At 56.7% G+C, this 56,882-nt stretch carries 56 protein-coding genes (1 of these 56 running past the window's edge); 35 read left to right on the top strand and 21 right to left on the bottom strand.

Annotated features, from left to right (window positions below; translation table 11 throughout):
- Nucleotides 1-764 carry the 5' portion of a substrate-binding periplasmic protein gene (locus tag ACQR3R_RS30380; RefSeq protein ID WP_428278401.1) on the bottom strand. The gene continues 28 nt to the left of window position 1, outside the view, so 764 of the gene's 792 nt are visible here — the first part of the coding sequence; it begins with the start codon at nt 762-764; its stop codon lies beyond the left edge, outside the window.
- A gap of 90 nt (nt 765-854) precedes the next feature.
- Nucleotides 855-1,481, bottom strand: a complete 627-nt coding sequence (locus ACQR3R_RS30375) for a TetR-type transcription factor C-terminal domain-containing protein (RefSeq protein WP_428278399.1) — start codon at nt 1,479-1,481, stop codon at nt 855-857.
- A 177-nt stretch (nt 1,482-1,658) separates the two neighbouring features.
- Here ACQR3R_RS30375 and ACQR3R_RS30370 point away from each other — a divergent pair, with 177 nt between their 5' ends.
- The 8 genes from ACQR3R_RS30370 to ACQR3R_RS30335 all read left to right on the top strand — a co-directional run bounded on the left by ACQR3R_RS30370 (nt 1,659) and on the right by ACQR3R_RS30335 (nt 10,961).
- Nucleotides 1,659-3,461 (top strand): acyclic terpene utilization AtuA family protein, encoded by a 1,803-nt coding sequence (locus ACQR3R_RS30370; RefSeq protein WP_428278397.1) that lies wholly within the window; start codon nt 1,659-1,661, stop codon nt 3,459-3,461.
- Between the two features lie 12 nt (nt 3,462-3,473).
- On the top strand, nt 3,474-4,343 hold the full coding sequence (locus ACQR3R_RS30365) for an SDR family oxidoreductase (protein ID WP_428278395.1): 870 nt from the start codon (nt 3,474-3,476) through the stop codon (nt 4,341-4,343).
- A 3-nt stretch (nt 4,344-4,346) separates the two neighbouring features.
- Complete coding sequence (atuC, locus tag ACQR3R_RS30360; RefSeq protein ID WP_428278393.1) at nt 4,347-5,963, top strand: geranyl-CoA carboxylase subunit beta; 1,617 nt, start codon at nt 4,347-4,349, stop codon at nt 5,961-5,963.
- A 23-nt stretch (nt 5,964-5,986) separates the two neighbouring features.
- Nucleotides 5,987-7,144, top strand: a complete 1,158-nt coding sequence (gene atuD, locus ACQR3R_RS30355; RefSeq protein WP_428278391.1) for a citronellyl-CoA dehydrogenase — start codon at nt 5,987-5,989, stop codon at nt 7,142-7,144.
- Nucleotides 7,141-7,938, top strand: a complete 798-nt coding sequence (locus ACQR3R_RS30350) for an enoyl-CoA hydratase-related protein (protein ID WP_428278389.1) — start codon at nt 7,141-7,143, stop codon at nt 7,936-7,938. Before atuD ends, ACQR3R_RS30350 begins: the two co-directional genes overlap by 4 nt.
- Before the next feature lie 90 nt (nt 7,939-8,028).
- Nucleotides 8,029-9,990 carry an acetyl-CoA carboxylase biotin carboxylase subunit gene (locus tag ACQR3R_RS30345; protein WP_428278387.1) on the top strand — a complete coding sequence of 654 codons (1,962 nt, stop codon included), beginning with the start codon at nt 8,029-8,031 and terminating at the stop codon, nt 9,988-9,990.
- Nucleotides 9,991-10,062: 72 nt separating this feature from the next.
- Nucleotides 10,063-10,605, top strand: a complete 543-nt coding sequence (locus ACQR3R_RS30340; RefSeq protein ID WP_428278385.1) for an exonuclease domain-containing protein — start codon at nt 10,063-10,065, stop codon at nt 10,603-10,605.
- Between the two features lie 71 nt (nt 10,606-10,676).
- Nucleotides 10,677-10,961, top strand: a complete 285-nt coding sequence (locus ACQR3R_RS30335) for a pyrimidine/purine nucleoside phosphorylase (protein WP_427628432.1) — start codon at nt 10,677-10,679, stop codon at nt 10,959-10,961.
- Nucleotides 10,962-11,025: 64 nt separating this feature from the next.
- Here the strand turns inward: ACQR3R_RS30335 and ACQR3R_RS30330 are convergent, their stop codons facing one another.
- Together ACQR3R_RS30330 and ACQR3R_RS30325 are read right to left on the bottom strand one after the other, a co-directional pair.
- Nucleotides 11,026-11,832 (bottom strand): MOSC N-terminal beta barrel domain-containing protein, encoded by an 807-nt coding sequence (locus tag ACQR3R_RS30330; protein ID WP_428278382.1) that lies wholly within the window; start codon nt 11,830-11,832, stop codon nt 11,026-11,028.
- Nucleotides 11,833-11,912: 80 nt separating this feature from the next.
- Nucleotides 11,913-12,848: a chemotaxis protein CheW gene (locus ACQR3R_RS30325; protein WP_428278380.1), complete on the bottom strand. Its 936-nt coding sequence runs from the start codon at nt 12,846-12,848 to the stop codon at nt 11,913-11,915.
- Between the two features lie 426 nt (nt 12,849-13,274).
- On the opposite strand from ACQR3R_RS30325, the gene ACQR3R_RS30320 reads away from it, so the two are divergent.
- From ACQR3R_RS30320 to ACQR3R_RS30310, 3 genes are all read left to right on the top strand, one after another.
- Nucleotides 13,275-13,745: a hypothetical protein gene (locus ACQR3R_RS30320; RefSeq protein ID WP_428278378.1), complete on the top strand. Its 471-nt coding sequence runs from the start codon at nt 13,275-13,277 to the stop codon at nt 13,743-13,745.
- A gap of 408 nt (nt 13,746-14,153) precedes the next feature.
- Complete coding sequence (locus ACQR3R_RS30315) at nt 14,154-14,978, top strand: histidine kinase (RefSeq protein ID WP_428278376.1); 825 nt, start codon at nt 14,154-14,156, stop codon at nt 14,976-14,978.
- The gene (locus ACQR3R_RS30310) at nt 14,975-15,634 is read left to right on the top strand and encodes a response regulator (RefSeq protein ID WP_428278373.1); all 660 of its coding nucleotides are present in this window, start codon (nt 14,975-14,977) and stop codon (nt 15,632-15,634) included. The genes ACQR3R_RS30315 and ACQR3R_RS30310 overlap by 4 nt, the downstream gene beginning before the upstream one ends.
- Here the strand turns inward: ACQR3R_RS30310 and yegS are convergent.
- Entirely contained in the window at nt 15,618-16,535 is a 918-nt protein-coding gene (gene yegS / locus ACQR3R_RS30305) for a lipid kinase YegS (RefSeq protein WP_428278371.1), read from the bottom strand. The two genes, ACQR3R_RS30310 and yegS, sit on opposite strands and share 17 nt — an antisense overlap.
- 225 nt (nt 16,536-16,760) lie before the next feature.
- Between yegS and ACQR3R_RS30300 the strand changes: the two genes are divergently transcribed.
- Entirely contained in the window at nt 16,761-17,069 is a 309-nt protein-coding gene (locus ACQR3R_RS30300; RefSeq protein ID WP_428278369.1) for a hypothetical protein, read from the top strand.
- Nucleotides 17,070-17,132: 63 nt separating this feature from the next.
- On the opposite strand, the gene ACQR3R_RS30295 is transcribed toward ACQR3R_RS30300, so the two are convergent.
- Together ACQR3R_RS30295 and moaB are read right to left on the bottom strand one after the other, a co-directional pair.
- Nucleotides 17,133-18,359 (bottom strand): molybdopterin-binding protein, encoded by a 1,227-nt coding sequence (locus ACQR3R_RS30295; protein ID WP_428278367.1) that lies wholly within the window; start codon nt 18,357-18,359, stop codon nt 17,133-17,135.
- Complete coding sequence (moaB, locus tag ACQR3R_RS30290) at nt 18,343-18,882, bottom strand: molybdenum cofactor biosynthesis protein B (RefSeq protein WP_428278365.1); 540 nt, start codon at nt 18,880-18,882, stop codon at nt 18,343-18,345. Before moaB ends, ACQR3R_RS30295 begins: the two co-directional genes overlap by 17 nt.
- A gap of 81 nt (nt 18,883-18,963) precedes the next feature.
- On the opposite strand from moaB, the gene mobA reads away from it, so the two are divergent.
- Together mobA and ACQR3R_RS30280 are read left to right on the top strand one after the other, a co-directional pair.
- Nucleotides 18,964-19,566 (top strand): molybdenum cofactor guanylyltransferase MobA, encoded by a 603-nt coding sequence (mobA, locus tag ACQR3R_RS30285; RefSeq protein WP_428278363.1) that lies wholly within the window; start codon nt 18,964-18,966, stop codon nt 19,564-19,566.
- A 77-nt stretch (nt 19,567-19,643) separates the two neighbouring features.
- Nucleotides 19,644-19,865, top strand: coding sequence for a YgdI/YgdR family lipoprotein (locus ACQR3R_RS30280; protein ID WP_428278361.1), 222 nt, complete (start codon nt 19,644-19,646; stop codon nt 19,863-19,865).
- Between the two features lie 69 nt (nt 19,866-19,934).
- Here ACQR3R_RS30280 and ACQR3R_RS30275 read toward each other — a convergent pair whose 3' ends face one another.
- The 4 genes from ACQR3R_RS30275 to ACQR3R_RS30260 all read right to left on the bottom strand — a co-directional run bounded on the left by ACQR3R_RS30275 (nt 19,935) and on the right by ACQR3R_RS30260 (nt 22,893).
- Nucleotides 19,935-20,825, bottom strand: coding sequence for a pseudouridine synthase (locus ACQR3R_RS30275; protein ID WP_428278359.1), 891 nt, complete (start codon nt 20,823-20,825; stop codon nt 19,935-19,937).
- A gap of 70 nt (nt 20,826-20,895) precedes the next feature.
- Nucleotides 20,896-21,216, bottom strand: a complete 321-nt coding sequence (locus ACQR3R_RS30270) for a hypothetical protein (RefSeq protein ID WP_428278357.1) — start codon at nt 21,214-21,216, stop codon at nt 20,896-20,898.
- A gap of 164 nt (nt 21,217-21,380) precedes the next feature.
- A complete protein-coding gene (locus tag ACQR3R_RS30265; RefSeq protein WP_428278356.1) occupies nt 21,381-21,617 on the bottom strand; it encodes a glutaredoxin family protein in 237 nt (78 codons plus the stop codon).
- Nucleotides 21,618-21,684: 67 nt separating this feature from the next.
- Complete coding sequence (locus tag ACQR3R_RS30260; RefSeq protein WP_428278354.1) at nt 21,685-22,893, bottom strand: ammonium transporter; 1,209 nt, start codon at nt 22,891-22,893, stop codon at nt 21,685-21,687.
- A gap of 305 nt (nt 22,894-23,198) precedes the next feature.
- On the opposite strand from ACQR3R_RS30260, the gene ACQR3R_RS30255 reads away from it, so the two are divergent.
- The 9 genes from ACQR3R_RS30255 to ACQR3R_RS30215 all read left to right on the top strand — a co-directional run bounded on the left by ACQR3R_RS30255 (nt 23,199) and on the right by ACQR3R_RS30215 (nt 34,578).
- On the top strand, nt 23,199-23,513 hold the full coding sequence (locus ACQR3R_RS30255) for a DUF883 family protein (protein ID WP_428278352.1): 315 nt from the start codon (nt 23,199-23,201) through the stop codon (nt 23,511-23,513).
- Between the two features lies 1 nt (nt 23,514).
- Nucleotides 23,515-23,904, top strand: coding sequence for a phage holin family protein (locus ACQR3R_RS30250; RefSeq protein WP_428278350.1), 390 nt, complete (start codon nt 23,515-23,517; stop codon nt 23,902-23,904).
- Nucleotides 23,901-24,242 carry a hypothetical protein gene (locus tag ACQR3R_RS30245; RefSeq protein ID WP_428278348.1) on the top strand — a complete coding sequence of 114 codons (342 nt, stop codon included), beginning with the start codon at nt 23,901-23,903 and terminating at the stop codon, nt 24,240-24,242. The genes ACQR3R_RS30250 and ACQR3R_RS30245 overlap by 4 nt, the downstream gene beginning before the upstream one ends.
- Nucleotides 24,243-24,364: 122 nt before the next feature.
- Complete coding sequence (locus tag ACQR3R_RS30240; RefSeq protein ID WP_428278346.1) at nt 24,365-25,528, top strand: EAL domain-containing protein; 1,164 nt, start codon at nt 24,365-24,367, stop codon at nt 25,526-25,528.
- Nucleotides 25,529-25,601: 73 nt separating this feature from the next.
- Nucleotides 25,602-26,933, top strand: coding sequence for a deoxyguanosinetriphosphate triphosphohydrolase (locus ACQR3R_RS30235; protein WP_428278344.1), 1,332 nt, complete (start codon nt 25,602-25,604; stop codon nt 26,931-26,933).
- Between the two features lie 370 nt (nt 26,934-27,303).
- Nucleotides 27,304-27,930 (top strand): response regulator, encoded by a 627-nt coding sequence (locus ACQR3R_RS30230; RefSeq protein WP_428278342.1) that lies wholly within the window; start codon nt 27,304-27,306, stop codon nt 27,928-27,930.
- Between the two features lie 8 nt (nt 27,931-27,938).
- Nucleotides 27,939-29,159 (top strand): transporter substrate-binding domain-containing protein, encoded by a 1,221-nt coding sequence (locus ACQR3R_RS30225; protein ID WP_428278340.1) that lies wholly within the window; start codon nt 27,939-27,941, stop codon nt 29,157-29,159.
- Between the two features lie 15 nt (nt 29,160-29,174).
- Complete coding sequence (locus tag ACQR3R_RS30220) at nt 29,175-31,580, top strand: ATP-binding protein (protein WP_428278338.1); 2,406 nt, start codon at nt 29,175-29,177, stop codon at nt 31,578-31,580.
- A 49-nt stretch (nt 31,581-31,629) separates the two neighbouring features.
- Nucleotides 31,630-34,578: an HD domain-containing phosphohydrolase gene (locus ACQR3R_RS30215; protein ID WP_428278336.1), complete on the top strand. Its 2,949-nt coding sequence runs from the start codon at nt 31,630-31,632 to the stop codon at nt 34,576-34,578.
- On the opposite strand, the gene ACQR3R_RS30210 is transcribed toward ACQR3R_RS30215, so the two are convergent.
- Together ACQR3R_RS30210 and ACQR3R_RS30205 are read right to left on the bottom strand one after the other, a co-directional pair.
- A complete protein-coding gene (locus tag ACQR3R_RS30210) occupies nt 34,579-35,061 on the bottom strand; it encodes a GAF domain-containing protein (protein ID WP_428278334.1) in 483 nt (160 codons plus the stop codon).
- Nucleotides 35,058-35,948 (bottom strand): DUF815 domain-containing protein, encoded by an 891-nt coding sequence (locus ACQR3R_RS30205; RefSeq protein ID WP_428278333.1) that lies wholly within the window; start codon nt 35,946-35,948, stop codon nt 35,058-35,060. Before ACQR3R_RS30205 ends, ACQR3R_RS30210 begins: the two co-directional genes overlap by 4 nt.
- Before the next feature lie 165 nt (nt 35,949-36,113).
- On the opposite strand from ACQR3R_RS30205, the gene ACQR3R_RS30200 reads away from it, so the two are divergent.
- Nucleotides 36,114-38,435 (top strand): response regulator, encoded by a 2,322-nt coding sequence (locus tag ACQR3R_RS30200; protein WP_428278331.1) that lies wholly within the window; start codon nt 36,114-36,116, stop codon nt 38,433-38,435.
- Here ACQR3R_RS30200 and ACQR3R_RS30195 read toward each other — a convergent pair.
- From ACQR3R_RS30195 to msrB, 3 genes are all read right to left on the bottom strand, one after another.
- Nucleotides 38,419-38,880 carry a transcriptional regulator, SarA/Rot family gene (locus ACQR3R_RS30195; protein WP_428278329.1) on the bottom strand — a complete coding sequence of 154 codons (462 nt, stop codon included), beginning with the start codon at nt 38,878-38,880 and terminating at the stop codon, nt 38,419-38,421. The two genes, ACQR3R_RS30200 and ACQR3R_RS30195, sit on opposite strands and share 17 nt — an antisense overlap.
- The gene (locus ACQR3R_RS30190; protein WP_428278327.1) at nt 38,877-39,362 is read right to left on the bottom strand and encodes a glutathione peroxidase; all 486 of its coding nucleotides are present in this window, start codon (nt 39,360-39,362) and stop codon (nt 38,877-38,879) included. The genes ACQR3R_RS30195 and ACQR3R_RS30190 overlap by 4 nt, the downstream gene beginning before the upstream one ends.
- Nucleotides 39,363-39,465: 103 nt before the next feature.
- Complete coding sequence (gene msrB, locus ACQR3R_RS30185) at nt 39,466-39,861, bottom strand: peptide-methionine (R)-S-oxide reductase MsrB (protein WP_428278325.1); 396 nt, start codon at nt 39,859-39,861, stop codon at nt 39,466-39,468.
- Nucleotides 39,862-40,087: 226 nt separating this feature from the next.
- On the opposite strand from msrB, the gene ACQR3R_RS30180 reads away from it, so the two are divergent.
- Entirely contained in the window at nt 40,088-41,299 is a 1,212-nt protein-coding gene (locus tag ACQR3R_RS30180) for a pyridoxal phosphate-dependent aminotransferase (protein ID WP_008030363.1), read from the top strand.
- Nucleotides 41,300-41,615: 316 nt separating this feature from the next.
- The gene (htpX, locus tag ACQR3R_RS30175; RefSeq protein WP_428278323.1) at nt 41,616-42,503 is read left to right on the top strand and encodes a protease HtpX; all 888 of its coding nucleotides are present in this window, start codon (nt 41,616-41,618) and stop codon (nt 42,501-42,503) included.
- A gap of 71 nt (nt 42,504-42,574) precedes the next feature.
- On the opposite strand, the gene ACQR3R_RS30170 is transcribed toward htpX, so the two are convergent.
- Complete coding sequence (locus ACQR3R_RS30170) at nt 42,575-43,231, bottom strand: thiopurine S-methyltransferase (protein ID WP_428278321.1); 657 nt, start codon at nt 43,229-43,231, stop codon at nt 42,575-42,577.
- Between the two features lie 102 nt (nt 43,232-43,333).
- On the opposite strand from ACQR3R_RS30170, the gene ACQR3R_RS30165 reads away from it, so the two are divergent.
- Entirely contained in the window at nt 43,334-44,101 is a 768-nt protein-coding gene (locus tag ACQR3R_RS30165; RefSeq protein ID WP_428278319.1) for a DODA-type extradiol aromatic ring-opening family dioxygenase, read from the top strand.
- Nucleotides 44,102-44,133: 32 nt separating this feature from the next.
- Here the strand turns inward: ACQR3R_RS30165 and ACQR3R_RS30160 are convergent, their stop codons facing one another.
- The gene (locus ACQR3R_RS30160) at nt 44,134-44,847 is read right to left on the bottom strand and encodes a UTRA domain-containing protein (protein ID WP_428278317.1); all 714 of its coding nucleotides are present in this window, start codon (nt 44,845-44,847) and stop codon (nt 44,134-44,136) included.
- Nucleotides 44,848-45,196: 349 nt separating this feature from the next.
- On the opposite strand from ACQR3R_RS30160, the gene ACQR3R_RS30155 reads away from it, so the two are divergent.
- The 6 genes from ACQR3R_RS30155 (at nt 45,197) to ACQR3R_RS30130 (ending at nt 50,664) form a co-directional block, all read left to right on the top strand.
- Complete coding sequence (locus ACQR3R_RS30155; RefSeq protein WP_428278315.1) at nt 45,197-46,264, top strand: ABC transporter substrate-binding protein; 1,068 nt, start codon at nt 45,197-45,199, stop codon at nt 46,262-46,264.
- A 211-nt stretch (nt 46,265-46,475) separates the two neighbouring features.
- Nucleotides 46,476-47,282, top strand: a complete 807-nt coding sequence (locus ACQR3R_RS30150; RefSeq protein WP_428278313.1) for an alkaline phosphatase family protein — start codon at nt 46,476-46,478, stop codon at nt 47,280-47,282.
- A 5-nt stretch (nt 47,283-47,287) separates the two neighbouring features.
- The gene (locus ACQR3R_RS30145; protein ID WP_428278405.1) at nt 47,288-48,124 is read left to right on the top strand and encodes an ABC transporter permease subunit; all 837 of its coding nucleotides are present in this window, start codon (nt 47,288-47,290) and stop codon (nt 48,122-48,124) included.
- Complete coding sequence (locus tag ACQR3R_RS30140; RefSeq protein ID WP_428278310.1) at nt 48,111-48,911, top strand: ABC transporter permease subunit; 801 nt, start codon at nt 48,111-48,113, stop codon at nt 48,909-48,911. The genes ACQR3R_RS30145 and ACQR3R_RS30140 overlap by 14 nt, the downstream gene beginning before the upstream one ends.
- The gene (locus ACQR3R_RS30135; RefSeq protein WP_428278308.1) at nt 48,908-49,897 is read left to right on the top strand and encodes an ATP-binding cassette domain-containing protein; all 990 of its coding nucleotides are present in this window, start codon (nt 48,908-48,910) and stop codon (nt 49,895-49,897) included. Before ACQR3R_RS30140 ends, ACQR3R_RS30135 begins: the two co-directional genes overlap by 4 nt.
- A gap of 113 nt (nt 49,898-50,010) precedes the next feature.
- A complete protein-coding gene (locus ACQR3R_RS30130; protein ID WP_428278306.1) occupies nt 50,011-50,664 on the top strand; it encodes an HAD-IB family hydrolase in 654 nt (217 codons plus the stop codon).
- A 113-nt stretch (nt 50,665-50,777) separates the two neighbouring features.
- On the opposite strand, the gene ACQR3R_RS30125 is transcribed toward ACQR3R_RS30130, so the two are convergent.
- Nucleotides 50,778-51,740 (bottom strand): zinc-binding dehydrogenase, encoded by a 963-nt coding sequence (locus tag ACQR3R_RS30125; protein WP_428278304.1) that lies wholly within the window; start codon nt 51,738-51,740, stop codon nt 50,778-50,780.
- Between the two features lie 107 nt (nt 51,741-51,847).
- Here ACQR3R_RS30125 and ACQR3R_RS30120 point away from each other — a divergent pair, with 107 nt between their 5' ends.
- Both ACQR3R_RS30120 and ACQR3R_RS30115 read left to right on the top strand, forming a co-directional pair.
- The gene (locus ACQR3R_RS30120) at nt 51,848-53,962 is read left to right on the top strand and encodes a carboxy terminal-processing peptidase (protein ID WP_428278302.1); all 2,115 of its coding nucleotides are present in this window, start codon (nt 51,848-51,850) and stop codon (nt 53,960-53,962) included.
- Nucleotides 53,963-54,096: 134 nt separating this feature from the next.
- On the top strand, nt 54,097-55,869 hold the full coding sequence (locus ACQR3R_RS30115) for an EAL domain-containing protein (RefSeq protein ID WP_428278300.1): 1,773 nt from the start codon (nt 54,097-54,099) through the stop codon (nt 55,867-55,869).
- Between the two features lie 311 nt (nt 55,870-56,180).
- On the opposite strand, the gene ACQR3R_RS30110 is transcribed toward ACQR3R_RS30115, so the two are convergent.
- A complete protein-coding gene (locus tag ACQR3R_RS30110) occupies nt 56,181-56,600 on the bottom strand; it encodes a DUF6896 domain-containing protein (protein WP_428278298.1) in 420 nt (139 codons plus the stop codon).
- 63 nt (nt 56,601-56,663) lie between these two features.
- A partial coding sequence (locus ACQR3R_RS30105) for an RHS repeat-associated core domain-containing protein (protein WP_428278296.1) occupies nt 56,664-56,882 on the bottom strand: 219 nt, incomplete at its 5' end.

Here is a 56,882-nt window from a genome sequence, read left to right as displayed (position 1 = left end):
TTGTACGGCTCGAAAATCTTCAGCATTTGCCCGTTGTCGCGCAAGCCTTGCAGCAGCTTGCTGAAAGCCTCGCCACTGATCGGCGCGGCCGGGCGCAAAATGGCGTAGTGGTGATACACCTGATCAATGCGCTCCGAGACCAGTAACTGACCGGCGACTTTTTCGTTGCGCAGCAAATAATCGCTCAGGTACGAGCGCGTCACCAAAGCAATGTCGGCGCGCCCGCGCAAGACCATCAGCAAGTTGCTGTCATGGGAATAGGTCAGCGTGGCGTTGTAGTTTTGTGCGAGGTATTTGGGGTCGGCATTGAAATTGGCGAACTCGTAATGATAGCCACTGAACAATGCCAAACGTTTGCCGGTAAGGTCTGAAAAGTAGTTTTGCTGGCGGTCGGGCAGACGTTGTGCGACGAAAATCTCGGCGTCCTCCAGACCCAGATCGACGTTGGTGTGCGGGATGTCCTTCCAGCCCCAATCCGGGTTCTCGAAGATCGCCATGTCGACCCGGCCTTGTTTGAGATCACCATAACGCCGTGGAATGGACGTCGGCACCAGAACAAACTGGTAATCCGTCTGGGAGGCATTAAGTGCCTGAATCAGTTGCGGCAGCAGCCCCGTGTCGGCGCCCATTTCCGGGCGCACAGTGTAAGGAGGAAAATGGGCCGCGCCGATTCGCACCAGTTGTGCAGCCTGGGACGGTATCAGCCATAGCGCACCCAGCGCTGCCAGCAAAAGCCCCGAGGCCGTCCTGATTGGCGAAAACATCAAAACAACCTACTCCCGAAAAATACACTTCAATGCTTACACGCTAGGCGTTTTTGCCCAGTTAGCCAGCGTCATACTGGCCAATAAACACTATTGTTTATCTTCCAGCACCAAAATCAATGCTTCATCAGCCAATTGGTCAAGGCTCATGCTGCCGCCCGCGCGAAACCAGGTCGTGGTCCAGGACAACGCGCCGGTCAAAAACCGTCGGGTGATGAACACATCGCCACGGATAAATCCGGCGTTTTTAGCCTCACCCAATACCTGCAACCAAAGCTCTTCATAGATATCGCGCAGCGCCAACACCTGCGCCTGGCCTTCCGCGGACAGCGAGCGCCACTCATACACCAACACGGCCATGGCCTCGCCACTGCCGCCCATGATCGACTGCAATTCGCAGCGAATCAGTGCCAATACCCGCTCACGAACATTGCCCGCTTCGGCCAGTGCCGCGCGCATCAGTGCGGTGTTGTAACGGATGGTTTCTTCCATCACCGCGCGCAGGATTTCGTCCTTGCTTTTGAAGTGATGAAAAATACTGCCTGATTGAATGCCCACGGCGCCGGCCAGATCGCGCACCGTGGTGCGTTCGTAGCCTTTATTACGAAACAGGTGAGCGGCCACTTGCAGCAGTTTGCCGCGAGCGCTGTCAGGGTCGGTCAATTGGCCGTTGTCGACCAATTCGCGCATCACCCTCAGGGCTTTTTGCTCGTCCACCCGTTATCTCCTACAGTCGATCAATCAAATACGCCGCTACCCGCGAAAACAGGGGGCTTGCGCGGGCAATTTAAGCTGGCGAACGCGACCAAGCAAGCGCTTGGGAAGAACATTTTAAGACATTTACAAACCAAGCGCTTGCTTGGTAGTCTCGATGCTCGGCTGTCGGAGGTGGTTATGCAATTGAGTGTGCCCAAAACGATTCGCATCGGTTGCGCCAGCGCCTTTTGGGGCGACACCTCGACCGCCGCCGCACAATTGGTGAACGGCGGACGCCTTGATTACCTGGTGTTTGATTACCTGGCCGAAATCACCCTGTCGATCATGGCCGGCGCGCGGATGAAAGATCCGCAGGCTGGCTATGCCAACGACTTCATCGAAGTCCTGAGTCCGCTGCTCACGCAACTCGCCGAACAAAAAATCCGCGTTATCAGCAATGCTGGTGGGGTCAATCCCCAAGCCTGCGCTACGGCCCTGCAAGCGGCATGCGACAAGGCCGGCGTGAAGCTTAAGATCGCGGTGTTGCTGGGTGACGATCTGCAACCGCAGTTCAAACAACTGAGCAGTCACGGTATCCATGAAATGTTCAGCGGCGCACCGCTGCCGCCGATGTGCGTGTCCACCAACGCTTACCTCGGTGCGCCCGGCATTGTCGAAGCACTGCGCTTGGGCGCCGACATTGTGATCACCGGGCGCGTGGTCGACAGCGCGGTAGTCAGCGCCGCCCTGGTGCATGAGTTTGATTGGGCGTGGCACGATTACGACAAACTTGCCCAAGCCGCGCTGGCCGGGCACATCATCGAATGCGGCGCCCAGTGCACCGGGGGCAATTTTACTGATTGGCGCGATGTCCCCGATTACGAGCACATCGGTTTCCCGATCGTCGAAGTCAGCGCCGACAGCCATTTTATCGTCAGCAAACCCGAAGGCTCCGGGGGCCTGGTCACGCCGTTTACGGTCGGTGAACAAATGCTCTATGAAATCGGCGATCCACGGGCTTATCTACTGCCTGATGTGGTCTGCGATTTCACCCAGGTCAAACTGGTGCACCAGGGCAAAAACGCGGTGCACGTGCATGGCGCAAAAGGCTTGCCGCCGACCGATCAATACAAGGTCAGCGCGACGTACCCGGACGGCTTCCGCTGCACCGCCAGTTGCCTGATCGCGGGCATCGATGCCGTCGACAAGGCACGGCGCGTCAGTGCAGCCATCATCAACAAGACCTCGCAGATTTTCACCGATCACGGCTGGGCGCCCTACAGCGAAGTCAACATTGAGTTGCTTGGCAGTGAAGCCACTTATGGCCCGCACGGGCAACGCCAGGACAGCCGCGAGGTGGTGATCAAACTCGCCGTGCGCCATCCCGACAAGCGTGCACTGGTGGTGTTCTCGCGTGAGATCGCCCAAGCCGCAACGGGCATGGCACCTGGGCTGACGGGTATTGTCGGTGGACGGCCGACGGTGTACCCGTTGATTCGTCTGTTTTCGTTCCTGATCGACAAATTCGCCTGCACCTTGCACATCGACATTGCCGGGGTACGCCATCCTTGCGCCCTGCCCGCTGTCGACGTACTCGACCCAGCCGATTTGCCCGCACCTTGCGAACCTCCCACACCTGCCGGGTTGGCCGACGCCAACGTGGCATTGGTCAAACTGGCGGTGGCGCGTTCGGGCGACAAGGGCAACCACAGCAACATCGGCGTCATGGCCCGCGAGCCCGAATACCTGCCGTGGATCGCCGAAGCCTTGACCCCGCAGGTGATCGTCGACTGGATGAGCCACGTACTCGACCCTGTCTATGGCCGGGTCGAGCGCTGGTATCTACCCGCCACGCATAGCCTGAATTTTCTGTTGGAAAACGCGCTGGGCGGTGGTGGCGTGGCCAGCCTGCGCATTGATCCGCAGGGCAAGGCATTCGCTCAACAACTGTTGGAAATTCAGATTCCGGTGCCTCAGAGCATCGCCGACCAGGTCAATTAGAGGACTGTCGTCATGGCCTACGATTCGATTTTCAAAGCCAATCTGTTTGCTGGGCAAAACGTAATTGTTACCGGGGGCGGCAGCGGCATTGGCCGTTGCACCGCGCACGAATTGGCGGCGCTCGGCGCTCACGTATTGTTGATTGGGCGCAAAGCCGACAAGTTGAAAAGCGTCGCGGCCGAAATTATCGAAGACGGCGGCAAAGTGGACTGGATGACCTGCGATATCCGTGAGGAGGAAGCGGTCACGCATGTGGTCAGCGAGTTGATTCGTAAACACGGCCCGATTCACGGCCTGGTCAATAACGCAGGTGGGCAGTATCCGTCGGCACTGGCCTCGATCAATCAGAAAGGTTTCGAAACCGTGATGCGCACCAACCTGGTGGGCGGTTTCCTGATGGCGCGCGAAGTGTTCAATCAATCCATGAGCCAACATGGCGGCGCGATCGTCAACATGCTCGCCGACATGTGGGGCGGCATGCCAGGCATGGGCCACTCCGGCGCGGCACGGGCGGGCATGGACAACCTGACCAAAACCGCTGCCTTCGAATGGGGTTATGCCGGGGTGCGAGTGAACGCCGTGGCGCCAGGATGGATCGCATCCAGCGGCATGGACACCTATGACGGTGCGTTCAAGGCAGTGATTCCGACCTTGCGCGAGCACGTGCCGCTCAAGCGTATCGGCACCGAGTCTGAAGTCAGCGCGGCGATTGTGTTCCTGCTCAGTCCGGCCGCAACGTTTGTCAGCGGCAGCACCTTGCGCATCGACGGGGCCGCGAGCCTTGGCGGTCGGGCATGGCCGATTCACAAGGCGACGAACAGCGAGTCATACAACGGCTTCCACCGCGCCGACCTGCCCGACGTGCTCAAGGATAAGGACTGAACCATGCCGGTAATCCAGTCACACGTGGACCCTTTCAGCGAGCAGTTCGCACGCAATCGTGCGGCGATGCTGACCGGCATCGAGCAGGTTCGACAACTCGAACGCGCCGTGCTGGACAAGGCATCCGAGGCCAAAGCCAGGTTCGACAAACGCGGGCAGTTGTTGCCCCGTGAACGCCTTGACCTGTTGCTGGACCCCGGCGCGCCGTTCCTCGAATTGGCCAGCCTTGCCGGTTACAAACTGCACGATGACAAGGACGGCAGCTCGGCAGGTGGTGGCTTGATTGCGGGCATCGGCTACGTCTCCGGCGCCCGGGTGCTGGTGGTGGCCAACAACAGCGCAATCAAGGGCGGGACTATTTCGCCCAGCGGTTTGAAAAAATCCCTGCGCCTGCAACAGATCGCCATGGAAAACAAATTGCCGGTCATCACCTTGGCCGAAAGCGGTGGCGCCAACCTTAATTACGCGGCCGATATTTTCGTCGAAGGCGCGCGCAGCTTTGCCAATCAGGCTCGGATGTCGGCCATGGGCCTGCCGCAGATCACCGTGGTGCACGGTTCTGCCACGGCGGGCGGGGCTTATCAACCGGGCCTTTCCGATTACGTGGTGGTGGTCAGGGGCAAAGCCAAACTGTTTTTGGCAGGGCCGCCGCTGTTGAAAGCGGCCACCGGCGAAGTCGCCACGGATGAAGAACTGGGCGGCGCCGAAATGCACGCGCAAACCGCCGGCACCGCCGAGTACCTGGCTGAAAACGATGCCGACGGCGTGCGACAAGTGCGCGAGATCATGGGGTTGCTGTCCTGGAATGCGCGCTTGCCGGTTGCACCCGACCGCTACTGGGAAGATCCGCTGTACCCGGTCGATGAGCTGCTCGGCCTGATACCCGATGACCCGAAAAAACCCTATGACGTGCGCGAAATTGTTGCGCGAATTGCCGACGGTTCAAGCTTCCTCGATTTCAAGAACGAGTTCGACCAACAGACTGTGTGCGGGCATCTGCACATTCAAGGTCGGGCCTGCGGATTCATCGGCAACAACGGCCCGATCACGCCCAAGGGTGCGAGCAAGGCCGCGCAATTCATTCAGCTGTGCGATCAGAGCCAAACGCCTTTGCTGTTTTTCCATAACACCACCGGTTTCATGGTCGGCACCGAGTCCGAGCAGCAAGGTGTGATCAAACATGGGGCCAAGATGATTCAGGCGGTGGCCAACGCCCGCGTGCCAAAACTGACCATCGTCGTCGGTGGCTCCTACGGCGCTGGCAACTACGCCATGTGCGGACGCGGTCTGGACCCACGCTTTATCTTCGCCTGGCCCAACAGCCGCACGGCGGTGATGGGTGGTGCGCAGGCCGGCAAAGTGCTGCGAATTGTCACCGAAGCCAAACAGCTGAAAGAGGGTTTGGTGCCAGACCCGAAAATGCTCGACATGCTCGAACAGGTCACCGCGCAAAAACTCGACAGCCAATCCACGGCACTCTACGGCAGCGCCAGCTTATGGGATGACGGCTTGATCGACCCGCGCGATACCCGGACGTTGCTTGGCTATTTACTGGACATCTGCCAGGAGGCCGACAGACGCCCACTGCAAGCCAACAGTTTTGGTGTCGCCCGCCTCTAGGTGTGCTCAGGAGAACAATAAAAATGATCTTCACCCAGGAACATCAAGCACTGCGTCGCACGGTTCGCCAATTCGTCGATCATGAGATCAACCCGTACGTCGAAGAATGGGAAAAGGCCGGGCGTTTTCCTATCCACGAGATATTCCGCAAAGCAGGTGACCTCGGCCTGCTGGGTATTTCCAAACCGGAAAAATTCGGTGGCATGGGGCTCGACTACAGCTATTCGATAGCCGCCGCCGAAGAGTTCGGGACCATTCATTGCGGCGGTATCCCGATGTCCATCGGGGTGCAAACCGACATGTGCACGCCGGCGCTGGCGCGTTTTGGCTCTGATGAATTACGCGAAGAGTTTCTGCGACCGGCGATTACCGGCGAGCAGGTGGGTTGCATCGGTGTCTCCGAAGTCGGTGCAGGCTCCGATGTCGCGGGATTGAAAACCACCGCCCGCAAGGACGGCGACGACTATGTCATCAACGGCAGCAAGATGTGGATTACCAACTCCCCAAGCGCCGATTTTATCTGCCTGCTGGCCAACACCTCGGACGATAAACCGCACATCAACAAGTCGCTGATCATGGTGGCCATGAACACGCCGGGCATCAGCCTCAGCTCGCACCTGGATAAGCTCGGTATGCGCAGCTCGGAAACCGCCCAGGTATTTTTCGACAACGTGCGCGTGCCGCAACGCAACCGCATCGGCCATGAAGGCGCAGGCTTCATGATGCAGATGCTGCAGTTTCAGGAAGAACGTTTGTTTGGCGCAGCGAACATGATCAAGGGCCTGGAGTACTGCGTCGACAGCACCATCGAATACTGCAAGGAACGAAAAACCTTTGGTAACGCGCTGATCGACAACCAGGTGATTCACTTTCGCCTGGCCGAATTACAAACCGAAATCGAATGCCTGCGCGCGTTGGTTTATCAGGCTACCGAGCAGTACATCAAGGGACAGGATGTTACGCGGCTGGCATCGATGGCCAAACTCAAGGCCGGTCGACTGGGCCGGGAGGTCAGCGACAGTTGCCTGCAGTATTGGGGCGGCATGGGCTTCATGTGGGACAACCCGGTGGCCCGCGCTTACCGCGATGTGCGGCTGGTATCGATTGGCGGGGGCGCCGATGAAATCATGCTCGGCATCATTTGCAAACTGATGGGCATCTTGCCGGGGAAAAACAAATGAGCGCGTTGCCGGTGTGCCAGACCTTGTTGCTCGAATCCCACAACGGAGTATTGCACGTCACGCTCAACCGCCCGGAAAGTCGCAATGCCATGAGCCTGCAAATGGTCGTCGAGTTGCGCGCAGTGCTGGCAGCGGTGCGCGATGATCGTACGGTCCGTGCATTGGTGATCGGTGGCGCGGGCGGGCACTTTTGCGCGGGGGGCGACATCAAGGACATGGCCAGCGCCCGTGCTCAAGGCACCACGGCCTACCGTGATTTGAACCGCGTGTTCGGCGCGTTGCTGCAAGAGGTGCAACATGCGCCGCAAGTGGTGATTACGGTGTTGCAAGGCGCAGTGCTCGGTGGCGGTTTTGGCCTGGCGTGTGTCAGCGATGTCGCCCTGGCCGATCATCAGGCGCAATTTGGTCTGCCTGAAACCAGTCTCGGTTTGCTGCCCGCGCAGATCGCACCGTTTGTGGTTCAGCGCATCGGCCTGACGCAAGCACGCCGCTTGGCGCTCACGGCCGCTCGGTTCGATGGCACGCAGGCAAAGCGTTTGGGGTTGGTGCACTTCGTGGAGCATGACGCACAAGGCTTGGCCGAGCGTCTGGATGAAGTGTTGGCGCACGTCTTGTGCTGCGCGCCGGAGGCGAATGCCCTGACTAAAAAACTGCTGCTGGCGAGTGCCGGACAACCCTCGGATGGCTTGCTGGATGAGGCGGCCGAGTGGTTTGGCCAAGCGGTGAATGGCACGGAAGGGATCGAGGGGACGATGGCTTTTGTGCAGAAGCGTAAACCCCGGTGGGCCCTTTAAAAGCATTGCTGGCAGGCCAGCGCCTTTGTAGGAACTGGCCTGCCGGCGATGGGGCTATCACTTACACCGCCAAATCAAAGGGAACACACCATGCCCGCCCTCAAGAAAATCCTGATCGCCAACCGTGGTGAAATCGCCTGCCGCATCCAGCGTACGGCGCAAGCATTGGGCTACCGCACCGTCGCCGTTTTCAGCGATGCCGACGCCGACGCCCTGCACGTGCAGATGGCCGATGAAGCGGTGTACATCGGTGCGCCTGCGGTGCAGCAATCCTATTTGAACATTCCGACAATTCTCGACGCGGCCCGGCGCACGGGTGCAGATGCCATTCACCCCGGTTACGGCTTCCTGTCGGAAAACGCCGAATTTGCCCTCGCCTGCCAACACGCCGGCCTCACCTTCATCGGCCCCAGCCCTGAAGCCATTGAGCTGATGGGCAGTAAACGCCTGTCAAAAGTCGCGATGCTGGCTGCCGGAGTGCCGTGCATCAAAGGCTATCAGGGCGTCGAACAGGACGATGCGACGCTCAGCCGTGAAGCACAGCGCATCGGTTTCCCGCTGATGATCAAGGCCAGCGCCGGCGGTGGCGGGCGCGGTATGCGGTGGGTGCATGACGCCGCTGATTTGCTGCCACACCTGCGCACCGCACGCTCCGAGGCATTGCACGGTTTTGGCAGCGACGAACTGATTCTTGAGCAGGCACTGGTCAACCCGCGCCACGTCGAAGTTCAGCTGTTTGGCGATCAACAGGGCAACCTGATCTACCTCGGCGAGCGTGATTGTTCAATCCAGCGCCGCCACCAAAAGGTCATTGAGGAGGCGCCCTGCCCCGTCATGAGCGCACAATTGCGCCACGCCATGGGCGAAGCGGCGCTGAAGGCCGGGCGTGCGGTGAATTACGTGGGCGCCGGCACTGTAGAGTTTCTGCTGGATGCACACGGGCAATTCTACTTTCTGGAAATGAACACACGGCTGCAAGTGGAACACCCGGTTACCGAACTGATTACCGGCCTCGACCTGGTGGCCTGGCAACTGCGGGTTGCAGAAGGGCTGCCACTGCCGTTGCGTCAGGATCAGGTACAACTCAACGGCCACGCCATCGAAGTGCGGTTGTATGCAGAAGACCCGACTCAGGATTTTTTGCCACAAACCGGGCGCATTGCGATGTGGGAGCCGGCGCTAAAGGACGGTGTGCGAATCGACCACGGCCTGATCGAAGGGCAGCAAGTCAGCCCGTTCTACGACCCGATGCTCGGTAAAATCATCGCCCACGGCGCTACGCGCGAAGAAGCCCGGCGCAAATTGTTGAGAGCGGTGCAAGACTGCGTGCTGCTGGGTTTACCCAGCAATCAGCGCTTGCTGACCCACCTGCTCGACCACCCGCAATTCATCAGCGGCGAGTTCAGCACCGGGTTCATCCCCGATTATTTTGCCGACCATGCCTGCCTTCATCCTCATATTCCCGGTGCCGATGAATTGGCGATTGCGGCAGCGCTTTTCTATCAGCATTCAGCGCAGGCCCACTTGGCCCCTCTGGGCGGTTGGCGGAACAACGCAAGCGTGCCGTTGCACTATCGCATTGGCCTGGACGATCAGAATTGGCCAGTGCTGCTGACAGCCATTACGGGCGAACCGTATCGGATTCAAGTGGCCGAAGAGACTCTCGATCTGAAGATAATCCAGTGCGACGGGCGCTGGGCAACGCTCCAGATCAATGGTATCCGTCGTCAATACGCCTACCGTTTGCACGCCGCACAATTGTGGCTGGGCATGCGCCCCGGCAGTCTGCGGCTGGTGGATCACACGCACGCTGTGGTCAACGGTCAGGCCAGCGCCAGCTCCGGCACGCTCAAGGCGCCAATGGACGGGGCGATTGTCGACGTTCTGGTCAGCGAGGGCAGCCCCGTAATCAAGGGCCAATTGCTGGTGGTGTTGGAGGCGATGAAAATGGAGCACCCATTGAAATCGGGGATCGATGGCGTGCTCAAGCGCTTGCAGGTTCAGGTGGGAGATCAGGTTAAAAATCGGCAGATTCTGCTGGAGGTCGAATAAGCCGCTAGGCGGATCCGCAGGGTTTGGCTACGCTCAAGCCCTATCAGGATGCGGATACCTAGGAACCCTTCGATGCCTCACTGGCTGGTCATTGATCTGGAAGCCACCACCGATGAGGGTGGCTGGCCGATAACGGAAATGGAAATCATCGAAATTGGCGCCACCCTGGTGGATCGCCAAGGTCGCGAGCTGGACCATTTCCAGCGCTTCGTGCGGCCGCTGCGTCGACCATTGCTGACGACGTTTTGCCGGGAGCTGACGCACATCACCCAAGCCAACATTGATGCGGCGCAACCGTTGTCCGAAGTCTGGGTGGCGTTCGAGCGCTGGCTGACGCAGCATCATTCGCGCCTGGAAGGCTGGGCCAGTTGGGGCGACTATGACCGCAAACAATTGCTGCAGGAATGGCAGCACCTGCAACTCGACAGCGAGCTTGCCCGGGTGCCGCACATGAACCTCAAACAGCGATTTGCCAAGGCGCGACGACTGGAACGGCCATTGGGACTTAACGGCGCTCTGCAACTGGCAGGCATGCAGTTCAGCGGGCAACAACACAGGGCCCTTGAAGATGCGCGCAATACGGCACGTCTGCTACCGCTGATTCTCCCCGTCTAGTGAGGTGACGCGGCCTAGTGCCTTGTGCATACTGGCCGGCCCTTTTAAGCCCTTTTTTCGAGGAATCGCCCATGTTTAAAGTCAACGAGTACTTCGACGGCACCGTCAAGTCGATCGCTTTTGGCACCGCAGAAGGTCCGGCGACCATCGGCGTCATGGCTCCGGGCGAATACGAGTTCGGTACCAGCCAACGTGAGATCATGCACGTGGTGACCGGCGCCCTGACCGTCAAACTGCCAGACAGCAGCAACTGGGAAACCTTCGCCGCAGGCAGCCAGTTCAACGTGCCCGCCAACAGCAAATTCCAGCTGAAAGTGGCCGTCGACACTGCTTACTTGTGCGAATACCGCGGCTAAAACCGAGGATTCACCCATAAAAAATGCCCGTGTTTAACGACACGGGCATTTTTTTGTTCGGTGCTTATTCGAGGACGGTCACCGACATGCCGACTTCGAGATGGCCATTACCATCATTGACCAGGTTCTGACCGAACATGGCGCCATCGGCCTCGGCGCGATATTTCTGCAAGGTTGCCAGCGGCTCGCGATCATCGCTGCGCGCGCCGGTGTGCGGGTCGATCGTGGTCAGAATGCAACGCGAGCAGGACTTGACCACCCGGAACTCGACATCACCGATGCGAATGCGCTTCCAGCCATCCTCGGCATACGCCTCGCTGCCCTCGATCACCAAGTTCGGCCGAAAGCGCAACATCTCCAGTGGCCGGCCGACACGTTGCGATAAATCTTCCAACGAGGCCTGACCGATCAGCAACAACGGGTAGCCATCGGCAAACGCCACTTGATCGTCGTCATGACCATAACCCGCCTCAGTGGTACGGGCCCGCTCCAGCGGCACTTGCACCAACCGGGTCGGTTTGCCGATGAACTCACTGACCCAGGCCGCTGCCACATCTCCAGCGTCCGGCACGCGCAAGGTATCGCGCCAAATGGTCACGCCGCGCAGTTCGGCGTCACCGCCAGGCAGCGCGATATCGATCGGCGTGCGACCCGCAACACTGAGGGTAAGCCCGCCTTCGGCATTCCACAGCGCTGACAGTTGGCTCATCTGCGCCACCGCGCGCTGTGTCAGAAAGCGTCCGCTGGCTTCATCCACGAGCATCCAGCGTCGGTCACCGTCCAAGCCTAACTTGTCCAGGCGAGCCTGTTGCAGGGTTTCGCCCTTGCCAGATTTCAACGGATAACGATATAGCGCGCTCAAACGCAGCATGGCCAGCTCCGGGGTGGGCAAAAAAAGCCACCCTATACGAGCTTGATTGCCGAATCAAAGGCTGACTGCTGCGTCATTCTTCAGACGGGCACTTCATCGAGCATCAGGCGCTGGCGCACGACGTCGACCAGTTTGTCTGGCTGGAATTTGGAGAGGAAGTTGTCGCAGCCCACCTTCTTCACCATCGAGTCGTTGAAGCTACCGGACAGAGAGGTGTGCAACACCACGTAAAGGCCTCGCAGACGCGGGTCGTTACGGATTTCGGTAGTCAGCCGATACCCATCCATTTCCGGCATCTCTGCGTCGGTGAAAATCATCAGCAGCTTGTCGGTCATGTTCACCCCGGTATCAGCCCAGGCCTTGAGCATGTTCAGCGCCTTCAAACCGTCGCTGGCGATGTGCATCTTCACGCCCAACTGCCCCAGCGTGTCGCGCAATTGCGACAGCGCCACGTTCGAATCGTCCACCAGCAGTACCTCACGACCACGAGCGCGCTCCAGCACCGGGTCATCCAGTTTTTCCCGGGAAACCTTGGCGTTGTAAGGGACGATTTCAGCGAGGACTTTTTCGACGTCGATGATTTCCACCAACTGATCATCGACCTTGCTGATCGCGGTCAGGTAATGCTGGCGACCGGCACTGGTGGGCGGCGGCAATATGGCTTCCCAGTTCATGTTGACGATGCGGTCTACGCCGCCAACCAGGAAGGCCTGCACCGAACGGTTGTATTCGGTGACGATGATGGTACTGGTGGGGCTCGGTATCAACGGACGCATGCCAATGGCCTGCGACAGGTCAATGACCGGCAAGGTCTGGCCGCGCAGGTTGACCACGCCACACACAAATGGATGGCGCTGGGGCATCAGCGTCAGCTTCGGCAGTTGCAGTACTTCCTGAACTTTGAACACGTTGATAGCGAATAACTGCCGACCCGCCAGGCGAAACATAAGAATTTCCAGGCGATTCTCACCCACCAGTTGCGTGCGTTGGTCTACCGTGTCGAGAATGCCGGCCATCAATAACTCCTGGGCTTTTTCTGATTAGTTCACTAAAGAGGGTTATCGGCTGTACAAGCAGGACCTTGACCCCATTCGAAATGCCACGCTCAGGCATTGATGTCACATTAACATCATGCTTTACTGCGCTTGCCATTCCATCTGATCTATTTACCCGACGCGACCACAGTCAGTGCGTCTGGTTCCCTGTGTAAGGGATTCCCTTATCATCAATCAGGTCCAACCTGATATTCGCGATATCCAATAGCCATTAATGTGATGCCATTCTCATTGCATGAATGGAGTCAGGCTATTGTTCCCGATCGCAGGCAAGTGGCCTTCCACTCGATTGATTTCCACACCCTGCCGCCGAACTTGCTGGAGCGCGATCGCCCTCGTCGACACACTCGACACTCCCTCTTTTGAAACGACGTTGTGGAGATAAATATGCCAAACGACCGTAACGAGTGGGCAGATCGGCTGCCAGAGTTTCTAGTCGAAGCTGAAAAGCTCCTGGCCAAATCAGAAGAATGCCTGAGTCATTTGCAACTGATCAGCAATGACAAGGACGCGATTGAATGCATGCTGAGCTCGCTGCTCAAGCTCGCCAATAAGGCGGACGCATTGGCGCTGGCGGCCGTTTCAGAGTTTTCGCTGCACATTCACGGCTTGCTCAATCACGCACAAAGCCACGCCAGCCTGCATGATCAGGCGCTGGGCGCGTTGCAGGATTGTTTCACGCTGATGGCCTGGCAACTCGAACTCATTGATCAGACCACCTGCCAGCTCACCCTTGATGAAACCGAACAGACCACTCTGATCGAAGCCTTCGCGTTTCAGGTCGGACAACGTCAGTTTCATCCACCCGTCAACGCGAAACCACTCACCCTCGTTTCATTTGCAGGGCGACAAGCCTGACTTCAGGTTGTCACTGCGCGCCTGAAACTGCATTGCCATGATCGGCACTGTTACTTGAGCGCGCCCGTGTCGTCATTGAAGCCATCGTGTCCGCTGACGACAACTCGCCTCAAATAAACTATTGCCCACCATTTAACTATTGCCGGTTTGGAACTAACGTCCATAGAACCTTGTTTGGTGGCGGAGCAAACCTATTACCAAACGCGACCAACGGTATCTTAGGTGGTATTATGCCGCCCATTAGTTGACGTCAATTAATGGCACAGTGATTCCAGACAGAGGCCCGTCATCCGCCATGACCGGTCTTCCCGCAGCGAACATCCATTGGCTCCATCCGCTATGTACGCCAGCCTCAAGTCAATCACCCTATGGCCTCCCTCCCGGTTGAATGCACGCCGGTTCACACTTTTGCTTTGTACAGTCTCCGCACTGGGCAGCCTGCTGATCTACAGCCTGTCCCTGCCCTTGCCGCTCGGCCTGCTGTTGCTGAACGTCGCCGCTTTGAGTTGTGTCTGGGTGCAACACCACCTCTCGCGCACCTCCATAAAGTTTCAACCTCAGGAACTGGCCGATCGGCTGCTAAAGGTTCAGGAAAACGAGCGCCACCGGCTCAGTCGCGAATTGCATGACGACATAGGCCAGTTGCTGACGGCCGCCAAACTACAAAGTGAATGGCTTAAACGCCGGATGCCCGCAGAACTGCAGGATCAATGCTCGGTATTGTGCGACACGCTGGACGAAACCCTGACCAAGGTGCGCGACGTATCCGCCATTCTGAACCCCAGGCAACTCACCAGTCTTGGGCTGGAAGCCAGTTTGCGCGCGCATTTGCTCAAGACGTTGGTCAATACACCCGTGCACTGGAGCCTGGAGTGCCATCAACGCCTGGCCGGTATTCCCGAAGAAATGGCGTTGGCGGCTTTTCGGATCACCCAGGAAGCGGTAACGAATACCCTGCGCCATGCTCAAGCAAAAAATTTACTGGTGCGCTTGCAGCGTCAACCCCTGGGGCTGGCGCTATTGATCAGCGACGACGGCCAGGGGTTTTCACCGGCCACTGATCCTGGTCGTGAGGGACAACGCGGCATGGCAGGCATGGCAGAACGGGTCCACCCGCTAGGCGGCACATTGGTCGTTACCAGCGAACCGGGTAAGGGCACACAGATCGAAGCACTCTTCCCTTGGGCACCACGTGCGCTCGAACGGGCCAGTACAAATAAGGTTTTGCATTGACTTGTAAATTACTTCTGATCGACGACCACTCGCTTATCAGGGCTGGTGTGCGCGCTTTGGTGCTGGATATTCCCGGTTACAGTGTCGTCGGCGAGGCCAGCGACGGCTCGCAGTTACTCGAATTGGTCGAGAAGTTGTCGCCCGACATCGTACTGCTGGATATTTCCATGAAAGAAGTCGGCGGTCTTGAAGCGTTGCAACGCCTCAAACAAGTCCGCCCGCAAAGCAAAGTGCTGATTCTTTCGATGCACACCGACCCGACGCTCATCATGCAGGCGCTGGAGTCAGGCGCTCATGGCTATCTGCTCAAGGACACGACAGCCAACGAACTCGAACATGCGCTGGAAGCGTTGCGCAATAACGAGCGCTACCTGAGCCCTGCCATCGCCCACACCGTCATCAACCAGGCGCTGACACGCAACCAGCAAAGTCAGGCACCAGCCACCGACTCCCATAACCTGACTGCACGCCAGTTGGAAATCCTGCGGCTGATTGTGCGTGGCAAGTCCACACGGGAAATCGCCAACGGCCTGGGCCTGAGCATCAAAACTGTCGAAACCCACCGCTCGCAAGTCATGAAACGCCTGCAAATCTACGACGTCGCAGGCTTGGTGCTGTTCGCGGTGCGCGAGCAAATCATCAGCCTGGACGACTAGCCGTTTCAAAGGCGCTCAACAAGGGCGAGTTGTCCGGCAAATGCACCCGCAACGCTCCAGGGCGCGCAGAGAAACGCAGGCTGTCACCCTCAAGTGGCTCGCCATCAAGATTGATGTAAAGACCTTCCGACACTTTGATCTCGACCCATGGCAAGCGTGCGCGCACAAACATGTTGTCGATGCCAAAACCATCGGCCAGCAGGTTTTTCAAAGTGCCAACCACTTCCTGTGGCGCTGGCAAGATGCTGATATCCAGCAAACCATCATCCGCCTTTGCTCCAGGGCACAACACGTGACCACCACCCGCCTGCCGACCATTGCCGATGCCTAATGCCAGTAACTCGCCGCGCCAGTGAAAATCCGGCCCCTGAAGCTCGCCATAGGCTGCGTGCAGTTCGCTGAAACGCGATAAACCGGTAAACAGGTAAGCGGCTCCACCGAGGACTTTTTTCAGGTCTTCTGAGGTGTTGGCGGTGACCTGACTGCCGAATCCACCCGTCGCCATGTTCAAAAATATCTGACCGCCGACCTCGCCCAAATCGATGGCTTTTGCGCTCGCATCCAATAGGTCCAAGGCTTGAGCGGGTTCCAAAGGTATTCCGGCGGCGCGTGCAAAGTCGTTGGCGGTCCCCAACGGCAATAACACCAGGCTGGCCTGCGTCGTGTGCGCGGCCATTGCTTCGGCGATATCGCGCAACGTACCGTCACCGCCGCCGGCGACTATTTGCGTATACCCCGCAGCCAACGCTTCATCCACCAGACGCTGGGCATCACCGGCCTCCCACGTCAACCGAACGGCGAGCTCCCAGCCCTGTGCGCGTTTGTTTTCAACTGCAGCCCGCACCTCTTCGTTGAGCGCCTGCTTGCCATGCAGAATCAACAGCGCCTTGCGTTCGCTCATTGTATTCACTCCCATGATTGATTTGCGTATGGGAGATGTTGACCTTCAACGCCCCCATAAAAGTCGCCGAAACTGGAAATTTTTCGTGCCTGGAGGCTTCACGTCCTACAAGACAGGGTTTTTTCTTACAAAAGATCAGGAATCGGCTTAATTGACCGCTGACTCAGATGGGTACAACTTGGCCTCTTCAGTATCAGTCATCGCAGAAAAACACAGGGACGTGCCATGCAACACCAAGACATCTGGACGCCGGCCAATTTGGCCGCGCCACCTTCCAAGAAAAAGGTCGTTTTAACGGCGCAATCGCCAACAAGCGAAACACCCAAAGAACTCGCTGAAATGGAGTCTCGCGTCGCCGAGCTGGAAACTCATCTGGAATACATCCGTAGAGGCATGGATGAGGTGCGTGGTGACGTCAAATCCACCCAGCATCGACTCGCCTACTCCGTAGGTGGAACAGCGATACTTCTCGGGCTTATGGGATGGATCGCCAATAGCCGTTTCGATCAGCTCGTGACGTTGCTGATGCAATAGCTTCGGACATGGGCAAAACCCGGTTCGATAAACCGGGTTGCCATTGCCGGGATGATTCAGGACTCAGCCAAGCACTTCGCTCAAAGGGATGAAGCCCACGAATTCCCCTTCAACCAACGTACGGTCTTCCAGCACTTCAACCAGGCCATCAGCCCAAGCGGCACTGCGCAGTACGCCGGAACTTTGATTCTTGTAAATAATTGCCTGCCCGTTTACCAAACGCCCACGCAAGTATTCACGACGGTTACCGGCCTTGGGCCAGGCAAAACCTGCCGGAACCTGGAATTTCAAAGGTTCGACGTCCTTGACACCTTGTCGGCGCAACAGATAAGGCCTTGTCAGCAGTGCAAAGGTCACCAGGGTGGAGGCCGGATTACCGGGCAAACCAATCACCGGCACGCCTCGAAAATGCCCAAACGTCAGCGGTTTTCCAGGTTTGATAGCCAGTTTCCACAACGTCAACTCGCCCTCTTCGCGCAAGGCAATACCCAGGAAATCAGCCTCGCCTACCGACACTCCACCCGTCGACAGGATCAAATCGACATCCGTCAATTCGCCGAGACGTTCGCGCGTGGTCGCAAGGTTGTCCGCAAGGATGCCGGCATCGATGACTTCGCATCCCATGCGCTGCAACCAGCTGCAGAGGACTACGCGATTGCTGTTGTAGATCTGCCCTGGCCCAAGTGCCTGGCCGGGTTCTATCAATTCATCACCGGTCGACAACACCGCCACACGCACCTTGCGAATAACGTCCAGCTCAGCGCAACCCAAGGATGCGGCCAAACCCTGTTCGATAGGCCCCAGACGCGTGCCTGCTGGCAAAACCAGCTCACCGACGGTCGTTTCCTGGCCCTGTGGACGAATGTTTTGACCTGGGATCAACGCTTCGGTGAAACCGACTCTTTCGTCGGCCAGGACGATGGCGTTTTCTTGCATCTCGACACAGTCGGCCCCTTCGGGAACCGGTGCGCCGGTGAAGATTCGTGCGCAAGTGCCAGGTTTCAGGGGCTCGGGGGCCTGGCCTGCAAAAATCTTCTGGCTGACCGGTAGCGGCTCGCCTGTCCAATCGGCCACGCGCAATGCATAACCGTCCATGGCGCTGTTTGGCCACGGCGGCAGGTCCAGCGTCGAAACAAGATTTTCAGCCAATACTCGACCCTGAACCTGAGCCAGCGGCAGGCGTTCAAAGTCGAGAATTCTTGAAGCCTCAGCCATTTCGAGCAAGCGTGCCAGCGCCGCTTCAACGGCCATAAGGTCGCCGGTTTTGCCAGGCTTACCCACGGGATTCACAAGGTGCCGCCTGTTTCAGATGAGGCACGAAATTACATGGTCGGTGCCGGGAATCCAGTTGTTCGGCAAGAATACCGTCCCAACCCGTGCGTACCGCATTGGTCGAACCCGGCAAGCAGCAAACCAGTGTGCCATTGGCCAGACCGGCTAACGCACGGGACTGAACGGTAGACGTACCGATATCAGCTACCGAGATTTGCCGGAACAACTCACCAAAACCATCGACCATTTTATCCAGCAAACACGTTACGGCTTCCGGAGTGCTGTCGCGCCCGGTAAAGCCGGTACCGCCGGTAATCAGCACGACCTGCACCACGTCATCGGCGATCCAGTTGGCGACTTGCGCACGAATTTTGTAAAGATCATCTTTAAGCAGTACCCGCTCGGCCAGGTTATGGCCCGCAGCATTCAAGCGGTCAACGAAGACCTGGCCTGAAGTATCAGTTTCCAGGGTACGGGTGTCGCTGACCGTCAGCACCGCAATGTTGAGCGGCGCGAAAGGTACATCAGCCTTGGCTTTCATAGGCTCGTCCAGTTGAAGGAGAAACAGCCCGGTGTTATATCACAGCGCTCCCCTTTTTCGCCGCCCTCCTGGAGACCGGTCATGACCTGCGACACACATTTGCCACCCTGCTCCATTCTGCTTCTGGCGGGTGGTCGAGGCCAACGCATGGGCGGCCAGGATAAAGGCTTGCTGGAGTGGCACGGTGAGCCGCTGATTGCGCACTTGCACCGCAAGACCCGGTCATTGAGCGATGACCTGATCATCTCCTGCAACAGGAACCTCGAAAAATACGCGCCTTACGCCAATCAGCTCGTGCATGACGACGAAGGCGATTTCCCTGGGCCATTGGCGGGCATTCGCGCGGGCCTCAAGGCTGCTCGCCATGCTTACCTGATGGTTTTGCCTTGTGACGTGCCGCGTATCGACGAAGCATTGCTTCACAGCATGCGCGAAACCGCTGGCCAACATCCGGACAAGCCGTTGATGTTGCGCCATGGCGAGCATTGGGAACCGCTGCTGTGCATCATTCCTGTCGTGCTGCGCGACGCTTTCGAAAGCGCGTGGAAGGATGGAGAACGCAGTCCGGGCCGAATCATGCGACAGCTCGACGCCACGGCGTTGCAGTGCCCCGAAAACGACCCTCGCCTGGCCAACCTCAACACGCCAGAACTGTTAAGCCTGCACGGCACTGTGTCAGACTGACATTCGCCAAGGAACTTGCGCGCGTTGTACACGTCTCACCATCAGTAACCAAAGAATTCATATTCGGAGACACACTCATGACTCAACGGACCCTCGCCACTTTCATGCTCGCACTGGGCCTCGCGACCCTTGCGGGTTGTGCATCGCCTACCGTGATCACCTTGAATGACGGTCGCGAAATCCAGGCTGTCGACGCGCCAAAATACGATGAGGATTCGGGTTTCTACGAATTCAAGCAACTGGATGGCAAAGAAACCCGTATCAACAAGGATCAGGTGCGTACCGTTAAAGAGTTGTAATAACGGCGCGAATCATCTGATGCAAAAAGCCCGCTTTATGCGGGCTTTTTCTTGGGCGCGATTTAACGCTTACCACTGCAACGTGATGCGGCTTTCGAAGCTTCGCTCCTCGCCGGTCACCGGATCAGTGAAGCGCAGCCCTTGCGCAAGAAGTTTCAGAGGATTGGCGTAATCGTCCTCGGCATCCTTGATCACCTGCGGATAAAACGGGTCATTGCAGATACTCGCGCCCAGTGCCGTCATGTGGACCCGCAGCTGATGTTTTTTGCCTGTCACCGGGTACAGCGCATAACGCCATAACTCACCGTTTTTTTCCCTGACCTCGACGGCGGTCTCGGTATTGCTCACACCCGGCGCCTCTTCCATGCGGAAAAAAGGTTCGCCGTCGACAAGACGACTTTTATGCACCAATGGAAACTGCAGCTCGGGTAAGGCACGTGCAATTGCTTCGTAGCGTTTTTCGATGCGCCGTGTAGGAAACAACGACTGATAGGCTGAACGCGTTTGGGGATTGGCTGAAAACAGCACCAGGCCCGCGGTATGCCGGTCGATGCGATGCAACGGCACCAGGTGCGGGTTATCCAGCGTTCGGATCAACCGACGCAGCAATGTTTGCTCGACGTACTCGCCCGCCGGGGTTACGGGCAAAAAATGAGGTTTGTCAGCGACCACCAAATGCTCGTCGGCGTACACAATGGATTCGAGCACAGGGATCGGCTTTTCGTCCGGCACTTCGCGAAAATAGTGAATCCGAAGGCCTTCCTTGTAGGCCAGATCGAGGGCGATTGGCACGCCATCGGCATTTAGAACACGCCCACGAGCAATTCTGTCGAGCCATTGTTCACGCCCAATAGCACTGAAATGCTCACACAGGCAATCCAGCACTGTCTGCCACGAACCTGCCGGCAAATAGAGCGTGCTGGCCTGATTTTGCGCAGCAGAAAAAGATGAAATGGACATATGAAACCCTAACCCTCGAGGCAGGGCAGCATTATCCAACAGTGTCCTGACCGAACCTAGAGGAGAATCCTCACGCGGTCACCGATTGTGCCCGCGCTGCAGCTTCGGTGAACTCTTTGAGCCAGCGCAACACATCGACCGCCTCCCAGCGGACAGGGTCGTACAACGCGTACATCAAACCCTGATAACCGACGACGTCCAGTTGCCGGTGATACCCGGCGCGCTGGAACAATGCTTCGATTTCAGCGAAGCAGGTATTGAAATGCAGTTTGTTGAAGGGGGTTTTTCCTTCGGTGACCAAGCCATCCAGGCGCAACTCGATGACCGCCTCGCGCACCACGTCAGCCGACATCCGGTTCACGCTGTTTTTCAATTGTTCGACATTGACCAAGGCTCATCCCTCTGACTTGCGCGATTGCTTGCCCAAACCCCCAATAGCGCGGCGAATGGAAGGCAACCGGATTTACTGTATACACATACAGTAACCGAACAGGCGGGATTTGGCCAATGGATGAAACGACAACCGCGACGAGCGGAACACGCGCGAGCGTGTATTCAGCGTAAAAAAGCCACTACCTGATTGGCATCGAAGGGCCAGTCCAGTTCTGCGCCATTGTCGAGGCGGCGCAGCACCGGTATTCGCAAACCGTAGTCTTCCACCCAGGCTTCGTTTTCAGCGATGTCGACCAACTCAACCAATAAACCGTGCTCGACCAAAGGCATCAGTTCTTCCTCGGCGAGTTCGCAGAGATGGCAACCAAGGGTGCCCAATAGCTGGCATTCAGGAGGCATGAGCAAAATACCTGGCAAAAGTAGCTGATTATTCTAGGCCCGTGATCAAACGCAGTCGACCCAGCGCTCAATCCTGGCTCACGGCGCCAATCTTGTGCACCGACAAATCAGCGCCGTAATACTCTTCCTCCTGACTCAGGCGCAGGCCATGCAGCGCCTTGATCACGCCGTACACCGAAAAACCTCCAGCCAGCGCCACAATCACGCCCAGCGCGGTGCCGATCAACTGGCTGATCAGGCTGACGCCACCAAGCCCTCCCAATGCACTTTGGCCAAAAATGCCGCAGGCGATACCGCCCCACACCCCGCACAAACCATGCAACGGCCACACACCCAGTACATCATCGATATGCCATTTGCCCTGAGCGGCGGTAAAACACCAGACAAAAAGAGCGCCAGCAATGGCTCCGGTCACCAACGCTCCCACCGGATGCATCAAATCGGAACCTGCACATATCGCCACCAACCCTGCCAATGGGCCGTTGTGCAGAAAACCTGGGTCATTGCGCCCGACAATCAGTGCAGAGACTGTTCCACCCACCATGGCCATCAGCGAGTTAACCGCCACCAGTCCACTGACGCCTTGCAAGGTTTGCGCACTCATCACGTTAAACCCGAACCACCCGACAATCAGAATCCACGACCCCAGCGCCAGGAAAGGAATGCTCGAAGGGGCGAACGCCACCAGACGCCCATCGCGATAGCGCCCCTGCCTCGGCCCCAGCAGCAACACCGCCGCCAGCGCCAGCCAGCCTCCCATGGCATGGACCACGACCGACCCTGCGAAATCATGAAAACCGGCGCCAAAACGCGCAAGCAACCAGGCTTGCAAGCCGTAGTTGCCGTTCCAGATCATGCCTTCGAAGAAGGGGTAGATAAACGCTACGATCAGCGCCGTCGCACACAGTTGCGGGACGAACCTTGCACGCTCGGCAATGCCCCCGGAAATGATCGCCGGTATCGCCGCCGCAAAGGTCAGCAGGAAGAAAAACTTCACCAGCCCATAGCCATGATCGGCATTGATCACCGCGGCGGGCTGCATGAAGGTCACTCCATACGAGATCCAATAGCCTATAAAGAAGTAGGCGAGCGTCGAAATGGCAAAATCGCTGAGGATTTTCGACAAGGCGTTGACCTGATTCTTTTGGCGCACGGTGCCGACTTCGAGGAAGGCGAACCCGGCATGCATGGCCAGCACCATTACAGCGCCGATCAGGATGAACAGTGTATTTGAGCTATGAACCAGACTGTCCACAGCGCTTTGCAGATTATCCATGGGAATTGGCAGACCTGAAGGCTAAAAAAGCACCAAAGCGGTTCGCGCCGGGTTTTCGCGCACCAAATTACGACGTCTCGAATCAACCTGTTGATCGCGACGAACCGCTTTGGCGCACAAGGTTTTAACCTTCGCGCGAGTTTTCATTATTTGAGTTAAGGTTTTGCTTGAATCATGCCCGGCAACAGCGCAAGGGCGCGGGCCGACGCACCACGACATAGCAAAAGTTGTACCAGTCATTTGTACTGAACCTTCGCGCAAGGCTCATACTCGAACGCAACAGACGCCACTTACGGAGATCACCCATGGCCAGAATCAAGGCAAAGACTGCTCAAGAAATCCTCATGAACGACTTTCAAACCTTGGTCAGCGACACTGAACGGTTGCTGGAACATACCGCTTCGCTTGCTGGCGACCAGGCAGATGAATTGCGTGACCAGATTCACGACAGCCTGCTAAGAGCGCGCGAAACGCTGAAGCTCACTGAAGATTCCCTGCGCGATCGCGGCCAGGCAGCCGTCACGGCCACCGAAGACTATGTTCAGGCGAACCCTTGGCAATCGGTCGGGATCGCGGCTGGGGTGGGGTTCCTTATTGGTCTGCTGGCAACCCGGCGCTGATATGTCGATCGGCGAATCCGGACCGTCCGCGACGGATCAAAGCTCTTCACCGCGGCGCTTGGGTGCCGCTTTTCTTGGACTGCTGCACAGTCACGTCGAACTGTTCGGCATCGAATTGCAGGAGCAAAAAGCGCGCACAGTAAGCTTGCTGCTGTTTGCAGGCCTGGCCCTGGTTTTTGCCTTGTTACTGCTGGTGGGTTTGTCGACGCTGGTGATGATCGTGTTTTGGGATACTTATCGGCTGGCAGCCATCATCGGCCTTTGCGTGTTTTACACCTTGGCTGCGATCTTCTGTGCAATGCGCCTGAAAGCGGCGATTTTTGACGAGTCCTCGCCCTTCCACGGCACCCTGGAAGAATTGGCCAATGATCGGGAGCGCCTGTTGCCATGAGCCTGCCTGTATTGCCTCATAACAGCTCGCGGGCAGAAATGCGCAAAGCCCTGATCCGCTTGCGCATGGAAATGCACCGCCAGGAAATTCGCAACGAAACCCGTAATCTGCTGCAACCCTTGCAGCGGGTTCGAGGAATGAAACAAAACCTGCAGGATGGTTTTGGCATCAAGCACGCACCGCTCTGGGGCGTAGCCGCTGTCACACTGCTGGGATTCCTGACGGGTAAAGGTGCCAAGAGCGGCGGCGTGAGCAGCGTAAGCCGACTGTTACGGTTGGGCACCACGTTGGGGCCATTGATCAAGTTGGTCATGCAAGGCTCTTCGCGCAAACACTAAGCCATTATCTGGCTGCATTCTTGCAACATCAGCGGGATGAACCTCTTCAAGAAGGGGTTCGATCCTGCGCGCCAACTCCGCGCTCGGCTTTATCCAAAAACAAGACCTACTAAGGAGGCCTCGTGATCGACGGGCAACCGCTCGCCTGTTTTCAGCCGTTCATCGATACCGCCACCGGCCGTATCGCTGGCGTCGAGGCACTGGGCCGACTTCGTCAGGCAGAGGGTCAACTGCATTCCGTGGGGCCACTGTTTGCAGACCCTCGCATGCCCGCTATCGCCCTGCGTCGGCTGGACCGCCAGATCCGCGATAACGCGCTAAGTCGTTTGCACGAAGCACCCTATGACTGGTTCCTGAGCCTGAACATGTCACCACGCTGGATCAGCCGATTGCGTGCAGACCAAGCGCTGCCAAGCTTGAAGCAACTGAGCCGCAATGGTGTTGATCCCAAGCGAATCGTGTTCGAGATCACCGAACTGGGTGGCGATATCCAGCGCCTGGCAGACGTTGTGGCTCGCTATCGGCAGGCCGGTGCGCGTATTGCCATCGATGATTTCGGTGCCGGGTATTCGCAACTTGATCGCGTACTGGCGCTGCAGCCGGACATTCTCAAACTCGACATGCGATTGTTTCAGGCCGCTGCGTTAGGCGGCCCCAGTAGCGATGTGGTCAAAGCCCTGGCACAAATGGCGGAGAAAACCGGTTGCTGGATCATTGCTGAAGGGGTTGAAACCGAGGCCCAACTTAATTTTGCCTTGGAGTGTGGCTCGCGCTACGTGCAAGGCTTTCTGTTCGCTCGCGCGCAAGTGGATTTCTTCGCCGCAGACGCTTTTGTCGAGCGTTTTGCGCAGCTGCGTCAACGCTACGTGCAGCAGAAACTGGCTGAGCGTGGCCGATTGATGACCATGCGTCAGCAGCTCAGCGAGCTGATGTCGATTTTACAAGCCTGGGCCCATGCGCGTGCCCCCTTAAGCGCCTTGCCGCAACTGGATGCGTTCCCCTGGCTGTTGCGCTTCTACCAATGCGACCGCCACGGCACGCAGCTCACGCCAAACCTTGAGTGGCGCAACAATGGATGGGAGGCCGACAACCGCTACCTAGGTCATAACTGGTCTTGGCGCCCGTATTTTTACCACCTGCTGGCAGAAGGGTGGGATGAGCGTCGGTTGACGCTTTCAAACACCTACCGCGATGCGACCAGCAACCAGTATTGCCTGACTGCCGGGCAATTTTTCGACAACGGTGAACGACTGTTGCTGATCGATATCGACGCTGCGGGGCTTTAGTTGTGCTTGCAGGTCCCCGCGCGAACCGGGAAGCTAGTGCCCTCATCAGTCCACCTGACGGAGAGAACCAGCCTTGGATTGGCAAACACTGCTTACCCGCGAACGCCTTGGAAAGCCTCTGCACAGTCCGGAAGAACTCGGCCGCAGCCCTTTTCATAAAGATCATGATCGGATCATCTTCTCGGGAGCGTTCCGTCGCCTCGGGCGCAAGACACAAGTGCACCCGGTCAGCAGTAACGATCATATCCATACCCGCCTGACCCACTCGCTGGAAGTCAGCTGCGTTGGCCGCTCGCTGGGAATGCGCGTCGGTGAAACCATTCGCAGCGCCCTGCCCGACTGGTGCGAACCCAGCGACCTGGGCATGGTGGTGCAATCGGCCTGTCTGGCGCACGACATCGGTAATCCACCGTTTGGTCACTCGGGCGAAGACGCCATTCGTCACTGGTTTCAGCAAGCCGCCGGCCGTGGTTGGCTGGACGCAATGAACGAAGTCGAACGCAATGACTTCCTCAACTTCGAGGGCAATGCGCAAGGCTTTCGGGTGCTGACACAATTGGAGTACCACCAGTTCGATGGGGGCACTCGGCTGACATACGCCACGTTGGGTACCTATTTGAAATACCCATGGACGGCAAAACATGCCGACTCCCTGGGTTACAAAAAACACAAGTTCGGCTGTTATCAAAGTGAGTTGCCGCTGTTGGAGCAGATCGCCCACAAACTCGGCCTGCCACAAATTGAAGATCAGCGCTGGGCGCGGCATCCGCTGGTGTACTTGATGGAGGCGGCCGATGATATCTGCTACGCGCTGATCGACCTCGAAGACGGACTGGAAATGGATTTGCTGGAGTACGCCGAAGTCGAATCGTTGTTGCTCGACCTGGTGGGCGACGATTTGCCGGAGACCTATCGCCAGCTCGGCCCCCAGGATTCTCGTCGACGCAAGCTGGCAATCTTGCGCGGCAAGGCCATCGAGCATTTGACCAACGCCGCCGCCCGCGCTTTTGTCGAGCAACAGGACGCATTGTTGGCCGGCACATTACCGGGTGATCTGGTGGAACACATGCACGGTCCAGCCAAGCGCTGTGTTTTGAATGCGAAGGACATGGCCCGTAAAAAAATATTCCAGGACAAACGCAAGACGCTGCATGAGATTGGTGCCTACACCACGCTCGAAATCCTGCTGAATGCTTTCTGCGGCGCGGCGCTGGAACAGCACAACGGCAGAACACCTTCGTTCAAAAGCCGCCGCATCCTCGACTTGCTGGGTAACAACGCGCCTGATCCCGATGGCCCGCTGCATACTTCGTTTCTAAGGATGATTGATTTCATCGCCGGCATGACAGATAGCTACGCCGGTGAAATGGCATTGGAGATGACCGGTCGATCAAGTCATAAGTAACGCTGGGGGATCGGCTATTACAATGCCTGATAGCTGATCCTGCTTTTAGATTCACGACAAATCTATACGTGCTTTAAGTAAGCACACCGGCATTACTGCCAACTTTAGACCCTCTAGAAACAACCACATACACACTCTACACCAATTAAAATAGACAACCTCCTTATCTTAAACAACAGCACAAGATCCTATTCAGAACTCACTACTACTGCGACTTGCACTTACCGAAAACCTAGTTGGAACGTAGTCCAATTCCTGCTTCACTGTAGGAATATTCCTATAATGCCGCCTAGGGTTGGTGCGTTCATGCGGGTTTCAGAATATCTGAGCTAAGGTGCGCGCTTTACTCGCGCTCGTATGGGACTTGATTATGAACTCCGTTTTTATTGTCGACGATCACCCTGTCATCCGTCTTGCAGTCCGAATGTTATTGGAACATGAGGGATACAAAGTCGTCGGCGAAACTGATAATGGGGTCGATGCCATGCAGATGGTGCGCGAATGCATGCCAGATCTGGTCATTCTCGACATCAGCATTCCCAAGCTGGACGGGCTGGAAGTTCTATCTCGCTTCAACGCCATGAGTACACCGCTTAAAACATTGGTATTAACAGCACAGTGCCCGACACTTTTCGGAATACGCTGCATGCAGTCTGGAGCATCGGGATATGTCTGCAAACAAGAAGCTTTGAGCGAACTTGTCAGTGCTATAAAAGCGGTACTCTCCGGTTACAACTACTTCCCCAGCGAGGCGCTCAACCCTGTTAGTGGTGACGACGCACGCTGCGCCGACCTGGAACTGTTCAAATCGGTGAATGACAGAGAATTGATGGTATTGCAACTTTTTGCCCAGGGACGTACCAACAAGGAAATAGCCAAGGGAATGTTCCTCAGCAACAAAACAGTTAGCACTTACAAAAAGCGACTGATGCAGAAGCTCCAGGCCAAATCCCTCGTCGAACTCATCGAGATGGCAAAACGTAACGCGTTAGTGTGAGAAACAGGATGCCCCCTCGAATAAAGGATTATCTGATTTCAATCACTGCAGGCTTATGCCTTATTGCAGTGCCCACAGCGCACACCGCCAGCGAACGCTATACGCTGCTCAGTCGATCAACAACCGGGCAACTGGAAGTCCAGCTGGATCAACCACAACAGCGATGGGTCGAGAGTAAACAGGAATTGATTCTTGGCACCTCGGGTCCTGACTATCCACCCTTCGACCTCACCAGCAGCGGCCACGACTACGAGGGATTAAGCGCCGACTATGCGGGCCTGCTTGGCAGCGCCACCGGTCTGCCAGTAACGGTACAGCGTTTTTCCTCGCGCGGCGCCGCGATCGAAGCGCTCGAAAGTGGCAAGGTTGACCTGCTCGGTACCGCGAACGGGTTCGAGGCTCACAACGCCGACATCGTACTTTCCGCGCCCTACGCGGTTGATCAACCAGTGCTGGTAACGCGAGAAGGTGAAACCAGGTCGTTATCCGATGGCTTGGCCGGGCTGCGACTGAGCATGGTGTATCACTATTTGCCTCTTGATGAGGTCAAGGCGCTGTATCCGAAAGCAATCATTACGCGCTATCCGTCTTATCAAAATGCGATCAATGCAGTGGCCTTCGATCAGGCTGACGTTTTTCTCGGCGATACCATTTCAACGCATTACATGATCAATAAGGGATACCTGAACAACATCCGCATGGCCAACTTTGGTAAACATGAAGCCCATGGTTTCAGTTTCGCGGTGAATAAAAACAACCCGCAATTGCTCGGGATCATCAACGCGATGCTAATCGCCATTCCGAACAGTGAGCGCCAAACCATCACTAAGCGCTGGAGCGCTGGCAGCGACATTCTTCTCACCGATCACAAACTGCAGCTCACTGATCGCGAAGAGCGCTGGCTGGAGACGCACCCGGTGATACGTGTGGTGGTGAATGAGGCTTATGCACCTCTGAGTTTTTTTGACAGCGACAGTAACTTTCGGGGAGTGACCGCCGATCTACTCGAACTGATCAGGTTGCGCACGGGCCTGCGTTTCGACATCCATCGCAGCCGCAGCGACAGCGAGATGATCAAGCAGGTCCGCAACAATCAGGCCGACCTCATTACTGCCCTGCTGCCAAGCGCTCAACGTGAAACCACGTTGAACTTCACCCGGCCTTATCTACAAAACTCCTTCGTCCTGCTGACTCGCAAAGCCGCCGATAGCCCGGCAAACCTTGAGTAAATGCACGGAAAGCGGTTGACCATTGCCGAGGGCAACCCACTGGTCGATTACTTGCGCAGTGAATTTCCGCAGATCAGATTGATTGAAACAGCGGACACGTTCAGTGCCGTCGAACTACTTGCCACCGGCCAGGCAGAGGGCGCGATAAACGCACTGGCGATAGCCAACTATTTTATTTCCTCGAGGATTTTTGAGCTGCCGCTTCAGATCAGCACCACCATTGGCACGCAACAGGCCGCGTTCTCCCTGGCGACTGACCGAAATGCCAAAGAGCTGAACTCGATCCTCGACAAAGCACTGCTCAGCATTGCCCCAGAAGACCTGGGGGTGATCAACACCCGCTGGCGGGGCTATTCCGCATCGTCGCAAAGTACTTGGCGCAACTACCAACGCCTGTTCTATCAGATCGTCATCGGGGCAAGCGTACTGCTGTTGATTTCGGTGGCGTGGAACGCCTACATGCGTCGCCAGATAAACCAGCGTAAGGCTGCCGAACGCGCATTGAACGATCAATTCGAATTCATGCGATCGCTGGTCAACGGCACACCTCATCCCATCTACGTACGCGATTGCCACGGGCTGCTGCAAAGTTGCAACGAGAGTTACCTTGAAGCCTTCAGCGCAAAACGTGAAGACGTCATTGGTAAAACTGTCACGCAAGGTGTCGTGAGCAACGTGTTTGAGGCTCAGGAGTATCAGGCCGATTACCAACGTGTGGTGGCCGAGGGCATACCGCTTATTCTCGACCGCCCGCTGCACATAGGCGGTCGTAAACTGACGATATATCACTGGATCCTTCCTTACCGTGATTCGCAGGGTAAGGTTCAGGGAATCATCGGCGGCTGGATCGACATCAGTGATCGACGGCAACTGTTCGACGAGCTCCGCTGTGCAAAAGAGCGCGCCGATAAAGCCAATCGAGCCAAGAGTACTTTTCTGGCAACGATGAGCCATGAGATCCGAACCCCGATGAATGCAATCATCGGCTTGCTGGAGTTGACCCTGAAGCGCATTGAGCCGAGCCATCCGGATCGGCCCGCGATTGATGTGGCTTACAACTCGGCCAACGACCTGCTGGAACTGATTGGGGACATTCTGGATATTGCCCGCATCGAATCAGGGCGCATGAGCCTTAGCCCTGAGCACGTCAATCCGGTTGAAATCGTGGCGTCTGTGGCGCGGATCTTCGACGGCCTCGCGCGTCAGAAAAACCTAGAACTGCTGTGGGAGTCCCACCCTGCCAATCCGCTAGTCACTGTGCTTCTAGACCCGATGCGCTTCAAGCAAGTGCTATCCAACCTGGTCAGCAATGCAATCAAGTTCACGGAACACGGTCAGGTCAGGATGATCCTTGAGTTGCGCCCGGTCGCCGAGCCTGGGCACGTGCAAATGCTGTTGCATGTCCAGGACAGCGGCATCGGCATCAGCGAAACCGATCAACAGCGGTTATTCGAACCTTTTGCTCAAGCGGATAACCGCGCACAACCCCACAGGGCGGGTGCTGGCCTGGGTCTGGTGATTAGCCGCAGCCTGTGCCAAATGATGGGTGGAAAACTGCAACTTAGCAGTCAACCGGGCATCGGTACGCACGCTCAAATCTCGCTGCACCTGGCAACCACCCCCCTGGAGCCAACCCTTGAGGCAGCTGAAGAACACATCCAAGTCACCCGTACGCCTCTGAACATTCTGGTGGTGGACGATCATCCCGCCAACCGCTTGCTCATGTGCCAGCAACTAGAGTTTCTGGGGCATCGATTCAGCGTCATGGCGGATGGCGCCGCGGGTTTCGAGGCCTGGAAAAAGCAGCCGTACGATTTGCTGATTGTTGATTGCAACATGCCCATCATGAATGGCTACGAACTGGTCCGTGCCATCCGCAGCCATGAACAACAAACGCAGCAGAGGCCGATCATCATTCTGGGTTGTACTGCCAACGCGCAGCCGCAAGCGATAGACCGTTGCAAGCAAGCCGGAATGGACGATTGCCTGTTCAAGCCTCTTTCCCTGGCAGCCTTGAGCCAAAGAATCGAAGGCATCAAGCCTGACGCACAACCTTGCGCATTCAGCCTGCAGGGCCTTCATCTTTTAACAGGCGGCAAACCCGCCATGAATCTTCGATTACTGACCGAACTGCTGAACAGCAATCGTCTTGATCGACAAGAGCTGCTGGCGCTGCCCCGTTCCGAAAACCCGCAGGCGTTGCTCGATATCGCCCACAAGATCAAGGGTGCTGCCCGAATTGTCCAGGCCACTCGATTGATAGAGAGCTGTGAAGCACTGGAAAACGCCTGCCTTAAAGACGTTCACCCCGACGAGGTGGTGCACTGTTGCCAGGAAATGGACCAGGCCCTGCACGAAATGGAACAAGCGCTGGAGCAGCAAATACAGCAAATCGACAGGAGCAAATTGGCAGACCTTTAACTATGCTTGATCGCTGTGCAGTGAGTTAACCATCATGGAGAGCACCGGAATGCCCAACCCACTGCGACCGGATAAACGGCGGTTTCCACTGCACGTGCACATCAGCGTGATGTTCACCGTTTTGCTGTTACTGACCGGGGTAGTGTTGGGCATTTTCAACTATCGGCAAACCACACAGATTATTTTGTCGAGCAGCGAAAAACTGTTCGAGCGAATCGAGCAGGATGTCCGCCTGGACCTGCACACGACGTATCAGCCCATTCGCCATCTGTTAAGCCTGCTCGTCGACAACCCGGCCGTGCAGGCAACCAACCTTGAGCAACGCCTGGCGTTGCTCAAACCCTTCAGCCAGTCTCTCGAAGACAACCCGGACCTTGCCTCGCTGTACCTCGGATACGGCAATGGCGACTTCTTCATGGTTCGCCCCCTGCGTACCAGCGCATTAAAAGCGCTGCTCAAGACACCAGACACCGCGGCTTATCAGGTATGGAGCATCGAGCGAAACGGCAGCAGCGATCAGGTTCGTTCCCAGTCATTGTTTTTCACCCAAAACCTGACGCTGATCGGCCAACAGCAAAACGCCGCAGAGGATTACGATCCGCGAACCCGCGCCTGGTTCACCAGCGCACGCAGCATGGCGGATCAAATCACCACCGAACCCTACATCTTTTTCTCCACCCACAATATTGGGACCACACTGGCAAGACGCAGTAGTGACTTCGCGGTGATGGGTGCCGACCTTACTCTGGAAGAGCTTTCCTCCACACTCGCCAAACATGTTGTCACCCCAGGAACCCAAATTGTGCTGTTTGATGGAGACGGCAATGCCATCGCCTATCCGGACAGCAGCCGTCTGATCATTGACGATCAAACCGCGCGTCTGATCAAAGCCGCCGACCTGAGCCCGAGTATTGGTGCGCTGCTCAACAACCCACCTGAAGGTAATCGCATGGAGGTTGCTGGTCGGCAGTGGATCGTTGCCCGCAGCAGCATGCAGGAAGGCGGGCCATTGGGGCTGCAACTGGCGTTGCTGGTGCCGGAAGATGAGTTGCTCGTCGACGCCTATCGCATGCGCTGGCAAGGCGCGCTCATTACCTTAGCCACTCTGCTGCTGTGTTTACCGCTAGGTTGGCTGACCTCCAGAATTCTGGTCAAACCGTTGCGTAATCTGGTGCAGGAAGCCGACGCGATACGCAGCTTCGACTTCAACTTCCCGACCTCCCCGCGCTCACCGGTACTGGAAGTCGACCAGTTGAGCGTGTCGATGACACGCATGAAAGAGACACTGGCAAGTTTCTTCCGGATTACCGACAGCCTCAGTGCAGAAACCCGCTTCGCACCCTTGCTGCAGCGAGTCCTGTTTGAAACGGTGCAAATCGCCCAGGCTCAGGCCGGACTGATTTACCTGCGCGAAAACGATGGCGATCGCCTCGAACCGCAGGGATTGGTTGTAAACGGTATTTCACAGACACTGTCGGGTTTCGACCTACAGGCGCACCAACCCTGCTCGGAACAGGGTCCTGCATGGTTACGCGACCTGTCGGGCAGCAACAACATCGTCACCAGTCTCGGCTTCGAGCAAGCCATGGACTTGCAAAAAGTTTTACTCGCGATGGAGTGTCCACGCGTGCATCTGATCGGCATTCGCCTGCACAATCGCCATGACGAAACCGTCGGCCTGTTGATATTGCTGTTGGCGGATAGCGGCAACCAAAGCGACCTGGAAAAGCTTCGTCCTGATCGTGTTGCGTTTTTGCAAGCCATCTCTGGCGCGGCTGCCGTGAGTATTGAAAGCCAGCGCCTACAAGCCAAACAAAAGCAGTTACTCGACTCTTTCATTCAACTGCTGGCTGGCGCGATTGACGCCAAAAGCCCCTACACCGGAGGTCACTGCCAGCGAGTTCCGGCGTTGACGCTGATGCTCGCTCAGGCCGCTGCCGCAAGCCAGGATCCGGCCTTCAGCGGCTATCAGCCCAGCGAGGATGAATGGGAGGCGCTACACATTGCTGCCTGGCTACATGATTGCGGCAAAGTCACGACGCCCGAATACGTCGTTGATAAAGCCACAAAACTGGAAACCCTCAACGACCGTATCCACGAAATTCGCACGCGTTTCGAAGTGCTCAAGCGCGATGCCTGGATTGACTACTGGCAGGCCATCGCGCTGGGCGCAGAGGAGTCGCACCTTGCCGACCTGCGCAACGCCAGCCTGACGGCTCTGGACGATGACTTCGCGTTTGTTGCGCGGTGCAATCTAGGCAGCGAAGCGATGTCCGAGAGCGACCTTCAACGCCTGCGCAACCTGTCCGCACGCACCTGGAGCCGTACTCTGGATGATCGGCTGGGTGTGTCCTGGGAAGAGAATCGTCGTCAGTCCAGAACATCAGCACCGACCCTACCGGTCAGCGAATCGCTGCTCGCAGACAAACCCGAACACCTGCTGGAGCGCGCCGACAGCGAACTGATCCCGGAAGACAATCCATGGGGTTTCAAACTGGATGTGCCGCGCTACAAATACAACCGTGGCGAACTTTACAACCTCAGTATCAGCCGGGGCACGCTGACTCGCGAAGAGCGCTACATCATCAATCACCACATGGTGCAGACGATTTTGATGCTCAGCCACCTGCCCTTCCCCGGCCACCTCAACAACGTCGCGGAAATCGCCGGTGGGCATCATGAAAAAATGGATGGCACCGGTTATCCCAAACAGTTGAAGCGTGAAGAAATGAGCCTGCCGGCGCGGATGATGGCGATTGCCGATATTTTTGAAGCGCTGACGGCAGCCGATCGCCCGTACAAGAAAGCCAAGCCCTTGAGCGAAGCGCTGGGCATCATGGCGACGATGTGCCGCGATGCCCACATCGACCCTGAACTGTTCGGGTTGTTCATCAACAGTGAAATCTATCTGCAGTATGCCGAGCAATTCCTTGACCCGCGCCAAGTCGACGCAGTGGACCCTTCAAGCCTGCTGGTCAAGGCAGGCCTGAAGGCGTGATCAGCAGTCGGTAAGACGCAAAAAGATCGCGGCGAGTTGCTCGATACCCGCTTGGTCTTGCGCGCTGAAACGCGCAAGTTTCGGACTGTCGAGGTCCAGCACGCCAATCAGGCGGCCGTTCTTGACCAATGGCACGACCAACTCGCTGTTCGACGCGCTGTCGCAAGCGATATGCCCTGGGAAAGCGTGTACATCCTCCACTCGCTGAGTGTGTCGAGTCGCCGCAGCAGCGCCGCAGACGCCTCGACCGAAGGGTATGCGCACGCAGGCTATTTGCCCCTGAAACGGTCCCAGCACCAGCTCTTCATTACGATTGAGATAGAACCCGGCCCAGTTCAAATCATCCAGCTGATTGAACAGGAACGCTGAAAACTGCGCGGCGTTGGCAATAAAATCCTGTTCATCCGCCAGCAATGATTCCAGCTGCGCGCACAGCATGCCGTAGCCTTCCAGGCCTTGACCGCTGCTTTGTAAATCGATCATGCCTTGTGCTCCAACAGCTTCAACCCGACCCAATAGCGTGCAAATTGATAGGCGCAACGGCCGTTGCGATTCCCACGCCCAGTAGCCCAACGCACGGCCAGAATGTCCAGCTCTTCATCTCGCTGCCACGCAAGGCCAGCCTTGTCGGCGAGTTGGCCGATCCAGTGCTCGACCACATTCAGGAAGTGCTCCTGGGTAAACGGATAAAACGAGAGCCACAGGCCGAAGCGATCCGACAACGCAATCTTGTCTTCTACAGCCTCGCTGGGATGAAGTTCGCCGTCGACCCGTTTCCAGTTTTCGTTATCGCTTTCTTTCTCTGGCACCAAATGGCGTCGGTTCGACGTGGCGTAAAGCAAAACGTTGTCCGGTGCTTGCTCGAGAGAACCGTCGAGCACGCTTTTGAGCACGCGATAATCACCCTCGCCCGACTCAAACGACAGATCATCGCAAAACAGCACAAAACGCTGCGGCAGTTTCGCGATCTGTTCGACCACACGCGGCAAATCGGCCAAATGGTCGCGTTCGATTTCGATCAGCCGCAAACCAGCCTTGGCGTGTTCGGCGAGCAAGGCGCGCACCAAGGACGATTTACCGGTGCCACGCGAGCCCCACAGCAGCGCGTGGTTGGCGGGCATGCCGTCGAGGAACTGCTGGGTATTACGCCCCAACTGCTCCAGTTGCCGGTCGACGCCGATCAGGTCGGATAAACGCATGTCGAGGCTGACTTCCAGCGGCAACAGAAACCCGCTGCGCCCTTCGCGTTGCCAGCGCGCCGCCAGGCAAGTCGTCCAGTCGATTGCTTGCCGAGGTGCGGGCAGCAACGGTTCTATACGGGCCAGAACGGCATCGGCGCGTTCAAGAAAAGCATTCAATCGGGAATCCACGTCTTCTCCTCGGGCAAGTTCACAGTAATGATGGCGTAGCCGCAACGAAACACAGCGCCGAATGCCCCTCGATCCGGTGTACAAGGGCTGTTCGAGGGCACCGAAATCCATGCATCATCGACTATGCTTGAGCAGCGAAGGGAAACGGAAGTGGTTCGACACCCCATGGATATCAAGTTCACCAATCGGCTGTCATACAAGCAAGCAAGGCTGACTGTGCTAGTCGGTTTTGTTCTGGGCACGCTGCTTAGCCTGCTACAGATTGGTATCGATTATGCCAGTGAAGACGCTTCCATCAACCGCGAAATCGAGTCTTTGCTGGAAATCAGTCACAACCCCGCCTCGCGCATCGCCTACAACATAGACGCCGAGCTGGCGCAGGAACTGACTCTGGGACTGCTGCGCTCACCCGCAATCATCGGTGCGAAGTTGATCGATAATAACGCCACGGTACTGGCCAGCGTCAAACGCGCCGCCCAGCAGAGCAATTACCGGGTGCTCAGTGATTTCCTGTTTGGCGCCAGCCGTCAGTTTGAAGACCGACTGTATCTGAGCCATTTACCGACCGAAGCACTTGGCACCTTGCTACTTGACGTCGACACCTACGCATTCGGTAGCCGTTTCCTGCGTCGGGCCGAAGTGACCCTGCTGAATGGCTTCGCCCGCAGCCTGCTGCTGAGCGGCATCTTGCTGGCACTGTTTTACGTGATGCTGACCAAACCGCTGGTTCGGGTCATACGCGAACTCAGCAGCCGCGACCCACGAAGCGTTCAGCCGACTTCACTGGAATACCCGGCCGGGCATGAAAATGACGAGATTGGCGTGTTGGTCAAGGTTGCCAATCAACAATTCGAAAACATCGCCACTGAAATCGAGCAGCGGCGCAATGCCGAAAATCGCCTGACCGACTATCTTGGCCAACTGGAAAACATCGTCTCGGCGCGTACGGCGGAACTCAAAGCGATCAACACGCGGCTCAGTCAATCCAATCAGGAACTGGAAGTCGCCCGAAGCATGGCGCTGGAAATGGCCGAAGCACGGTCGGTGTTTCTGGCCAACATGAGCCACGAAATTCGTACGCCACTCAACGGATTACTGGGGATGATCGCGCTGTCCCTGGACGGTCCGCTCACTGCCGAGCAACAGCAACAACTGTCTATCGCTCATGATTCGGGCAAAGTCCTGGTGGAACTGCTGAACGATATCCTCGACCTGTCGAAATTCGACGCCGGCCAACTGGAGCTTGAGCACATCCCGTTCGACCTCAGCGCCCTGGTTGAAGACACCGCCAATCTGCTGTCGCAAAACGCTGCGCCCAGCGTCGAGCTGACCTGCCTGATTGAACCGCGCTTTCCGGCGTTGGTGCTGGGTGACCCGACCAGAGTCCGCCAAATCGTCAGCAACCTATTGTCCAACGCCCTCAAGTTCACGCGGTTCGGTCGCGTCGATGTACGCCTGTCCACTTACGATGGCGGTGTACGAATAGAGGTCTGCGATACCGGCATTGGTATCGCCCAGGATGCCCAGGTCAAGATTTTCCAGCCCTTTACCCAGGCCGGTGCTGGCATCACTCGACAATTCGGCGGAACAGGGCTGGGCCTCGCATTGACCTTCAATTTGTGCGAAGCCATGCAAGGACGGCTCTCCATCAGTTCAGAAGCAGGTTTTGGTAGCCAGTTCTGCGCCGATTTGCCGCTGCCCATCCACACCCGCGCCCTTCTCCCGGCAATGCTGCAAGGCAAAGTCGTTGCGATCACGACGGCCAGCAGCGGTCTGGCGGAGTTATTGAAAAGTGTGTTGCCGGTCTGGGGGCTCGAATATCAACAGCGCACCATTGATGACTCGCTGGTAGGTCTCGCCCCCGATGTGCTGATCACTGATTGTCCCGAGTGCCTGTTTGGGTTGCGTGCGACATTCAATGCCCCCATTTTGCTGGTGACGGCCTATGGCAGTTTCATGCCTATGGAACAGGTAAGCGCCCTTGCGCCGTTGCAGCAGCAGGCGCGGCCGCTGGCACGCAATGCGCTTTACCAAACGTTGCGACGAGTATTGCAGCCAGAAATCAACACCCTTAACGATGCAAGGCTGCAAGCTCTGACGCCACAACGGCGCGGTCGCGTACTACTGGTGGAAGACAACCCGGTCAACCAATTGGTCGCCAAGGGTATGCTCGGCAAACTGGGCTGCGACGTCATCGTCGCCGCTCACGGCGGCGAGGCTCTGGATCAGCTTGAGCAAGGTGAGTTCGACCTGGTGCTGATGGATTGCAACATGCCGGTAATGGATGGCTACGAAGCCAGTCGGCAAATCCGTCGAAGCGGGCGCTGGCCGCAATTGCCAATCGTCGCCCTGACCGCCAACGCCATGTCCGAAGAACGCGAACGCTGTCGGGCGGCAGGTATGAACGATTACCTGGCCAAACCTTTTCGCCGGGAAGAACTGGCGACGTTATTGGACCAATGGATGCCGACTACGAAAGCGCCTTGATCTGCCCCAATAGCTGGTCGAGCCCGGCGCGCAGATCATTCAGGCGATTCAGATCCACGCCGCTGTCGCATAACAGGCGAGCCTTCAGCGGCCCGACCTGATCGCGCAACGCCTTGCCCGCCGGCGCCAGACTGAGGTGCACCTCACGTTCATCGCGGCTTGAACGTTGGCGCAGAACCAGTTGGAGTTGTTCCAGGCGTTTGAGCAAAGGCGTCAGCGTGCCGGAATCCAGGGCCAGGCGTTCGCCCAATGCCTTGACTGTCGGCTGTTGCGGCGCCGCCTCATGCCATTCCCACAACACCAGCATCACCAGGTATTGCGGGTAAGTCAGGCCCAACTGCTCAAGCATTGGTTTATAAGCGCGAATGACAGCCCTGGAAGCCGCGTACAGCTTGAAGCAGAGCTGGCTGTCGAGTTTCAGCGAATCAGCAGGCAATGTGTTCATTTGAGCAGGGCTTCAATCTCGCTAGTCAGGTCTTGTGGCTTGGTGGTCGGCGCGAAACGCTTGACCAGCTGGCCGTCCTTGCCGATCAGGAATTTGGTGAAGTTCCACTTGATCCCTTGTGAACCCAGCAGCCCTGGCGCGCGTTTCTTCAACTGGACGAACAGCGGATGGGCGCCGGCCCCATTAACCTCAATTTTCTTGAACAGCGGAAAGCTGACGCCGAAGTTCAACTCACAGAACTCGGAAATCGCGCCTTCATTACCCGGTTCCTGCTTGCCGAACTGGTTACAGGGAAATCCAAGCACCACCAGGCCCTGATCCTTATAGGTCTGCCACAACTCTTCCAGTCCTTTGTACTGCGGGGTGAAGCCGCATTTACTGGCGGTGTTTACCACCAACACCGCTTTGCCGGCGAAATCGGCCAGGGTCTTTTGCTCACCAGCGATGGTGGTGCAAGGGATGCTCAACAGGCTATCACTCATGGCAAACGCTCCGTATTCATGGAAAAGAGGCTAAACATAGCGAGCAATTGAATTGTGTGCAATTTAATAAAACCAAAGACGATCGTTAGATCGCCCCAGCGGATTACTCGCGTGGCACCAGGTCCAGGCACACCGAATTGATGCAGTAACGCAGACCGGTCGGCGCTGGACCGTCCGGAAACACGTGCCCCAGATGCGCATCGCATTTGCCGCAGACCACTTCAGTACGGATCATGCCGTGACTGACATCTTTGATTTCGACCATGGCACTGTCGCCAATCGGTGCGTAGAAACTCGGCCAGCCACAGCCAGAGTCGAATTTGGTCTTCGAGTCGAACAGTGGCTCGTTGCAGCAGATGCAGTGATAAACGCCGTCAACCTTGCTGTCATTGTATTTACCGGAGAACGGTCGTTCAGTGCCCTTGAGTCGGCAAACGTTGTATTGCTCCGGATCGAGCATTGCCCGCCATTCTTCCAGGGTTTTTTCCAACTTTTCCATCATCACACCTCAGCAGCTGAAAAAGCCCGATCTGTACCTTTTCCACGGATCGGGCGGCACGTATGATTGCGCCTCGTCAAACGCCAGTCTGGCAGCCAGCCCGCGCGCATTCAAACGGATTTATGGGTGTTGCATCTCAAGGCGTCAGGCCTGTGTGAATACGCAGGATTCCCAGTACGGTAGTTCATACGCCGCCTGGATCGTTCATTTTCAGGAACACATCGCCATGCAGGTCAGCAAATCGAACAAGCTCGCCAACGTCTGCTACGACATTCGCGGCCCGGTGCTCAAGCACGCCAAACGCCTGGAAGAGGAAGGCCATCGCATCCTCAAGCTGAATATCGGCAACCCGGCGCCTTTTGGTTTCGAAGCGCCGGATGAAATTCTTCAGGATGTGATCCGCAATCTGCCGACCGCTCAGGGCTACAGCGACTCCAAGGGCCTGTTCAGCGCGCGTAAGGCCGTGATGCAGTACTACCAGCAGAAGCAGGTGGAAGGCGTCGGCATTGAAGATATCTACCTGGGCAACGGCGTTTCCGAACTGATCGTGATGTCGATGCAAGCCCTGCTGAACAATGGCGACGAAGTGCTGGTGCCTGCGCCCGACTATCCTTTGTGGACCGCGGCGGTCAGCCTCTCGGGCGGCAACCCGGTGCACTACCTGTGCGACGAACAGGCCAACTGGTGGCCTGACCTGGCCGACATCAAGGCCAAGATCACGCCCAACACCAAAGCACTGGTGATCATCAACCCGAACAACCCGACGGGTGCGGTGTATTCCAAAGAAGTCCTGCTGGGCATGCTGGAACTGGCCCGCCAGCACAACCTGGTGGTGTTCTCCGACGAAATCTACGACAAAATCCTGTATGACGATGCCGTGCACATCTGCACTGCTTCACTCGCGCCAGACCTGCTGTGCCTGACCTTCAACGGCCTGTCGAAGTCGTATCGCGTGGCGGGTTTCCGTTCCGGCTGGATCGCTATATCGGGCCCCAAGCACCACGCCCAAAGCTACATCGAGGGCATCGACATGCTGGCTAATATGCGTTTGTGCGCCAACGTGCCGAGCCAACATGCCATTCAGACCGCGCTCGGTGGTTATCAGAGCATCAATGATCTGGTGCTGCCGCAAGGTCGACTGCTGGAACAACGCAATCGTACCTGGGAGCTGCTCAACGATATTCCCGGCGTAAGCTGCGTCAAACCGATGGGCGCGCTGTATGCCTTCCCACGGATCGACCCTAAAGTCTGCCCGATCCACAACGACGAAAAATTCGTCCTTGACCTGCTGCTCTCCGAAAAGCTGCTGGTGGTTCAAGGCACCGCGTTCAACTGGCCATGGCCGGACCACTTCCGCGTCGTGACCCTGCCACGGGTCGACGACCTCGACATGGCCATCGGCCGTATCGGCAACTTCCTCAAATCCTACCGCCAGTAAGCGCACTTAGCCGTGCGACGCTGGCAGAGCGTCGCACGCTGATTAATTCAGCAACATATCGTTGCATGCTGCCCCTCAGCGCCCTCGCTGTCGTTTACCACGTCCTGGCTTGCGTGTTGTGTCCAGCAAGCGCAGGGCCTTCAGCGCGAATTGGCCTACAAACTCTTACCCTTTCGACAGCGGAAATGCCCTGCATACAGCTAGACTGTTGCCGTAGGACACAGTTTGAAATAGTCACTCAGTTGAATAGGCCGGTGCAGCACCTTATATACCCCGCAGTACGCTACATCTTTAGCACGAGGAGATTTCTACAACCATGATGCGCATCCTGCTGTTTTTGGCCACTAACCTGGCGGTCGTGCTGATTGCCAGCATTACGCTGAGCCTTTTCGGCTTTAACGGGTTCATGGCGGCCAACGGGGTTGATCTCAACCTCAATCAGCTGCTGATTTTCTGTGCGGTCTTTGGTTTTGCCGGTTCGCTTTTCTCGCTATTCATCTCCAAGTGGATGGCGAAGATGAGTACCAGCACCCAAATCATCAGCCAGCCGCGCACACGTCACGAGCAATGGCTGCTGCAAACCGTTGAACAATTGTCCCGTGAAGCCGGGATCAAGATGCCGGAAGTCGGGATTTTCCCGGCCTACGAGGCGAATGCCTTCGCCACCGGCTGGAACAAGAACGACGCATTGGTCGCCGTCAGCCAAGGCTTGCTTGAGCGGTTCACGCCCGATGAAGTGAAAGCTGTTCTGGCGCACGAAATTGGCCACGTGGCCAATGGCGACATGGTCACACTGGCGTTGATTCAAGGCGTGGTGAACACCTTCGTGATGTTCTTCGCGCGGATCATCGGTAACTTTGTCGACAAGGTGATCTTCAAGAACGAAGAAGGCCAAGGCATTGCCTACTATGTGGCGACTATCTTCGCTGAACTGGTGCTGGGTATCCTGGCGAGCTCCATTGTCATGTGGTTCTCGCGCAAACGAGAATTCCGTGCCGACGAAGCCGGCGCGCGACTGGCAGGTACCAGTGCAATGATCGGTGCCCTGCAACGCTTGCGGGCAGAGCAAGGCTTGCCGGTGCACATGCCGGACACCCTGAACGCCTTCGGCATCAACGGTGGTATCAAACAAGGGTTCGCTCGCATGTTCATGAGCCACCCGCCACTGGAAGAGCGCATTGACGCATTGCGTCGCCGGGGCTGACAGTTCCGGGAGTGACAAAAAAGGGGCGATCTGATCGCCCCTTTTTTTCGCCCGCAGGAAACATCGGCGTTCTAAATGCTGCCAATCCTGTAGACCCGTTCTTCAAGGCGCGTAACACCGCGCTCAACGAATTTCGCGCTCTCGGCCAAAATATCCTGGTCTTCAAGAATCTTCAGTGTCCAGGCACTGCCGAACAACTTTTGCACCTCGTCATCCAGCACAGCAAACGGCGGGCCGTCTATTTGCGCCTGGTCATAGTCGAGCGATATCAAGAGCCCACGCGACTCTCTGGGCAAAATGCGGTTCAGGTGCAACGCGTATTTTTCACGCATTGCAGGCGGCAGCGCAATCAGCGCGGCGCGGTCGTACAGTGCGCTGCAATCAGCCACGTCGCCTGCAGTGAGCTCAAAGAAATCGCCGCACCATAGCTCTATCGAACCGGCACGGTAGACTTTGAATGGGCCTTGCTCGCTGACGTTCGGGTCAAAATGATGTTCCTTGAAGAAATCCTCGACCGCTTTTTCCGACAGTTCAACACCTAACACTTCATGGCCCTGCTGAGCGAGCCACAGCAAATCCAGACTCTTTCCACACAAAGGCACCAAAACGCGAGCCCCCTCCTCCACGCTCAATGAGGGCCAAAACCGTTGCAGGAATGGATTCACTTCCGGCAGATGAAAGCCGATCTGATTCGACGCCCATCGCTTGTGCCAAAACTCCGGCTGCATAATTAATTCCAAAAATTCGATCAAAAGACACTAAAACTTATATTAGATTTAGATCAATGATCTGACTGAAGATGACGACATCTTACTCTCAGGAGCTCATTCATGTTCCCTAGCCTCTATATCTCTCACGGTTCGCCGATGCTGGCCCTGGAACCTGGTGCGAGCGGGCCGGCCTTGGCGCGTCTGGCCGGCGAGTTGCCGAAACCCAAGGCAATTGTGATTGTCTCGGCGCACTGGGAAAGCAATGAGCTGCTGGTCAGCGGTAACCCGCAACCGGACACGTGGCACGACTTCGGTGGCTTTCCCAAGGCATTGTTCGAGGTTCAATACCCGGCGCCGGGGAATCCGCAGTTGGCGGCAGAAGTTGTCGAGTTGCTGAAGATTGAGGGCCTGCCCGCCCGAATCGACGCTAAACGGCCGTTCGATCACGGAGTTTGGGTGCCCTTGTCGCTGATGTATCCGCAAGCGGACATTGCGGTGGTACAAGTCTCGTTGCCCACACGTGGCGGCCCGGCCCTGCAGACTCGAGTCGGCCATGCACTGGCCAGCCTGCGTGAACACGACGTGCTGTTGATCGGGTCCGGCAGCATCACGCACAACCTGCGTGAACTGGATTGGCACGCCGGCCCGGAAAGTGTCGAACCGTGGGCCAAGAGCTTTCGCGATTGGATGATCGAAAAACTCACGGAAAATGATGAAGCCGCGTTGCACGACTATCGCCAGCAAGCACCAAACGCAACACGCAACCACCCCAGTGATGAGCATTTGTTGCCGCTGTATTTTGCCCGCGGCGCGGGTGGCGCGTTCAGCATCAGCCACAAAGGGTTCACCATGGGTGCGCTGGGCATGGACATTTACCGTTTCGGGTAAACCGCTGAGTGTGCAGTTGGCAGCGGTCAGGATCAGACCACGTCGACCCCGACATGAATCGCATCATGGCGCCAAAACTCCAGGTCACAATCGATCAGCCGCTCGTGCTGATCGTAGTTGACCCGGGCAATACGCAACCCCGGGCTGCCTACTGACACTCTCAGAGCGGCCGCTGCATCCACTGATAACGCCGTAGGTACAATTTCGAAACGCACCCGGCCGTAGTGCAAATCGTAATGCCGTGCGTAGAGTTCGGTGATCGACTGATTCAAGTCGAAATCAAGAATTCCCGGAAAATACTGCGGGTTCAGATAATGCTCGACGTACAACACCAGCCGCTGATCAATCCGCCGCGCCCGGCAAATCTGAATCACACTTGATAGCGCGGGCAACTGCAGCCACGCACAGACTGCTGCCGAAGCGGGCTGCAGCCGCGCTGAAATAACGTCGGTGGACGGCTCTCGCCCCTGAGCGCTGACCATGGCGTGAAAATGGCTGCGCTGCATCAAGTTATAAGCCAGGCGTGGGGGCGACACGAACCAGCCACGGCGCTCCTCCCGATATATCTGACCCTGTGCTTCCAATTGCAACAGCGCCTCACGCACGGTAATTCTTGTGGTACCGAACAACTCACTGAGCTTGCGCTCGGCGGGTAACTTGCTGCCCGACGCCAACAGGCCATGGTCAAGCTGTTCTTGCAGAACTTGCCCGATGGCTGTCACCGCTTTGGTGGTCTCGATGCGCATCAACGTTACCTATCTGGACTAGACCAGCACTGTTTCGGGGCAGAACCACGGTTTAAATCGGCTCCATCAACTTCCTGCAAGCCTAGGCACTGCATATGACTGGTAGATGACACAGTCGCTGAACGGTTGCTTCAGACAGCTGCAATATAGCGGCCAAGTCCTTTCATATCAGCTCTTTAGTCATGGTCTACGCTTAGCGGGCACCCTGAGTATTAGCAGGCTGAAAATCAGTGCGGGCTCGCAAGCGACATCAAAATGTCATCCTGGCCGCCTACATTGGCTCAGGTATTGCTGACCTAGACCAACACAACCGCAATCGCAGCGTTGAAAACGCCCAAAGGAGCTTCGGATGAAACAGCTTTTCCTGGCATCACTGTTAGGCTCGACCATTGCCATGTGCACCGCCGCCATGGCCGCTGATACTGATTTGAAAACCCTGGAAGCCGCAGCGAAAGCGGAAGGTGCGGTCAATAGCGTCGGGATGCCCGATGACTGGGCCAACTGGAAAGGCACTTGGGACGACTTGGCCAAGAATTACGGCCTGAAGCACATCGACACCGACATGAGCTCGGCACAGGAAATCGCCAAGTTCGCGGCTGAAAAAGACAATGCCAGCGCCGACATCGGTGACGTCGGCGCCGCGTTTGGCCCCATTGCGGTCAAGCAAGGTGTGGTTCAGCCTTACAAACCAAGCACCTGGGATCAAGTCCCGGCCTGGGCCAAGGACAAGGATGGCAATTGGGCACTGGCCTACACCGGCACCATCGCATTCATCATCAACAAAAAACTGCTGCACGGCTCCGAAGCCCCCACCAAATGGGCTGACCTCAAGACCGGTAAATACAAGGTCTCTATCGGTGACGTGAGTACCGCGGCCCAAGCCGCCAACGGCGTTCTGGCAGCAGCACTCGCCAACGGCGGCGATGAAAAGAACATCCAGCCTGCGCTGTTGCTGTTCGCAGACATCGCCAAACAAGGTCGCTTGTCCATGGCCAACCCAACCATCGCCACGATGGAAAAGGGTGAAATCGAAGTCGGCGTGGTCTGGGACTTCAACGGTCTGAGCTACAAGGCGAAGATGGCCAATCCGGATGACTACACCGTTCTGATTCCATCCGACGGCTCGGTGATTTCCGGTTACACCACCATCATCAACAAATACGCAAAAAATCCTAACGCCGCCAAATTGGCCCGCGAATACATCTTCAGTGATGCCGGCCAAACCAACCTGGCGCGCGGCAATGCACGTCCTATTCGTGCCGAGCACGTAAAACTGCCGGAAGACGTCAAGGCCAAACTGCTACCGAACGAGCAGTACAAAGGCGTGACCCCGATCAAGGATGCCGACGCGTGGGAAAAGACCTCCAAGGCACTGCCTCAGAAGTGGAACGAAGAAGTCATCGTCAATATGCAGTAACGCAAGCGTCTCCCGCTGGGTGATCTGATGAAAGTCCAGCGTGGGGGCGGTGTGTGGGGTGAGAGAGTTTGCTCCCGTTCGGCCGGGCGGCAGTCGCAAGGCTTTTGCGGCCGCTGCGCGAGCAAGCGCCCTCGCCACACACGCTCGTCCCCACAGTGGACCGAGTGAGTTCCGACTATCTGTTTTGCTGTTTTGCGGAGTTTTTGCCCCTATGAAGCACAACGTCATCCTGGTCGTGCTCGACGGTCTCAACTACGAGGTTGCGCGCCATGCCATGGGGCACTTGCAGGCTTATGTCGGCGCAGGACGCGCAGCGCTTTACAAATTGGAATGCGAGCTGCCAGCACTGTCCCGTCCACTGTATGAATGCATCCTGACCGGCGTCACGCCGATCGACAGCGGTATCGTTCACAACAATGTCTCGCGCCTTTCCAACCAGCGCAGCATCTATCACTACGCCAGGGAGGCAGGCCTTAAAACCGCTGCTGCGGCGTATCACTGGGTCAGCGAATTGTATAACCGTTCACCGTTCGTGGCCGCCCGTGACCGACACACCGACAACCCTGATTTACCCATCCAGCACGGTCATTTCTATTGGAACGACCACTACCCGGATTCGCACCTGTTTGCGGACGCAGAAAATCTGCGACTGCGCCATGCGCCAAACTTCCTGCTGGTGCACCCCATGAATATCGACGACGCCGGGCACAAGCATGGCCTCGACACCTCGCAGTACCGCAACAGCGCCCGCTCCGCCGACATCATCCTCGCTGATTACCTGCAAGGCTGGCTCGACGCGGGCTATCAGGTTTTGGTAACCGCCGACCACGGCATGAACAACGACCGCTCCCACAACGGCCTGCTGCCGGAAGAACGCGAAGTACCGCTGTTTGTTCTTGGCGACGCCTTCAGTTTCAATGCCGCCGCAACACCAAAACAGACTGAAATATGCGGTACGGTCTGCCAGTTGTTGGGGATTCCCCACGATAAACCCGTCTGCCGGGAGCTGCTCAAGTGAACTCCATGACTCGCGGCAAATGGCTGGCAGCCCTGTGCCTGGTGCCTTTCGCACTGTTTTTTATCGTGTTCGAGATTGCGCCGCTGGGATGGGTGATGATCAACAGCCTGCAATCGGAAGAGTTCGGTTGGGGCCTGGCGAACTTCAGCAGAATCTTTAATTCGAAATTCTACCTGCAGGCCATCCAGTACAGCCTTGAGATCAGCTTCTGGTCCAGCGTATTCGGGATCATCATCGCCGTACTGGGCGCCTATTCGTTACGCCGGGTCGACTCCAAGCTGCGCAACTTCGTCAATGCCTTCGCCAACATGACCAGCAACTTCGCCGGTGTACCGCTGGCCTTTGCGTTCATCATCTTGCTGGGCTTTAACGGCAGTTTCACCATCATGCTCAAACAGGCCGGAATCATTCAGGACTTCAACCTGTATTCGAAAACCGGGCTGATCATTCTCTACACCTACTTCCAGATTCCGCTGGGGGTGTTGCTGCTGTATCCGGCCTTCGATGCATTGCGCGAGGACTGGCGTGAATCGGCCGCACTGCTCGGTGCCAGCGGCTGGCAGTTCTGGCGCCACATTGGCCTGCCCGTGCTGACGCCGGCGCTGCTGGGCACTTTTGTCATTCTGCTGGCTAATGCACTGGGCGCTTACGCGACCGTTTATGCCCTCACCACTGGCAACTTCAACGTGTTGCCGATCCGCATCGCGGCGATGGTCTCCGGCGACATTTCCCTGGACCCGAACATGGCGAGTGCCTTGGCTGTCGTGCTCGTGGCGCTGATGACACTGGTGACCATCGTGCATCAACTGCTGTTGAAGAGGAGCTACCATGTCTCGCGCTGATCTGGGCCCCGTGGGTGTTTATCACCGTGTGGTGGTTTACCTATTGTTTGCCATCCTGTTGTTGCCCTTGCTTGGAACGCTGATTTACTCGATCGCCAGCAGTTGGTCGGCGACCATTTTGCCCAGCGGCTTTACGATCAAGTGGTACGCGCAGTTGTGGAGTGATCCGCGTTTTTTGCATGCATTCGGCCAATCGTTACTGGTGTGCGTCGGGGCACTGATCCTGTCGGTGGTATTGATTCTGCCGCTGCTGTTCGTGGTGCATTACCACTTCCCGAAACTCGATGCGCTGATGAACATTCTTATCCTGCTGCCCTTCGCGGTGCCGCCAGTGGTGTCATCGGTTGGACTGTTGCAGCTCTATGGTTCCGGGCCGTTCGCAATGGTCGGTACACCTTGGATTCTGATCGGTTGCTACTTCACCGTGGCACTGCCGTTCATGTACCGGGCGATCACCAACAACCTGCAAGCCATCAACCTGCGCGATTTGATGGACGCCGCCCAATTGCTCGGCGCCAGCACCTGGCAAGCTGCGTTCCTGGTGGTGCTACCCAACTTGCGCAAGGGCCTGATGGTGGCGCTGCTGCTGTCGTTCTCGTTCCTGTTCGGTGAGTTTGTGTTCGCCAACATTCTTGTGGGCACCCGCTACGAAACCCTGCAGGTTTACCTCAACAACATGCGCAACAGCAGCGGCCATTTCACCAGTGCGCTGGTGATTTCCTATTTCTTCTTCGTGCTGGTTCTGACCTGGGCGGCCAATATCTTGAACAAGGACAAAAGCGAATGAGCTATGTCAGCGTCCAACACCTGCAAAAAAACTACGCCGGCACCACGGTGTTCAGCGACATCAACTGCGAGATCAAAAAAGGTGAGTTCGTCACCCTGCTGGGCCCCTCCGGTTGCGGTAAGTCCACGCTGTTGCGTTGCATTGCCGGACTGACGCCGGTTGATGGCGGACATATCTTGCTTGAAGGCGTCGACCTGGTGCCGCTGAGCCCGCAAAAGCGCGGCATCGGCATGGTGTTCCAGAGTTACGCATTGTTTCCCAACATGACCGTGGAGCAGAACGTCGCGTTTGGTTTGCGCATGCAAAAGGTCAACGCCGACGATAGCCACACGCGTGTCGCGCAAGTGCTTAAACTGGTGGAGCTTAATGACTTTGCCGCACGTTATCCGCATCAGTTGTCTGGCGGTCAATGCCAGCGTGTCGCCCTCGCCCGCTCGCTGGTAACGCGTCCACGACTGTTGCTGCTGGACGAGCCGCTGTCGGCGCTCGACGCTAGGATTCGCAAGCATCTACGCGATCAGATCCGACAGATTCAGCGCGAACTTGGCTTGACCACTATCTTTGTCACACACGATCAGGAAGAAGCGCTGACCATGTCTGACCGGATTTTCCTGATGAATCAGGGAAAGATCGTACAAAGCGGCGATGCCGAAACCCTGTACACCGCGCCAATCGATGTGTTCGCCGCCGGTTTCATCGGCAACTACAACTTGCTGGACGCCGAGAGCGCATCGAAGCTGTTGCAACGGCCGATCACCGGGCGCATCGCGATTCGCCCGGAAGCCATTGAACTGAGTCTTAACGGCGAACTCGATGCGCAAATCCGTAGCCACAGCCTGCTAGGTAACGTGATTCGCTACCGGATCGAAGCTCGGGGGGTGGAACTGGTGGTGGATGTACTCAATCGCTCAGCGGCTGACTTGCATCCCGATGGTCGACGGCTGGCGCTTTCCATCGATCCGACCGCCCTGTGTGAGGTAGCTTGAAAGCAGCGACGAGTTTCAAGCCGCAAGCTTCAAGTTGTAGACTGCTGCCCCTAAATTCACGCTTGCAGCTTCAAGCTTGAAGCTTGTAGCTGTTCTCGAAGAGAACCGCACCAATGGCCTTGGCAATTTTTGATCTGGACGAAACCCTGATCCACGGCGACTGCGCCACCCTCTGGAGCGAACAAATGGGTCGCTTGGGCTGGGTCGATCCCGAGTCGTTCATGCGGCAGAACAATGAGTTGATGGACGCCTACAGCCACGGCAAATTGCGCATGGAGGATTACATGACCTTCAGCCTGGAGCCGATGATCGGGCGCACGCCGGAAGAGGTAGACCATCTGGTCGGACCTTGGGTTGAAGACTTCATCGAACCCATCATCTTCAGTGACGCCACCAAAACCATCGCTGCGCACCGCAAGGCCGGCGACCGGATTCTGGTGATCTCCGCCTCGGGCACGCATTTGGTTCGCCCGATTGCCGCCCGTCTGGGCATCGACGAAATACTCGGTATCGAGCTGGAAGTTGCGCACGGCGTTTACAGCGGCAACACGGTCGGCACGCTGACCTATCGCGAAGGCAAGATCACGCGATTGCTGGAATGGCTGGATGCAGAGGAGGAAAACCTCGAGGGCGCGAGTTTTTATTCCGACTCACGCAATGACTTGCCGCTGTTGCTGAAAGTGGATTTCCCACATGTGGTAAACCCGGATGTGATTTTGCTTGAGCATGCAGAGGCCGCGGGCTGGCCTATTCATCTCTGGAAATAATCCGGGTCTTCTGTGGCTGCGAGCCTGCTCGCAATGGACGTGAACATTAATGCGCGCGGCCTGAAAAAAGCGCCGCCTTCATATCCACCGCGAGCAAGCTGACGCCTATAACATCAGGTCAGGCTTTCGTCGATCACCAGCACCAGTTTCCCGGCCACTGTGTTGGTCGCCAATTCAGCGAAGGCCGCTTCGGCATCCTTGATTGCAAAGGTGTTGGCCAACTGTGGACTCAAACGCCCTTCAGCAAACAGCGGCCAGACGTGTTGGCTGAGATCGCTGAACAAATCCGCCTTGAACTGATCGTCACGACTGCGCAATGTCGAGCCCAGCAGTTGCACGCGTTTGGTTAACACCTGTGCCAGGTCGAGCTTGGCTTCGCGCCCGCCCATCAGGCCAATCAGCACCCAACGCCCGTCGAGCGCGAGCAGTTTCAGGTTCAGAGCGGCGTAGTTGCCGCCCACTGGATCAAGAATCACATCGAACGGCCCGAAGTCGCTCAAGCTATCCATATCGGCAGTGCGCACCACGCCGCCTTGGGCACCCAGGGCTTCGCAATAAGCCAAACGCTCTGCAGACCCCACACTCACCCAGCACGGGTTACCCAACGCTTTGCACAGCTGAATGGCGGCTGAACCAATGCCACTTGCCCCAGCGTGCAGCAGAACTTTCTCACCCGGTTTCAGCGCCGCTAAATCAAACAAATTCAGCCAAACGGTCGCATACACTTCTGGCAGAGCTGCGGCTTGGGCCAACGACAAACCTTCGGGAACTGGCAACACGTGCCGTCCGTCGACTACCACCTCTTCTGCCATCCCACCCCCGGCCAGCAAGGCGCAAACCCGATCCCCTACCTTCCAGGACGAGCCCGCCCCGACCTCGCTGATCACGCCGGAACACTCTAGACCCAGCACCGTACTGGCTCCGGGAGGTGGCGGATAAAAGCCCGCCTTCTGTAATAAATCAGCGCGATTGAGGCCGGCTGCCGCCACCCGAATACGAACTTGTCCTACATCGCATGTAGGACTCGGCTCCTCAACCCACTCCACTTGACCGTCAACGCCTTGCAATGCTTTCACAGTGCCTCCATAGTGAGTCTGGACTGAGCCCGTAGCTATAGCGCCGGGCTTTCTTGCATTATGTGACCGGCCCTTTGTGGAACCGGCGACTTCAAAGACGGCCTAATATGCGTGATCAATTGTCCCCGCGTCGAATCAGCATGAAGCATCTGTTCCCCAGCACCGCCCTAGCCCTGATTATCGGTATCGGCCTATTGCCGATGTCGAGCCATTCGTTTGCAGCGAATAGCTGGGACAACCTTCAGCCTGATCGTGACGAAGTGATCGCCAGCCTGAATGTCGTCGAGCTGCTCAAACGACACCACTACAGCAAGCCGCCGCTTGATGACGCTCGCTCCGTGATCATCTACGAAAGCTATCTCAAGCTGCTGGATCCATCGCGCAGTTATTTCCTGGCCAGCGACATTACCGAATTCGACAAATGGAAAACCCAATTTGACGACTTCCTCAAAAGTGGCGACCTGAACGCCGGGTTCACCATCTACAAGCGCTACCTGGACCGCGTCAAAGCGCGTCTGGATTTCGCCATTGCCGAGCTTAACAAAGGCGTCGACAAGATCGACTTCACGACCAAGGAAACCTTGCTGATCGATCGCAAGGATGCACCTTGGCTTACTTCCACCGCAGAACTCGACGACCTGTGGCGCAAACGCGTCAAGGACGAAGTGCTGCGGATGAAGATTGCCGGCAAAGACTCAAAACAGATTCAGGAAACCCTGACCAAGCGCTACAAGAACCAATTGGCACGCCTGGACCAGACCCGTCCGGAAGACATCTTCCAGGCTTACATCAATACCTTCGCCATGTCCTACGACCCGCACACCAACTATCTGTCGCCGGATAACGCGGAAAACTTCGACATCAACATGAGCCTGTCTCTCGAAGGCATTGGCGCTGTATTGCAGAGCGACAACGACCAGGTCAAAGTCGTGCGTCTGGTGCCGGCAGGTCCGGCCGACAAGACCAAACAGGTAGCACCGGCAGACAAGATCATCGGCGTTGCCCAAGGCAATAAAGAGATGGTCGACGTCGTCGGCTGGCGCCTGGATGAAGTGGTCAAGCTGATCCGCGGTCCGAAAGGCACCATCGTGCGCCTGGAAGTAATTCCGGCCAGCAACGCGCCAAACGACCAGACCACCAAGATCGTTTCCATCACTCGCGAAGCGGTGAAGCTCGAAGACCAGGCGGTGAAAAAATCGATCCTGAGCCTCAAGCAGGATGGCAAGGATTACAAACTGGGCGTCATCGAGATTCCGGCCTTCTATCTGGACTTCAAGGCGTTCCGCGCTGGTGATCCGGACTACAAGAGCACCACTCGCGACGTCAAGAAACTGCTGACCGAGCTGCAGAAAGATAAAGTCGACGGCGTGGTCATCGACCTGCGCAACAACGGCGGCGGTTCCCTGCAGGAAGCGACCGAGCTTACCAGCCTGTTCATCGACAAAGGCCCGACCGTACTTGTGCGTAACGCCGATGGCCGCGTCGACGTGCTGGAAGACGAGAACCCAGGCGCGTTCTACAAAGGCCCAATGGCATTGCTGGTCAACCGCTTGTCGGCCTCGGCTTCGGAGATCTTTGCCGGCGCCATGCAGGACTATCACCGCGCGCTGATCATCGGTGGCCAGACCTTCGGTAAAGGCACCGTGCAAACCATTCAGCCGCTGAACCATGGCGAACTGAAACTGACCTTGGCCAAGTTCTACCGGGTTTCCGGCCAGAGCACCCAGCATCAGGGCGTACTGCCAGACATCGATTACCCGTCGATCATCGACACCAAGGAAATCGGTGAAAGTGCCCTGCCAGAAGCCATGCCTTGGGACACCATCAAGGCCGCAATCAAACCGGCAGCCGACCCGTTCAAACCGTATATCGCGCAACTCAAGTCCGAGCATGAAGTACGTTCGGCCAAGGACGCGGAGTTTGTGTTCATCCGCGACAAACTGGCCCTGGCTCAGAAGTTGATGGAAGAAAAAACCGTCAGCCTCAACGAAGCGGATCGTCGGGCTCAGCATGCGGACATCGAAGCCAAGCAGCTTGTGATGGAGAACATCCGTCGCAAAGCCAAAGGTGAAGAGCCGCTTAAAGAGCTGAAGAAAGAAGACGAAGATGCAATTGCGGCTGAGCCGGACAATACCAAGCCAGAAGACGACGCTTACCTGAGCGAGACGGGTCGGATTCTGTTGGATTATCTGAAACTCAACAGTGCGGTAGCCAAGCACTAAGATGATGGCGATTTAATGCTGACGCTCTGCAGAGCGTCATCAAACAGTCATCAATCTGTCGTGAAATAAAGGATTGGGAGCACCTCTTCGAACAAGAGAGGCTCCCGGTCCTTTTTTTATCGCCAGAGAACGCCATGACCACAACAGAACAGCTGAGTGCCTTGAGTTCCATATTGGCTCAAAGTGGTTTGCACAGCTTGTTCCAGCCAATCATTTGTCTTTCCGAGCGACGTATTCTCGGTTACGAAGCACTCACTCGTGGCCCTTCCAACAGTCCACTGCACTCGCCAGTAGCGCTATTCGCTGTCGCCCGCCAAGCCGGACGCCTGAGTGAGCTGGAAATCGCGTGTCGGCAAAGTGCCTGCCGGCGCTTCAACGAACAAAAGCTTGAGGGAAAATTATTCCTCAACGTGTCACCAGAATCCTTGCTCGAAACCTCTCACCAACCTGGCCGCACGCTGCAACTGCTGCAGGACTTCGGTATCCCACCAAGCCAGGTCGTGATCGAGCTCACCGAACAAACGCCTACCGACGATTTCCAGTTACTGCAAAACGCGTTGCATCACTATCGGGCCATGGGATTTTCGATTGCGCTAGACGACCTGGGCGCCGGGTATTCAAGTTTGCGTTTGTGGTCAGAGTTGCGCCCGGATTACGTAAAGATTGACCGCCACTTCATCGACGGTATTCATCAAGACGCGCTAAAACGAGAGTTCGTCGGTTCGATCCTGCAGATCGCGAAGGCCTCTCGCGCACAAGTGATTGCCGAAGGAATCGAGTTGCCGGAAGAGTTGGCAGTGCTAACTGAGATGGGGGTCGATCTGGTTCAGGGTTACTTGCTGTGCCGTCCTCAAGAACATCCACCGCGCGATGCTGGAAACCTAGCGCACAAACACAGCGCTACTACCGTAACGTTAACCGATGAAAGCAGTGACCTCAGCGCGTTGCTCAATGACCAACCGGCCGTTGCCAGCGACACGCCGACCGCCACCGTCCTGGAAGCCTTCCGCCGCCAAGCCAACCTGAATTCGTTGGCAGTACTGGATGAGCAAGGCCATCCTTGCGGTATCGTCCATCGGCACTCTCTGTCAGATGCCCTGCTAAAGCCCTTTGCTACCGACCTGTTCGCGCGCAAGCCGATAAGCCGATTGATGAACGATGACTTCCTGGCTGTCGAGATGAGCCAGTCGCTGCAGCAGGTCAGCCGCTTGATCACTAGCCGCGCACGACAACGCATCGAGGAGGATTTCATCATCACCCTCAACGGCACTTATTTGGGACTTGGCCGTGTAATAGACGTGCTGAAACTGATTACTGAACTGAAGATCCAGCAAGCGCGTTACGCCAATCCACTCACCCTGTTGCCCGGCAATGTACCCATCCAGCAATGCTTGACGCGGTTGCTGCAACAGCAAAGGGAATCGGTGATCTGCTACGTGGACATTGATAGCTTCAAGCCTTTCAACGACATCTACGGCTACGGCCGCGGCGACGAAGTACTGCTCTGCCTGGCGCAATGCCTGAATGATCGCGTAGACCCGTCCCGCGACTTTGTCGGCCACATCGGTGGCGATGACTTTTTACTGGTACTGGGCCCGGATGATTGGCGCAAACGGTTGAACCAGTTGCTTGAGGATTTCCAAAGCCAATGCCGGCGCTTCTATCGCAGCGAGCACCTGGAAGCAGGCTGCTTCGTCGCCCTCAATCGCCAAGGCACGCGCCAGGAATTCCCGTTGCTTTCACTGTCTATCGGCGTCGTGCATTTGCACCCACAAGCCTGCGCACAACTGGATGCTAGCCAATTGGCCGAAATGGCATCACAAGCCAAGCACCATGCGAAGAATATCCAGGGTTATAGCGTACATGTGATTGATAGCCTGACGGTGCCAGTTGCCGAGGAGGCATAGTTAACCGAGCATCAGGAGTTGCTATGGCCTTCGGTTAGCTCCAACTTCTACGTGTAATAGCCAATATCGCGAACTCACCACACATCTGTAGGAGCGAGGCTTGCCCGCGAATTGAGCGCGCAGCGGTTATGAAATTTGTCAGACGCAGAGATATCAAGCATTACCATTTAAATGAAACGAATCAGCAAAAAAAATGGACTTATTTGAGAAAAAATTATTGTTGAGTTTAAGTTATCCATAATTAGCTCAAAAACCTTCGTACTTACTCGCAGCAACTTCGAGAAATCAGTAAAAATAAAAATAGCATAACGTCACCAATCAACTTGAGTCTTAAAGTAAAGATTCGACATAGATTCAAAAATCCGCTCTATTTTACCGAGGCTCACGTAGTCGTGAAAATCTTGCTTCAGCGCATCCTCATTTAGGTATTTAGGGTGCCGGAGAGGAACCTCGCATGCGTAAATATAAAGCCTCCAAACATCAAATCCATCAATCCGTTCGCTTGGACCATAATCGAAGTCAATACACATTTCCGGGAAATACACCCGACAACCGACACCATGCAATTCATAACTTATGCCATCTAAAATTTCACCACTTCGCGGAATATCATTTTTCCGCCAAAGCTGAAGTACACACTTTTTTCCAAATTTATCTTCAAGCAAGTCCGTAGCTCTTTCTACCTGAGCCAGGAAGTCATCAATCAAATACTCCAGATTTTTGTTCTTCATCTTCTCGGCCTCACCAATCTGTCATGCCCTACGTTATCAGCAGATTTTTTTATTTCATCAATATCACTGAAAATGCTGTGATGCCGGCCAATATCTTTTATTAACAATACTGACTTTGGTGTGAGTTCGTCTGGCTGCAGGGGCCCTATGATGTCCATCGACTATGTAGAGGTTGCCGTTATGCCCCAACGGATCAACCCACCCCGTGGGATTCGGGGTGTACTGATACTGATTTAACCCACCCGCCAACTTGATCGGGTCGGGCGTCAGGTAGCGGCCGGT

Source organism: Gordonia sp. IEGM753, assembly GCF_050321825.1.
In the GTDB taxonomy this organism is placed as follows: Bacteria; Pseudomonadota; Gammaproteobacteria; order Pseudomonadales; family Pseudomonadaceae; genus Aquipseudomonas.
This window is presented reverse-complemented; position numbering and strand designations above follow the sequence as displayed.

Bases quoted from the DNA above. Each gene is read 5' to 3' on its own strand.
- ACQR3R_RS30195 (WP_428278329.1), bottom strand. From the start codon at position 38,880: ATGAACACATTGCCTGCTGATTCGCTGAAACTCGACAGCCAGCTCTGC.
- ACQR3R_RS30170 (WP_428278321.1), bottom strand. From the start codon at position 43,231: ATGCAGCCGGAGTTTTGGCACAAGCGATGGGCGTCGAATCAGATCGGC.
- ACQR3R_RS30350 (WP_428278389.1), top strand. From the start codon at position 7,141: ATGAGCGCGTTGCCGGTGTGCCAGACCTTGTTGCTCGAATCCCACAAC.
- ACQR3R_RS30335 (WP_427628432.1), top strand. From the start codon at position 10,677: ATGTTTAAAGTCAACGAGTACTTCGACGGCACCGTCAAGTCGATCGCT.
- atuC (WP_428278393.1), top strand. From the start codon at position 4,347: ATGCCGGTAATCCAGTCACACGTGGACCCTTTCAGCGAGCAGTTCGCA.
- ACQR3R_RS30320 (WP_428278378.1), top strand. From the start codon at position 13,275: ATGCCAAACGACCGTAACGAGTGGGCAGATCGGCTGCCAGAGTTTCTA.
- ACQR3R_RS30365 (WP_428278395.1), top strand. From the start codon at position 3,474: ATGGCCTACGATTCGATTTTCAAAGCCAATCTGTTTGCTGGGCAAAAC.
- ACQR3R_RS30110 (WP_428278298.1), bottom strand. From the start codon at position 56,600: ATGAAGAACAAAAATCTGGAGTATTTGATTGATGACTTCCTGGCTCAG.
- ACQR3R_RS30150 (WP_428278313.1), top strand. From the start codon at position 46,476: ATGAAGCACAACGTCATCCTGGTCGTGCTCGACGGTCTCAACTACGAG.
- ACQR3R_RS30370 (WP_428278397.1), top strand. From the start codon at position 1,659: ATGCAATTGAGTGTGCCCAAAACGATTCGCATCGGTTGCGCCAGCGCC.
- ACQR3R_RS30300 (WP_428278369.1), top strand. From the start codon at position 16,761: ATGCAACACCAAGACATCTGGACGCCGGCCAATTTGGCCGCGCCACCT.
- ACQR3R_RS30130 (WP_428278306.1), top strand. From the start codon at position 50,011: ATGGCCTTGGCAATTTTTGATCTGGACGAAACCCTGATCCACGGCGAC.
- ACQR3R_RS30190 (WP_428278327.1), bottom strand. From the start codon at position 39,362: ATGAGTGATAGCCTGTTGAGCATCCCTTGCACCACCATCGCTGGTGAG.
- ACQR3R_RS30135 (WP_428278308.1), top strand. From the start codon at position 48,908: ATGAGCTATGTCAGCGTCCAACACCTGCAAAAAAACTACGCCGGCACC.
- ACQR3R_RS30245 (WP_428278348.1), top strand. From the start codon at position 23,901: ATGAGCCTGCCTGTATTGCCTCATAACAGCTCGCGGGCAGAAATGCGC.
- atuD (WP_428278391.1), top strand. From the start codon at position 5,987: ATGATCTTCACCCAGGAACATCAAGCACTGCGTCGCACGGTTCGCCAA.
- ACQR3R_RS30275 (WP_428278359.1), bottom strand. From the start codon at position 20,825: ATGTCCATTTCATCTTTTTCTGCTGCGCAAAATCAGGCCAGCACGCTC.
- htpX (WP_428278323.1), top strand. From the start codon at position 41,616: ATGATGCGCATCCTGCTGTTTTTGGCCACTAACCTGGCGGTCGTGCTG.
- ACQR3R_RS30230 (WP_428278342.1), top strand. From the start codon at position 27,304: ATGAACTCCGTTTTTATTGTCGACGATCACCCTGTCATCCGTCTTGCA.
- ACQR3R_RS30260 (WP_428278354.1), bottom strand. From the start codon at position 22,893: ATGGATAATCTGCAAAGCGCTGTGGACAGTCTGGTTCATAGCTCAAAT.
- ACQR3R_RS30250 (WP_428278350.1), top strand. From the start codon at position 23,515: ATGTCGATCGGCGAATCCGGACCGTCCGCGACGGATCAAAGCTCTTCA.
- ACQR3R_RS30115 (WP_428278300.1), top strand. From the start codon at position 54,097: ATGACCACAACAGAACAGCTGAGTGCCTTGAGTTCCATATTGGCTCAA.
- ACQR3R_RS30180 (WP_008030363.1), top strand. From the start codon at position 40,088: ATGCAGGTCAGCAAATCGAACAAGCTCGCCAACGTCTGCTACGACATT.
- ACQR3R_RS30280 (WP_428278361.1), top strand. From the start codon at position 19,644: ATGACTCAACGGACCCTCGCCACTTTCATGCTCGCACTGGGCCTCGCG.
- ACQR3R_RS30345 (WP_428278387.1), top strand. From the start codon at position 8,029: ATGCCCGCCCTCAAGAAAATCCTGATCGCCAACCGTGGTGAAATCGCC.
- ACQR3R_RS30120 (WP_428278302.1), top strand. From the start codon at position 51,848: ATGCGTGATCAATTGTCCCCGCGTCGAATCAGCATGAAGCATCTGTTC.
- ACQR3R_RS30165 (WP_428278319.1), top strand. From the start codon at position 43,334: ATGTTCCCTAGCCTCTATATCTCTCACGGTTCGCCGATGCTGGCCCTG.
- ACQR3R_RS30330 (WP_428278382.1), bottom strand. From the start codon at position 11,832: ATGCTGCGTTTGAGCGCGCTATATCGTTATCCGTTGAAATCTGGCAAG.
- ACQR3R_RS30145 (WP_428278405.1), top strand. From the start codon at position 47,288: ATGACTCGCGGCAAATGGCTGGCAGCCCTGTGCCTGGTGCCTTTCGCA.
- ACQR3R_RS30325 (WP_428278380.1), bottom strand. From the start codon at position 12,848: ATGGCCGGCATTCTCGACACGGTAGACCAACGCACGCAACTGGTGGGT.
- ACQR3R_RS30340 (WP_428278385.1), top strand. From the start codon at position 10,063: ATGCCTCACTGGCTGGTCATTGATCTGGAAGCCACCACCGATGAGGGT.
- moaB (WP_428278365.1), bottom strand. From the start codon at position 18,882: ATGAAAGCCAAGGCTGATGTACCTTTCGCGCCGCTCAACATTGCGGTG.
- ACQR3R_RS30265 (WP_428278356.1), bottom strand. From the start codon at position 21,617: ATGCCTCCTGAATGCCAGCTATTGGGCACCCTTGGTTGCCATCTCTGC.
- ACQR3R_RS30225 (WP_428278340.1), top strand. From the start codon at position 27,939: ATGCCCCCTCGAATAAAGGATTATCTGATTTCAATCACTGCAGGCTTA.
- ACQR3R_RS30255 (WP_428278352.1), top strand. From the start codon at position 23,199: ATGGCCAGAATCAAGGCAAAGACTGCTCAAGAAATCCTCATGAACGAC.
- msrB (WP_428278325.1), bottom strand. From the start codon at position 39,861: ATGGAAAAGTTGGAAAAAACCCTGGAAGAATGGCGGGCAATGCTCGAT.
- ACQR3R_RS30160 (WP_428278317.1), bottom strand. From the start codon at position 44,847: ATGCGCATCGAGACCACCAAAGCGGTGACAGCCATCGGGCAAGTTCTG.
- yegS (WP_428278371.1), bottom strand. From the start codon at position 16,535: ATGAGCGAACGCAAGGCGCTGTTGATTCTGCATGGCAAGCAGGCGCTC.
- ACQR3R_RS30140 (WP_428278310.1), top strand. From the start codon at position 48,111: ATGTCTCGCGCTGATCTGGGCCCCGTGGGTGTTTATCACCGTGTGGTG.
- ACQR3R_RS30200 (WP_428278331.1), top strand. From the start codon at position 36,114: ATGGATATCAAGTTCACCAATCGGCTGTCATACAAGCAAGCAAGGCTG.
- ACQR3R_RS30155 (WP_428278315.1), top strand. From the start codon at position 45,197: ATGAAACAGCTTTTCCTGGCATCACTGTTAGGCTCGACCATTGCCATG.
- ACQR3R_RS30215 (WP_428278336.1), top strand. From the start codon at position 31,630: ATGCCCAACCCACTGCGACCGGATAAACGGCGGTTTCCACTGCACGTG.
- mobA (WP_428278363.1), top strand. From the start codon at position 18,964: ATGACCTGCGACACACATTTGCCACCCTGCTCCATTCTGCTTCTGGCG.
- ACQR3R_RS30210 (WP_428278334.1), bottom strand. From the start codon at position 35,061: ATGATCGATTTACAAAGCAGCGGTCAAGGCCTGGAAGGCTACGGCATG.